The sequence below is a fragment of the Streptomyces sp. NPDC021212 genome (assembly GCF_044332925.1).
Taxonomy (GTDB): domain Bacteria; phylum Actinomycetota; class Actinomycetes; order Streptomycetales; family Streptomycetaceae; genus Streptomyces.
The window spans coordinates 747,170-803,287 of sequence record NZ_JBIRPZ010000001.1 but is presented as its reverse complement, the minus strand read 5'-3'; the positions used below and the strand labels follow the sequence as shown (position 1 = coordinate 803,287).

General features: G+C 71.8%; 55 protein-coding genes (2 of these 55 only partly in view). 40 read left to right on the top strand and 15 right to left on the bottom strand.

Going from position 1 to position 56,118, the window contains the following annotated elements:
• The 10 genes from ACH4SI_RS03180 to ACH4SI_RS03135 form a co-directional block, all read left to right on the top strand.
• On the top strand, positions 1-1,389 hold the 3' portion of the coding sequence (locus tag ACH4SI_RS03180; RefSeq protein ID WP_398291897.1) for a pyruvate carboxylase. Its footprint begins 1,989 nt before the window's first position; the window shows 1,389 of its 3,378 coding nt (coding positions 1,990-3,378); its start codon lies beyond the left edge, outside the window; it ends in the stop codon at positions 1,387-1,389.
• A 154-nt stretch (positions 1,390-1,543) separates the two neighbouring features.
• Complete coding sequence (locus ACH4SI_RS03175; RefSeq protein WP_398291895.1) at positions 1,544-2,575, top strand: LacI family DNA-binding transcriptional regulator; 1,032 nt, start codon at positions 1,544-1,546, stop codon at positions 2,573-2,575.
• A complete protein-coding gene (locus tag ACH4SI_RS03170) occupies positions 2,572-3,570 on the top strand; it encodes a 2-hydroxyacid dehydrogenase (RefSeq protein WP_398291892.1) in 999 nt (332 codons plus the stop codon). The genes ACH4SI_RS03175 and ACH4SI_RS03170 overlap by 4 nt, the downstream gene beginning before the upstream one ends.
• Complete coding sequence (manD, locus tag ACH4SI_RS03165) at positions 3,567-4,799, top strand: D-mannonate dehydratase ManD (RefSeq protein ID WP_398291890.1); 1,233 nt, start codon at positions 3,567-3,569, stop codon at positions 4,797-4,799. Before ACH4SI_RS03170 ends, manD begins: the two co-directional genes overlap by 4 nt.
• An 11-nt stretch (positions 4,800-4,810) precedes the next feature.
• Positions 4,811-6,343 (top strand): mannitol dehydrogenase family protein, encoded by a 1,533-nt coding sequence (locus tag ACH4SI_RS03160; RefSeq protein ID WP_398291888.1) that lies wholly within the window; start codon positions 4,811-4,813, stop codon positions 6,341-6,343.
• A gap of 132 nt (positions 6,344-6,475) precedes the next feature.
• A complete protein-coding gene (locus ACH4SI_RS03155) occupies positions 6,476-7,846 on the top strand; it encodes an MFS transporter (protein ID WP_398291886.1) in 1,371 nt (456 codons plus the stop codon).
• 212 nt (positions 7,847-8,058) lie between these two features.
• Positions 8,059-9,099, top strand: coding sequence for an NAD(P)-dependent alcohol dehydrogenase (locus ACH4SI_RS03150; RefSeq protein WP_398291884.1), 1,041 nt, complete (start codon positions 8,059-8,061; stop codon positions 9,097-9,099).
• A gap of 279 nt (positions 9,100-9,378) precedes the next feature.
• A complete protein-coding gene (locus tag ACH4SI_RS03145) occupies positions 9,379-10,167 on the top strand; it encodes a hypothetical protein (RefSeq protein ID WP_398291882.1) in 789 nt (262 codons plus the stop codon).
• Between the two features lie 161 nt (positions 10,168-10,328).
• Positions 10,329-10,727 carry an SseB family protein gene (locus ACH4SI_RS03140; RefSeq protein WP_398291880.1) on the top strand — a complete coding sequence of 133 codons (399 nt, stop codon included), beginning with the start codon at positions 10,329-10,331 and terminating at the stop codon, positions 10,725-10,727.
• Positions 10,728-10,819: 92 nt separating this feature from the next.
• On the top strand, positions 10,820-11,221 hold the full coding sequence (locus ACH4SI_RS03135) for a DUF3662 domain-containing protein (RefSeq protein WP_398291878.1): 402 nt from the start codon (positions 10,820-10,822) through the stop codon (positions 11,219-11,221).
• 50 nt (positions 11,222-11,271) lie between these two features.
• Here the strand turns inward: ACH4SI_RS03135 and ACH4SI_RS03130 are convergent, their stop codons facing one another.
• A complete protein-coding gene (locus tag ACH4SI_RS03130) occupies positions 11,272-11,718 on the bottom strand; it encodes an SRPBCC family protein (protein ID WP_398291876.1) in 447 nt (148 codons plus the stop codon).
• Between the two features lie 183 nt (positions 11,719-11,901).
• Here ACH4SI_RS03130 and ACH4SI_RS03125 point away from each other — a divergent pair, with 183 nt between their 5' ends.
• Positions 11,902-12,753 carry a DUF4142 domain-containing protein gene (locus tag ACH4SI_RS03125; RefSeq protein WP_398291874.1) on the top strand — a complete coding sequence of 284 codons (852 nt, stop codon included), beginning with the start codon at positions 11,902-11,904 and terminating at the stop codon, positions 12,751-12,753.
• A 71-nt stretch (positions 12,754-12,824) separates the two neighbouring features.
• On the opposite strand, the gene ACH4SI_RS03120 is transcribed toward ACH4SI_RS03125, so the two are convergent.
• Both ACH4SI_RS03120 and ACH4SI_RS03115 read right to left on the bottom strand, forming a co-directional pair.
• Positions 12,825-13,043 (bottom strand): ferredoxin, encoded by a 219-nt coding sequence (locus ACH4SI_RS03120; RefSeq protein ID WP_398291872.1) that lies wholly within the window; start codon positions 13,041-13,043, stop codon positions 12,825-12,827.
• A gap of 5 nt (positions 13,044-13,048) precedes the next feature.
• On the bottom strand, positions 13,049-14,239 hold the full coding sequence (locus ACH4SI_RS03115) for a cytochrome P450 (RefSeq protein WP_398291870.1): 1,191 nt from the start codon (positions 14,237-14,239) through the stop codon (positions 13,049-13,051).
• Between the two features lie 157 nt (positions 14,240-14,396).
• Between ACH4SI_RS03115 and ACH4SI_RS03110 the strand changes: the two genes are divergently transcribed.
• The 15 genes from ACH4SI_RS03110 (at position 14,397) to ACH4SI_RS03040 (ending at position 25,068) form a co-directional block, all read left to right on the top strand.
• Positions 14,397-15,023 (top strand): TetR/AcrR family transcriptional regulator, encoded by a 627-nt coding sequence (locus tag ACH4SI_RS03110; RefSeq protein WP_398291868.1) that lies wholly within the window; start codon positions 14,397-14,399, stop codon positions 15,021-15,023.
• 4 nt (positions 15,024-15,027) lie between these two features.
• Entirely contained in the window at positions 15,028-15,336 is a 309-nt protein-coding gene (locus tag ACH4SI_RS03105; RefSeq protein WP_398291866.1) for a gas vesicle protein, read from the top strand.
• A gap of 196 nt (positions 15,337-15,532) precedes the next feature.
• On the top strand, positions 15,533-15,904 hold the full coding sequence (gvpJ, locus tag ACH4SI_RS03100) for a gas vesicle protein GvpJ (RefSeq protein WP_398291864.1): 372 nt from the start codon (positions 15,533-15,535) through the stop codon (positions 15,902-15,904).
• Positions 15,905-15,906: 2 nt separating this feature from the next.
• The gene (locus tag ACH4SI_RS03095; RefSeq protein WP_398292353.1) at positions 15,907-16,623 is read left to right on the top strand and encodes a GvpL/GvpF family gas vesicle protein; all 717 of its coding nucleotides are present in this window, start codon (positions 15,907-15,909) and stop codon (positions 16,621-16,623) included.
• A 14-nt stretch (positions 16,624-16,637) separates the two neighbouring features.
• Positions 16,638-16,889, top strand: coding sequence for a gas vesicle protein GvpG (locus tag ACH4SI_RS03090; protein ID WP_398291861.1), 252 nt, complete (start codon positions 16,638-16,640; stop codon positions 16,887-16,889).
• A 2-nt stretch (positions 16,890-16,891) separates the two neighbouring features.
• Entirely contained in the window at positions 16,892-17,296 is a 405-nt protein-coding gene (locus ACH4SI_RS03085) for a gas vesicle protein (protein WP_398291859.1), read from the top strand.
• On the top strand, positions 17,293-18,126 hold the full coding sequence (locus tag ACH4SI_RS03080) for a GvpL/GvpF family gas vesicle protein (RefSeq protein ID WP_398291857.1): 834 nt from the start codon (positions 17,293-17,295) through the stop codon (positions 18,124-18,126). The genes ACH4SI_RS03085 and ACH4SI_RS03080 overlap by 4 nt, the downstream gene beginning before the upstream one ends.
• Positions 18,123-18,332 (top strand): gas vesicle protein, encoded by a 210-nt coding sequence (locus ACH4SI_RS03075; protein WP_398291855.1) that lies wholly within the window; start codon positions 18,123-18,125, stop codon positions 18,330-18,332. The genes ACH4SI_RS03080 and ACH4SI_RS03075 overlap by 4 nt, the downstream gene beginning before the upstream one ends.
• Positions 18,329-18,673: a gas vesicle protein K gene (locus tag ACH4SI_RS03070; protein WP_398292351.1), complete on the top strand. Its 345-nt coding sequence runs from the start codon at positions 18,329-18,331 to the stop codon at positions 18,671-18,673. Before ACH4SI_RS03075 ends, ACH4SI_RS03070 begins: the two co-directional genes overlap by 4 nt.
• Before the next feature lie 224 nt (positions 18,674-18,897).
• The gene (locus ACH4SI_RS03065) at positions 18,898-19,761 is read left to right on the top strand and encodes an oxaloacetate decarboxylase (protein ID WP_398291853.1); all 864 of its coding nucleotides are present in this window, start codon (positions 18,898-18,900) and stop codon (positions 19,759-19,761) included.
• Positions 19,758-20,144, top strand: coding sequence for a hypothetical protein (locus ACH4SI_RS03060; protein WP_398291850.1), 387 nt, complete (start codon positions 19,758-19,760; stop codon positions 20,142-20,144). The genes ACH4SI_RS03065 and ACH4SI_RS03060 overlap by 4 nt, the downstream gene beginning before the upstream one ends.
• A gap of 1 nt (position 20,145) precedes the next feature.
• On the top strand, positions 20,146-21,177 hold the full coding sequence (locus ACH4SI_RS03055; RefSeq protein ID WP_398291847.1) for a bile acid:sodium symporter family protein: 1,032 nt from the start codon (positions 20,146-20,148) through the stop codon (positions 21,175-21,177).
• Positions 21,178-21,260: 83 nt separating this feature from the next.
• On the top strand, positions 21,261-23,021 hold the full coding sequence (locus ACH4SI_RS03050) for an NAD-dependent malic enzyme (RefSeq protein WP_398291845.1): 1,761 nt from the start codon (positions 21,261-21,263) through the stop codon (positions 23,019-23,021).
• 38 nt (positions 23,022-23,059) lie between these two features.
• Positions 23,060-24,109: an AEC family transporter gene (locus ACH4SI_RS03045; RefSeq protein WP_398291843.1), complete on the top strand. Its 1,050-nt coding sequence runs from the start codon at positions 23,060-23,062 to the stop codon at positions 24,107-24,109.
• A gap of 122 nt (positions 24,110-24,231) precedes the next feature.
• Entirely contained in the window at positions 24,232-25,068 is an 837-nt protein-coding gene (locus tag ACH4SI_RS03040; protein ID WP_398291841.1) for an undecaprenyl-diphosphate phosphatase, read from the top strand.
• Between the two features lie 67 nt (positions 25,069-25,135).
• On the opposite strand, the gene ACH4SI_RS03035 is transcribed toward ACH4SI_RS03040, so the two are convergent.
• Positions 25,136-26,680, bottom strand: a complete 1,545-nt coding sequence (locus ACH4SI_RS03035; protein ID WP_398291838.1) for an AbgT family transporter — start codon at positions 26,678-26,680, stop codon at positions 25,136-25,138.
• 7 nt (positions 26,681-26,687) lie between these two features.
• Positions 26,688-27,977, bottom strand: a complete 1,290-nt coding sequence (locus ACH4SI_RS03030) for an amidohydrolase family protein (RefSeq protein WP_398291836.1) — start codon at positions 27,975-27,977, stop codon at positions 26,688-26,690.
• 125 nt (positions 27,978-28,102) lie between these two features.
• Here ACH4SI_RS03030 and ACH4SI_RS03025 point away from each other — a divergent pair, with 125 nt between their 5' ends.
• The 5 genes from ACH4SI_RS03025 (at position 28,103) to ACH4SI_RS03005 (ending at position 31,813) form a co-directional block, all read left to right on the top strand.
• Positions 28,103-29,176, top strand: a complete 1,074-nt coding sequence (locus ACH4SI_RS03025; protein WP_398291834.1) for an Lrp/AsnC family transcriptional regulator — start codon at positions 28,103-28,105, stop codon at positions 29,174-29,176.
• 493 nt (positions 29,177-29,669) lie between these two features.
• Positions 29,670-30,092, top strand: a complete 423-nt coding sequence (locus ACH4SI_RS03020) for a hypothetical protein (RefSeq protein ID WP_398291832.1) — start codon at positions 29,670-29,672, stop codon at positions 30,090-30,092.
• Positions 30,092-30,862, top strand: coding sequence for a transcriptional regulator (locus ACH4SI_RS03015; protein ID WP_398291830.1), 771 nt, complete (start codon positions 30,092-30,094; stop codon positions 30,860-30,862). Before ACH4SI_RS03020 ends, ACH4SI_RS03015 begins: the two co-directional genes overlap by 1 nt.
• Positions 30,863-30,992: 130 nt before the next feature.
• Positions 30,993-31,388, top strand: coding sequence for a roadblock/LC7 domain-containing protein (locus ACH4SI_RS03010; RefSeq protein ID WP_398292348.1), 396 nt, complete (start codon positions 30,993-30,995; stop codon positions 31,386-31,388).
• Between the two features lie 50 nt (positions 31,389-31,438).
• A complete protein-coding gene (locus tag ACH4SI_RS03005; RefSeq protein ID WP_009720275.1) occupies positions 31,439-31,813 on the top strand; it encodes a hypothetical protein in 375 nt (124 codons plus the stop codon).
• Positions 31,814-32,122: 309 nt separating this feature from the next.
• Here the strand turns inward: ACH4SI_RS03005 and ACH4SI_RS03000 are convergent, their stop codons facing one another.
• Positions 32,123-33,232: a DUF5954 family protein gene (locus ACH4SI_RS03000; protein WP_398291827.1), complete on the bottom strand. Its 1,110-nt coding sequence runs from the start codon at positions 33,230-33,232 to the stop codon at positions 32,123-32,125.
• 244 nt (positions 33,233-33,476) lie between these two features.
• On the opposite strand from ACH4SI_RS03000, the gene ACH4SI_RS02995 reads away from it, so the two are divergent.
• From ACH4SI_RS02995 to ACH4SI_RS02985, 3 genes are read left to right on the top strand one after another with little or no spacing between them, the layout of a single operon-like run.
• Positions 33,477-34,697: a cytochrome P450 gene (locus ACH4SI_RS02995; protein WP_398291825.1), complete on the top strand. Its 1,221-nt coding sequence runs from the start codon at positions 33,477-33,479 to the stop codon at positions 34,695-34,697.
• A 5-nt stretch (positions 34,698-34,702) separates the two neighbouring features.
• Positions 34,703-34,915: a ferredoxin gene (locus tag ACH4SI_RS02990; RefSeq protein WP_398292346.1), complete on the top strand. Its 213-nt coding sequence runs from the start codon at positions 34,703-34,705 to the stop codon at positions 34,913-34,915.
• Between the two features lie 32 nt (positions 34,916-34,947).
• Positions 34,948-36,066, top strand: a complete 1,119-nt coding sequence (locus tag ACH4SI_RS02985; RefSeq protein WP_398291823.1) for a PP2C family protein-serine/threonine phosphatase — start codon at positions 34,948-34,950, stop codon at positions 36,064-36,066.
• 23 nt (positions 36,067-36,089) lie between these two features.
• Here the strand turns inward: ACH4SI_RS02985 and ACH4SI_RS02980 are convergent, their stop codons facing one another.
• A complete protein-coding gene (locus ACH4SI_RS02980) occupies positions 36,090-36,524 on the bottom strand; it encodes an ATP-binding protein (protein ID WP_398291821.1) in 435 nt (144 codons plus the stop codon).
• 153 nt (positions 36,525-36,677) lie between these two features.
• On the opposite strand from ACH4SI_RS02980, the gene ACH4SI_RS02975 reads away from it, so the two are divergent.
• Complete coding sequence (locus ACH4SI_RS02975; protein ID WP_398291819.1) at positions 36,678-37,445, top strand: IclR family transcriptional regulator; 768 nt, start codon at positions 36,678-36,680, stop codon at positions 37,443-37,445.
• Positions 37,446-37,488: 43 nt separating this feature from the next.
• Positions 37,489-38,988: a glycerol kinase GlpK gene (glpK, locus tag ACH4SI_RS02970; protein WP_398291816.1), complete on the top strand. Its 1,500-nt coding sequence runs from the start codon at positions 37,489-37,491 to the stop codon at positions 38,986-38,988.
• Positions 38,989-39,003: 15 nt separating this feature from the next.
• Here glpK and ACH4SI_RS02965 read toward each other — a convergent pair whose 3' ends face one another.
• The 3 genes from ACH4SI_RS02965 to ACH4SI_RS02955 are packed head-to-tail and all read right to left on the bottom strand — an operon-like array spanning position 39,004 to position 41,828.
• A complete protein-coding gene (locus tag ACH4SI_RS02965; RefSeq protein WP_398291814.1) occupies positions 39,004-39,837 on the bottom strand; it encodes a class I SAM-dependent methyltransferase in 834 nt (277 codons plus the stop codon).
• 33 nt (positions 39,838-39,870) lie between these two features.
• On the bottom strand, positions 39,871-40,980 hold the full coding sequence (menC, locus tag ACH4SI_RS02960; protein ID WP_398291812.1) for an o-succinylbenzoate synthase: 1,110 nt from the start codon (positions 40,978-40,980) through the stop codon (positions 39,871-39,873).
• Positions 40,977-41,828 (bottom strand): chorismate synthase, encoded by an 852-nt coding sequence (locus tag ACH4SI_RS02955; protein ID WP_398291810.1) that lies wholly within the window; start codon positions 41,826-41,828, stop codon positions 40,977-40,979. The genes menC and ACH4SI_RS02955 overlap by 4 nt, the downstream gene beginning before the upstream one ends.
• A 95-nt stretch (positions 41,829-41,923) precedes the next feature.
• On the opposite strand from ACH4SI_RS02955, the gene ACH4SI_RS02950 reads away from it, so the two are divergent.
• Entirely contained in the window at positions 41,924-43,507 is a 1,584-nt protein-coding gene (locus tag ACH4SI_RS02950) for a PucR family transcriptional regulator (RefSeq protein ID WP_398291808.1), read from the top strand.
• 5 nt (positions 43,508-43,512) lie between these two features.
• Here ACH4SI_RS02950 and dapE read toward each other — a convergent pair whose 3' ends face one another.
• Together dapE and ACH4SI_RS02940 are read right to left on the bottom strand one after the other, a co-directional pair.
• Positions 43,513-44,586, bottom strand: a complete 1,074-nt coding sequence (gene dapE, locus ACH4SI_RS02945; RefSeq protein WP_398291806.1) for a succinyl-diaminopimelate desuccinylase — start codon at positions 44,584-44,586, stop codon at positions 43,513-43,515.
• Positions 44,583-46,019: an amino acid permease gene (locus ACH4SI_RS02940; RefSeq protein ID WP_398291804.1), complete on the bottom strand. Its 1,437-nt coding sequence runs from the start codon at positions 46,017-46,019 to the stop codon at positions 44,583-44,585. The genes dapE and ACH4SI_RS02940 overlap by 4 nt, the downstream gene beginning before the upstream one ends.
• A 613-nt stretch (positions 46,020-46,632) precedes the next feature.
• Here ACH4SI_RS02940 and ACH4SI_RS02935 point away from each other — a divergent pair.
• The 3 genes from ACH4SI_RS02935 to ACH4SI_RS02925 all read left to right on the top strand — a co-directional run bounded on the left by ACH4SI_RS02935 (position 46,633) and on the right by ACH4SI_RS02925 (position 53,005).
• Positions 46,633-50,574 carry a Pls/PosA family non-ribosomal peptide synthetase gene (locus ACH4SI_RS02935; protein WP_398291802.1) on the top strand — a complete coding sequence of 1,314 codons (3,942 nt, stop codon included), beginning with the start codon at positions 46,633-46,635 and terminating at the stop codon, positions 50,572-50,574.
• The gene (locus ACH4SI_RS02930; RefSeq protein ID WP_398291800.1) at positions 50,571-51,974 is read left to right on the top strand and encodes a M1 family metallopeptidase; all 1,404 of its coding nucleotides are present in this window, start codon (positions 50,571-50,573) and stop codon (positions 51,972-51,974) included. Before ACH4SI_RS02935 ends, ACH4SI_RS02930 begins: the two co-directional genes overlap by 4 nt.
• 113 nt (positions 51,975-52,087) lie before the next feature.
• Positions 52,088-53,005: an endonuclease/exonuclease/phosphatase family protein gene (locus tag ACH4SI_RS02925; RefSeq protein WP_398291798.1), complete on the top strand. Its 918-nt coding sequence runs from the start codon at positions 52,088-52,090 to the stop codon at positions 53,003-53,005.
• Between the two features lie 47 nt (positions 53,006-53,052).
• On the opposite strand, the gene ACH4SI_RS02920 is transcribed toward ACH4SI_RS02925, so the two are convergent.
• The 3 genes in view from ACH4SI_RS02920 to ACH4SI_RS02910 are tightly spaced (at most 32 nt apart) and all read right to left on the bottom strand, a layout consistent with a single transcriptional unit that may run on beyond the window.
• Positions 53,053-54,339: an alpha-L-fucosidase gene (locus tag ACH4SI_RS02920; protein ID WP_398291796.1), complete on the bottom strand. Its 1,287-nt coding sequence runs from the start codon at positions 54,337-54,339 to the stop codon at positions 53,053-53,055.
• Positions 54,340-54,371: 32 nt separating this feature from the next.
• Positions 54,372-55,226, bottom strand: coding sequence for a carbohydrate ABC transporter permease (locus tag ACH4SI_RS02915; protein ID WP_398291794.1), 855 nt, complete (start codon positions 55,224-55,226; stop codon positions 54,372-54,374).
• Positions 55,219-56,118: the 3' portion of a carbohydrate ABC transporter permease gene (locus ACH4SI_RS02910; protein ID WP_398291792.1), read on the bottom strand. The gene runs 99 nt beyond the window's last position; the window shows 900 of its 999 coding nt (coding positions 100-999); its start codon lies beyond the right edge, outside the window — the gene reads right to left on this strand; the stop codon is at positions 55,219-55,221. The genes ACH4SI_RS02915 and ACH4SI_RS02910 overlap by 8 nt, the downstream gene beginning before the upstream one ends.

Below are 56,118 nucleotides of genomic sequence, written 5' to 3'. Positions count from 1 at the left end.
GTGGCGCTGTGCTACACCAGCGATCTGTCCGATCCGTCGGAGAAGCTCTACACCCTGGACTACTATCTGCGGCTCGCCGAGCAGATCGTGGACGCGGGGGCGCATGTGCTGGCCATCAAGGACATGGCGGGGCTGCTGCGCGCCCCGGCCGCCGCGAAGCTGGTGTCCGCCCTGCGCCGGGAGTTCGACCTGCCGGTTCACCTCCACACCCATGACACCGCGGGCGGACAGCTCGCCACCTATCTGGCCGCGATCCAGGCCGGTGCGGACGCGGTGGACGGGGCGGTGGCGTCCATGGCGGGCACCACCTCACAGCCCTCGCTGTCGGCGATCGTGGCCGCCACCGACCACTCCGAGCGGCCCACCGGCCTGGACCTGGAGGCGATCGGCGGTCTTGAGCCGTACTGGGAGAGCGTGCGCAAGGTCTACGCGCCCTTCGAGGCGGGCCTCGCCTCCCCGACCGGGCGGGTGTACCACCACGAGATCCCCGGCGGCCAGCTGTCCAACCTGCGCACCCAGGCCATCGCGCTCGGCCTCGGCGACCGCTTCGAGGACATCGAGGCGATGTACGCCGCCGCCGACCGCATCCTCGGCCACCTGGTCAAGGTCACCCCGTCCTCGAAGGTCGTCGGCGATCTCGCGCTGCACCTGGTGGGCGCCGGGGTGTCGCCGGAGGACTTCAAGGCCGAGCCCAACAAGTTCGACATCCCGGACTCGGTCATCGGCTTCCTGCGCGGCGAGCTGGGCAGCCCGCCCGGCGGCTGGCCGGAGCCCTTCCGCACCAAGGCGCTGGAGGGCCGCGCCGAGGCCAAGCCGACAGTCGAGGAGCTGTCCGCAGAGGACCGGCAGCACCTCGCCGACGACCGCCGCCGGACCCTGAACCGGCTGCTCTTCCCCGGTCCGACGAAGGAGTTCGAGACCCACCGGGAGACGTTCGGCGACACCAGCGTGCTGGACAGCAAGGACTTCTTCTACGGGATCCGCCCGGGGAAGGAGTACGCGGTGGACCTCGAACCCGGAGTCCGGCTGCTCATCGAGCTGGAGGCCATCGGCGAGGCCGACGAGCGTGGCATGCGTACGGTGATGTCCACCCTGAACGGCCAACTGCGCCCGATCCAGGTCCGGGACACCTCCGCGGCCTCCGACATCCCGGCCACCGAGAAGGCGGACAAGAGCAACCCGGGCCATGTGGCCGCGCCGTTCGCCGGGGTGGTGACGCTGACCGTCACCGAGGGCGACCAGGTCGAGGCGGGTGCCACCGTGGCCACCATCGAGGCGATGAAGATGGAGGCCACCATCGCCGCGCCGAAGGCCGGCCGGGTCTCGCGGGTGGCCATCAACGCCATCCAACAGGTGGAGGGCGGTGACCTGCTGGTCGACCTCGGCTGAGGCGGGCTTCGGACCCCGGCCCGGTGGAGGATTCAGACCACCGGGCCGGGGTCTTGCCAATATTTTGGCAACCGTTGACAAGGTTGCCAGGCGGTGAACACCATGCCCTATGTCGTTCACCCGCGCCCCCCTCTCGTACCGGTAGCGGGCCGCCATGGCCCCCACCCTCACCGACGTCGCCAAAAGCGCCAATGTGGCGCTGTCCACGGCCTCCCGGGCGTTCAGCAACCCGGACCGGCTCGGACCGCAGACCTTGCGCAAGATCCTGACCGTTGCACAAGAGCTGGGTTACGAACCACCGGTGGCACGTGCCACCGAGACCTCCGCCGGCGGCCGGACCGCCACCGTCGCCGTCGTCGTCCCCGACATCGCCAATCCCGTCTTCGGGTCGTTCGTGAAGGCCGCGCAGGGTGAGGGGTGGCGCCGCCGGCAGACCGTCGTGCTCGCCGACACCGATCTCGACCCGGGCCGCGAGCGCGAGGTGATCGCGCACCTGAAGGGACAGGCGGACGGCCTGATCGTGTGCTCGCCCCGGCTGGACGCGGACGAGGTCCTGGACCTGTGCGGACGGACACCCGTCGTGCTGGTCAACCGGGAGACGGCGGGCGCCGACTGCGTGATCGCCGACGCGGCCCACGGGCTGCGCCAGGCCGTGGACTACCTGGCCGCGCTCGGCCACCGCCGGATCGCCTACGTCCAGGGCATGCAGCGTTCCTGGTCCAACTCCCACCGGGTCGCCCTGGTCCGCGCCGAGACCGAACGGACCGGGCTGGAGCTGGAGTTGCTGGGCTGGCAGGCCGAGACGGCGGCGGGCGGAACGGCCGCCGCGGCGAGCGTCATGGCGTCCGGAGCGTCCGCCGTGATCGCGCACAACGATCTGATGGCCCTGGGAGTGATCTCCGGCGCCCGGGCGCTGGGGCTGAGCGTTCCCGAGCGGCTGAGCGTCATCGGCGTCGACGACATCCCGTTCGCCGAAGTGGCGCAGCCGTCCCTGACCAGCATCGTGGTGCCGATGGCCCGGGCCGGCGCGCTCGCCGACGAGCTGCTGGGGCAGATCCTCGGCGGCGAGCGGCAGACGCCCCGCACCCTGCGGCTGCCCACCCAGCTCATCGTGCGCGGGTCCACCGGCCCTGCGCACTCCGTCCCGGACGTCGCCGCGGTGGCAGCCGGGAAGGACGCCCCATGACCGCCGGGCCACTGACCGTGGTGGTCGCCGACGCCAACCTCCATCCACTGCGCGCCGAGTTCGAGGCCGCCCTTCCGGCGGGCACGGTCACCCACTGGCCCGATCCCCGGGACAGCGAGGCCGTCGAGGCCGCGGTGTCCCCCGCGGACGTGCTGGTGGCGGGGCAGTGCACCGCCCGTACGGCCGCCCTCGCCACCCGGCTCCGCCTGGTCCACACCGCCGGTGCGGGGACGGACAAAATCGACTTGGCCGCGCTGCCGCCCGGGACTCAGGTGGCCAACACCTTCCACCACGAGGACGCGATCGCCGAGTACGTCGTATCGGCCGCGATCCTGCTGCGCCGTGGCTTTCTGCGCCAGCACCAGGCGCTGCGCCGCGCTGTATGGGACTCCCCCGCGCACGATCCGCGCTCCCCCTGGATGGACTCGCTGTCCGCAACCACCGTCGGCTTCGTCGGCTTCGGCCACATCGGCGCCCGCTGCTGGCAGGGCTTCCGGGCGTTCGGCGCGAGCGGAGTGGCGGTCACCCGGCGGGGCGAGGTGGACGCGGCGGCCGAGGGGCTGGCCTGGGCCGGGACCATCGACGACCTCGGCGCGCTGCTGGACACCTCCGATGTGGTCGTGGTGTCGGCGCCGCTCACCCCGGAGACCACCGGGCTCATCGGCGAGGCCGAGCTGTCCCGGATGCGCTCCTCGGCGGTCCTGGTCAACGTGGGACGCGGTCCCGTCGTGGACGAGGACGCGCTGTACCGGGCGTTGCGTACGCACACCATCGGGGCCGCGGCGCTCGACGTCTGGTACCGGTACCCGACGAGCGGACACACCGGCGCCCCCGGCAAGCACCCCTTCGAGACGCTGGACAACGTACTGATGACTCCGCACTCCTCCGGGCTCACGCGGCAGACCTTCATCCGCCGCGCCGCCGACATCACCGCCAACATCGGCCGGCTGGCCACGGGCGAGCCGCTGCACAACGTGGTGGCGGTGGTCCGGTGAGCACCACGTCCCGAAGCGACACCATCGCCACCGCCGAGGTGCTGGTCACCAGCCCCGGCCGCAATTTCGTCACCCTCAAAATCACCACCGCCGAGGGCCTCGTGGGCTGGGGCGACGCCACGCTCAACGGCCGTGAGCTGGCCGTCGCCTCGTATCTGCGGGACCATGTGGCGCCGCTGCTCATCGGCCGCGACCCGGCGCGGATCGAGGACACCTGGCAGTACCTCTACCGCGGGGTCTACTGGCGGCGCGGCCCGGTGACGATGACGTCCATCGGCGCGGTGGACATGGCGCTGTGGGACATCAAGGGCAAGACCACCGGCCAGCCCGTCTACCAGCTGCTGGGCGGCGCCGTCCGCGACCGGATCCTCACGTACACCCACGCCACCGGCTGGGACGTCCCGCAGCTGCTGGACTCGATCGACGCCCGGCGCGAGGAGGGGTTCCGCGCGGTGCGGGCGCAGAGCGGTGTGCCCGGTCTTGACACGGTGTACGGGGTGAGCCGCGGCGGCCCGGGGTACGAACCGGCCGGCCGCGGCGCCGCCCCGGCGGAGGAGGTGTGGGACACCGACGCCTACCTCCGGCACGCGCCGAAGGTCCTGGGCGCGGTACGGGACCATGTCGGGCCCGAGCTGAAGGTGCTGCACGATGTGCACCACCGCCTCACCCCTGGCCAGGCCGCCCGGCTCGGCCGCGCGCTGGAGGAAGCGGACCTGTTCTGGCTCGAGGACGTCACCCCCGCGGAGAACCAGCAGGTGCTGCGGCACGTACGGCAGCACACCACCGTGCCGCTGGCGATCGGCGAGGTGTTCAACACGGTCTGGGAATGCCAGTCGCTGATCACCGAGCAGCTGATCGACTTCGTACGGACCTGTGTGAGCCACGCGGGCGGGATCAGCCATCTGCGGCGGATCGCGGCGCTCGCCGAGATCTGGCAGATACGGCTCGGCCCGCACGGTCCCTCGGACGTGTCCCCGGTGGCGCTGGCCGCGTCGCTGCACGTGGGGCTGGCCACACCGAACTTCGCCATCCAGGAGTACATGGGCTACGAGCCGGTCGTGCACGAGGTGTTCGGCCACGCGTGGTCCTACGCCCACGGACATCTGCACCCCGGCGACGAGCCCGGCCTCGGTGTCGAGGTGGACGAAGCGCTCGCCGCCCGCTTCCCGTACGAACCCGCCTACCTGCCCATCGCGCGACGGCGCGACGGCTCGATGACGGATTGGTGAGGACCGCCCCCATGACAGGGACCCCCACGCCGCCCTCCACCCTGGCCACTCCGGCGCGGCTGCCGCGCCTGGACCGCACCACCGCCACGTCCGTGCTCACACCGCGGCGGCCGCCCGCCGAGACCGGCATCGTGCATCTGGGGCTCGGCAACTTCCACCGCGCCCACCAGGCCGTGCACACCGCGGCCGCGCTGGACCACGCCGACGGCCCCTGGGGCATTCTCGGGGTCGCCGGCCGCTCGGCCACGGTGGCCCGGGCGCTGCGCGAGCAGCAACTGCGTTACGCGGTGGTGGAGATCTCCCCCTCCGGCACCCGGGTCACCGTGCCCGCGGTGCACACCGGGGCGCTGGTGGCCGCGGAGCAGCCGGAGGAGGTCCAGGGCGCGCTGGCCGCGCCCGGCACTGCCATCGTGACCCTCACCGTCACCGAACACGGCTACACCTTCTCCCCGCGCACCCATGGACTCGACCTCGACTCCCCCGCGGTACGGGCCGATCTGCGCGGTGGCGCCCCGCCCCGGACCACCATCGGACGGATCGTGCGCGGGCTGCAGCGGCGCGTCCGCACCCACGCCCGGCCGCTGACGGTGCTCAGCTGCGACAACCTGGTGGGCAACGGATCCCAGACCCGGCGGCTGGTGCACGAGTTCGCCGAGGCGCTTCCGGCGGCGGAGCGCGAGGAGCTGCTGCCGTGGCTGACGCGTTCGGTGACGTTCCCCGGCTCCATGGTCGACCGGATCGTCCCCGCCACCACCGATGTGTACCGTGACGCGGTCGCAGGTCACCTCGGGGTGCGCGACGCCGTCCCCGTACCGGCCGAGCCGTTCTCCATGTGGGTCATGGAGGATCGTTTCGCCGCCGGCCGTCCGCGCTGGGAGCACGGCGGGGCGCTGTTCACGGACGACGTGGAACCGTACGAGCTGCTGAAGCTGCGGCTGCTCAACGGTACCCATTCGCTCATCGCCTATCTCGGCGCGCTGGACGGGCGGGAGACCATCCCGGACGCCATCGCCCGGCCGTTCGTCGCCGAGGCCGCGCGGCAGGTGCTCCACGACGACTATCTGCCGAGCCTCACCGTGCCCGCCGACATCCAACTGGAGGATTACATACGGCAATTGTTCGACCGCTGGGCCAATACCGCACTGGGCCACCGCACCCGGCAGGTCGGCTCGGACGGCTCGGTCAAGCTCCGCCAGCGGGTGCCGGAACCGGCCCTGCTCCATCTGCGGGCCGGGCGGATGCCCCACCATCTGGCGCTGACCGTGGCCGCGTACCTGTGCTGCGTGGCACCGCCGTCCGGCTTCTCACCCGGGCCCCAGGCCGCCGCGATGGCCGATCCGGCGCGCGAGCCGCTCGCCGGCCTCGCCCGTCGCGCGCCCGGCGGGCCCCGTAGCGCGTTCGTCGAGGCCGTGCTGGAGAGCGGGCTGCTCGGCGACGGCCTGACGGACCATCCGGCCTTCACCGACCGGATCGCCGAACTCATCGACATCATCGTCCGGCACGGTCCCGCCGCGGCGGCGGCCGATGCCCGCGGCTCCCACTGAGGGCCCGTTCAGGGCCCCGCCGAAGCCCCCGTCCCCCGCTTCCCTCCCCCTTCGTCCCCCGCCCCGCCACTCCCCCTGCTTCGCCCTGCCCGATTCCGCTCCGGAAGCGATCCGTTCAAGGAGGCATGGATCATGGAGAGCAACACCGCCACTCCCCCACCACCCGCCACCACCCCGACCGGTGAACCGCCCGCCGACCCACAGGCGGTACGCCGCGCGGCTTGGGCCGGCCTGGTCGGCACCGCGCTCGAACAGTACGACTTCGTCATCTACGGCACCGCCTCGGCGCTGATCTTCAGCGATCTCTTCTTTCCCAATGTCTCGGCGTCCGTGGGCCTCCTCGCCAGCTTCAGCACCTATGCCGTCGGCTTCGCCGCCCGGCCGCTGGGCGGGCTCTTCTTCTCCCGTTTCGGGGACCGCCTCGGCCGCAAGTGGGTGCTGATCGCCACCCTGTTCCTCATGGGCGGCTCCACCCTCGCCATCGGCCTGCTCCCGACGTACGGGTCGGTGGGCATCCTCGCCCCGATCCTGCTGCTGATCTGCCGCATGGCGCAGGGCCTCGGCGCGGGCGCCGAGCAGGCAGGAGGCGCCACCTTGCTCACGGAAACGGCCGCGCCGGGGCGGCGCGGCAGGCTGTCGTCCCTGGTCATGACGGGGGCGGCACTCGGCACCGCGCTGGGCGCGGTGGCCTGGATGCTCGCCCAGCAACTGCCCGAGGACGCGCTGATGTCCTGGGGCTGGCGGGTGGTCTTCGCCAGCAGCCTCCTGGTGACCGCGGCCGCCATGGTCATGCGCCGCAAGCTCAACGAGAGCCCGGTCTTCAAGGAGCTGAAGGAACAGCACGAGCGGCCCGCCTCACCGGTCAAGGAGGTCTTCAAGCACGGTCGCAAGCCCCTGCTGCTGGTGATCCTCATGAACTTCGGGGTCAGCACGCAGTCGTACACCTACCAGGTGTTCATGGCCTCCTACCTGGTGTCCAGCGTGGGTGTCGAGAAGAGCTTCGTGCCCGAGGTGCTGCTGCTGGGCTCCCTCTGCGGCGGTGTGGCGGCCATCGCGTTCGGCGCCCTGTCGGACCGCATCGGACGGCGCCCCGTGTGTTCGCTGATTCTCACCGGCATGGTGCTGCTGCCCGCCCCGACGTTCATCGCGCTGAACTCGGGCTCGAAGGTGGCCATCGCGGTGGCGATCGCGGTCGGCTTCATCCTGGCCTGCCAGGGCCTGGTCGGCGTGCACATGAGCTACTTCCCGGAGCTGTTCGGAAACCGCTACCGCTACGCCGGGGTCACCCTGGGCCGCGAGTTCTCCTCGTTGATAGGAGGCGGTGTCGCGCCGCTCATCTGCAGCGCGCTGCTCACCGCGTTCACCGGCTCCTGGATACCGGTCGCTGTCTACATGACCGTGGTCGCGGCGGTGAGTCTCCTCACGACCCGGCTGACCCCGGAAACCCTGGACCGCGATCTGAACACCGCGGCCGACGCCACCGTCCCGCGCCAACCCGTGTGACCGGGACTTTCCCCATGGCGAGCGGGTCGTCGGCGTCCTCCGGCGGCCCGCTCGGGGCGTATCTCCCCGCTTCTCCTCCGCTGGCCACCAGCCTCTCAGATTGATTCAACTTTTGGCCACTCTGGCCCCACTTTGGCAGCCTTGCCACGGTGTTCGGCCATGGATGCGAAGGAGGCCGAACACGGATCCACCGCAAGGAGTGAAAACGCCCCATGAGTACCGTTGCCGCGTACGCCGCATCAGCCCCCAAGGCCCCGCTGGAGCGCACCTCGATCGAGCGCCGCCCGGCCGGCGAGTTCGACGTGGTGATCGACATCAAGTACTCGGGCATCTGCCACTCGGACATCCACCAGGTCCGGGAGGGCTGGAGCGAGGTGCCGTTCCCGCTGGTGCCGGGTCATGAGATCGCCGGTGTCGTCACCGAGGTCGGATCCGGTGTCACCGCGTACGCCGTCGGCGACCGGGTGGGCGTCGGCTGCTTCGTGGACTCCTGCCGTCGTTGCGAGAACTGCCGCAAGGGCCTGGAGCAGTACTGCGCCGAGGGCCACACCGCCACGTACGCCGCCACCGACAAGTACGGCGAGACCACCTACGGCGGCTACTCCACCGCCATCGTCGTCGACGAGAACTACGTCGTACGGATCCCCGACGCGCTTCCGCTGGACGTCGCCGCGCCGCTGCTCTGCGCGGGCATCACCACGTACTCCCCGCTGCGCCACTGGAAGGCCGGGCCGGGCAGCAAGGTCGCCGTCCTCGGCATGGGTGGCCTCGGCCACGTGGCCGTCAAGCTGGCGCACGCGATGGGCGCGGAGGTCACCGTGCTGAGCCAGTCGCTGCGCAAGCAGGACGACGGGCTGCGGCTCGGCGCCGACCACTACTACGCGACCAGCGACCCGCGGACCTTCGAGGAGCTGGACGGCACCTTCGACATCATCCTGTCCACGGTGTCCGCGCCGCTGGACTTCGGCGCGTACCTGAAGCTGCTGAAGACGGACGGCGCTCTGGTGAACGTGGGCCTCCCGGAGGAGCCCATCTCGCTCAACCTCTTCTCGGTGGTCATGGGCCGCCGGACCCTCGCCGGTTCGTTCATCGGCGGCATCGCCGAGACGCAGGAGATGCTCGACTTCTGCGCCGAGCACGGGGTGGGCGCCGAGATCGAGACCATCCGGGCCGAGGAGATCAACACGGCGTTCGAGCGGGTGCTCTCCAGCGATGTCCGCTACCGCTTCGTCATCGACGCCGCCACGATCTGACGGCCACTCAATTCCGCCATCGCAGAGCGGATTTCGATTTTCGGCGGCCGCTCCCCTCCCGGGAGCGGCCGCCGATGTCGTTACCAAGACATGGGATGAATAACCGTGTCGCGAGCCTTGACGACCCCAATGGTCCAGTCCATCGTATGTACGCGCCACGCCGGTGCATCCCGCGCGGGATGCACCTTCCCCCAGCTCCTCCGACCTCCTCCACAGGGACCCCTCATGACAGAAGACTCCGCTCCACGCGGTTTCAGTCGTCGGACGTTACTCGGCTCCATGACCGCCACGGCCGTCGGCGTACCCCTCCTCGGGCAGCTGACGTCGGGCGCCTCCCCGGCCTCCGCGGCCGCCCTGGCGCCGCAACTGGTCTGGAACCCCAGCCCGTCCGGCGTCGGGCTCAAGGCATTCGAGGGCATCGAGGCCGACCGCGGCAACCAGCACCCCGACCGGAACTATGTCGTGGTCGAAGGCGGTGACCACTACCGCTTCAACATCTGGAAGGACGACCGGGACACCACCGGCGACGGCGACCGCCAGCGCACCGAGTCCAGGGGGATGGTGCAGGGCGGTACGAAACTGAAGATGCGGGACGGGGAGACCTGGACCCTCTCGTACGAGATGTACATGCCGTCCTCGCTGCACGGCACCAGCAAATTCACGCACATCTTCCAGACCAAGACCCCGGTCGACAACGGCGGCCCGTACATCACCCTGGACCTGGGCCGCAGCGGCAGCAAGGAGACGCTGCGGGCGCGGGCGTACGCGAACTCCGGCTCGCCGGACATCGCCTCGACCGATCTCTCGCCCCTGCGCAACAAGTGGATCACCATCGAGTGGACGCTGACCATCGGGTCCAGTGGAAAGGCCGCGTTCACTGCCCGCAACGGCACCGGTTCCGGCGCCCCGGTCGCGGTACAGGGCAGCATGTCGAACGTGAAGATGCCGGACCAGGGCGACTACCAGCGGCCCAAGTGGGGGATCTACCGGTCGGTCGAGAGCGCGTCCTCCGACATCCTCGACACCTATCTGCTCTTCCGGAACTACAAGGCATACCGGGGCACCTGAGCGGTTACCCGAGGGGTGTCCAAGCGGTATTCCGAGCAGAAAACGAAAACTCTCCGCCACGGGATGTGTGAGTGCCGTACAACCGGGTATTCGAGCCAGCCGTGGCCAGGACGCCCGGTCCCGGGCACGGCCACTCGCACATACCGATCTTGGACGGAATCATGACTGCTCTTCCCGACGACAACGCCGTTACCGCCACCCAGCACGCCCTCAGCGAGCTGGCCGCGGACCGTGCGGACGAGTCCGCGCTGAACACCCTCGCCGGCAGTGAGGTACTGCTTCCCGCCGCCGAGAGTGCCGAGAACACCGACCCGCAGGCGGTGACCCTGCCGGTGTTCCAGCAGGAGGACGGCGCCCAGCTGGTGCCCGTCTTCACCACTCCGGAGCGCATGCACCAGGCCCTGCCGCAGATCGAGCGTTACCACCAGGTGCCGCTGGGCGCGCTGGCCCAGGGCTGGCCCTCCGAGGAGCTTTCGCTGACCATCGACGCCGGTGCCCCGGAAGCGGTCACGCTGACGGCCACCGGGGTCAAGACCCTGCTCAGCCGCGCCGCCGGCTGAGCGCTTTCCCTCATGCTCACCCAGGGCGCGGATGTATGTGCCGACCGTAGTCGTGCACATACATCCGCTGCTTTTCGGGCACCCGCGTGCGCATGGACACGCTGACCCGGATCGAACGAGCGATAGAGCGCTTCGAGGACGCACTGCTCGCCAAGATGTTCCCCACCGAGCCGGTGGAACTGCTCGGCGCCCTGCGAGAGGAATGCGACAGCCAGGTGGTGATGTGCAGTCCGAGCCGCGTGGTCGTGCCCAACGCCTATGACGTCGAGCTGTCCGACGAGGTGTACGAGGAGCTGTCCCGGCACGGCAAGCAGGCGGGCCAGACCCTGGCGGACAGCCTGATGCGGCACGCGGAGGAGCGCGGGTACGAGTGGGCGGGCCCGCTCACCGTCCACGTCACCAAGTCGAGCGACGTGCCCAACGGGCGGTACCGGGTGGTCGCCACCCCGCTCACCCACATCCGCGCGGACGCCTTCGCCGACGGCGCCCGCTAGCCGACGGCCAGGGGTCTTCTGACGGATCTCCGGGACCCCGCGGAAATCCGTCAGAGGGACCCTGGTTCCTCCAGCAGCCCGCGCAGCACCCGGCCGAAGACCACACGCCCGGCCCATGCGGTCGGTGCGTCCAGCGCCCTCGGCAGCCGCGCCACCCGCGCCTCCTCCCGCCAGATCACCAGCGACCGCTCGCCACGGGCCCACACCTCGATCTCGGCCCAGCCCAGCACCACGGAGCCGCGCTTCTCCAGCCGGCAGCGCCCCGGCCGACCGCCGCCCGGCGGTTCCCAGCGCACCACTTCCATGGGGTCGTCGAACCCGGCGCGCCCCGCCCCGGTGTGGGCCACCACTACCGTGCCCACCCGCGTCGGTCCCTCCGTCCGCACAGCGACGCTGCTCAACGGCACGTACGCGCCGTGCCGCTGCCACTGGGTCAGCCGCCGCCAGGTCTCGTCGACGGGGTGGGGCGAGGGACGCTCGATCCGGAAGTGGGCCACGACGCCGATCGTAGCGAACGCACAGGTCAGGGCGCGTCCACCCAAGAGCGGGTAAAAAACGGCAAGATGTTTGAGCGACGGAAGTGAATGGTCCGTATTCACGGGTGTCGGTCGGCGCCTGACATCAGCGCGACGCGACAACTGCTCCGTACAACGACAAGCGGTCCCCCGCCAGGAGGCTCCATGCGATCACGGTACTTTGTGACAGGCACCTCACTGCTCATCGGCTCGGTAGTGGTCACCCTCGCCGTGATCGTCTCCCCCGTGATGACCGGGTTGACGCAGGAATCCGCCACGAATCTCTCGAAGATGTCGAACAACCAGTTCGGGCCGCTCAGCGGGGCCGACAAGGACTTCGTGGTCAAGGTGCGGCTGGCCGGGCTGTGGGAGTACCCGGCCGGGAAGATCGGAATCCAGAAGGGCACGACCGAGCAGGTCAAGACCGCCGGCAAGCACCTGCTCGACGGCCATCAGCTGCTGGACGCCATGGACCGGGACATCGCGCCCAAACTCGGCATCGTCCTGCCCAACAAGCCCACGCCACAACAGCAGGGCTTCCTGGACACGATGAACGCGAAGACCGGCAAGGACTTCGACACGTATTACGCGAACATCCTGCGCGTCACCCACGGCCAGATCTTCAGCGCCATCGCCAAGATCCGGCAGAGCACCAAGAACTCGCTGGTGCGCAGGCTCGCGGTCCAGGCCAACAACACCGTGCTCGACCACATCACCCAGATGGAGAAGACGGGGATGGTCAACTTCGACTCCGCCGTCTCGCAGATCACCACCACCCCGACCCAGGGCCCGGAGTTCACCACGCCGCCCAAGCCCGCCCCGGGCGAGCCCACGTTCATCGTCGGCACGTCCAAGCCCATGCCGCCGCCCAACAGCGTCAGCACGGCGGACAACGGGGGCGAACAGAGTCTCGACCCGAACGTGGTGAACGGTGCCGGGCTGGGGGCGGGGGCGGCGAGCGGGGCCGGCGGGGTCACCACTCCGCCCGCCGTGTCCTCGCCGCCCGCCGCTCCGTAACGCGGATCAGGGCCGCGGATCAGAGCCGCGGTTCAGGGCCGCCGTTCAGGAACGCGGTTCAGGGACGCGGTTCAGGGACGCGGCCCGACCACCGTCGCACCCCCGTCGACGATGGTGATGGCCATGGCCGGACAGGAGTCCGCCACGTCCAGCACCCGTTCCTCCTCCGGCACCTCCTCGCTCAGCGGACGCGCCCGCTCGTCGTCAAGGGCGAACAGATCGGGCGCGATCCCGGCGCACATGCCGGACGCCATGCACCGGCCGCCGTCGACCTCGGCCTTCCATGTCATCCCGCTCACCACCCCACCGGCATGACACGCGGCCCACGAACCAGCATCTGGTCCTTCCACACCACGTCCCCGGCCAGGTGCAGGTTCGGGAAGCGGCCGAGGAGCGCGCCGAGGGCCTCCTGCAGCTCCAGCCGGGCCAGCGGCGCGCCCAGACAGTGGTGAACCCCGTGGCCGAAGCCCAGGTGCTGGGTGGCGGGACGGGCGACGTTCAGCCTGCCCGGTTCGTCGAAGCGCAGGGCGTCGCGGTTGGCCGAGCCGACGGCCACCAGGACGGGTTCCCCGGCCCGGACCAGGGTGCCGCCCACCTCGATGTCCTCGGTGGCGTAGCGGGCCTGGGAGGCGCCCATGCCCAGCGGGATGAACCGCATCAGCTCCTCGACGGCCCCCTTGATCAGCTCGGGCTCCTCGCGCAGCCGGCTCAGCTCACCGGGGTGGTCGAGCAGCGCCATCACGAAGTTGGGGATCTGGGTGGCCGTGGTCTCGTGCCCGGCGACGAGGATGCCGACGCACAGGTCGACCAGTTCCAGCTCGGAGAGCCGGTCACCCTCGTCCCGCGCCTCGATCAGGGACGTCATGATGTCGTCGCGCGGGGCCTCCCGGTGCTCCTGCACCAACCGGGCCATGTACGCGCGCAGTTCCTCGCGGTTGCGCTCCCACTCCGCCGCCGTCAGGGAGCTGGTGGACAGCGCGGCGTCGCTCCACACCCGGAACTTCGGCCGGTCCTCCTCCGGCACTCCCAGCAGCCGGCAGATGACGGCGACCGGGATGGGTAGCGCGTAGCGGTCCACGAGGTCGGCGGGCGGCCCGGCCGCCTCCAGCTCGTCCAGTAACCGGTGGGTCAACTCCCTGACGTACAGCCGGAGTTTCTCCACCTGATGGACGGTGAACGCCTTGGCCACGAGGGTGCGCAGCCGGGTGTGGTCGGGCGGGTCCATGCTCAGGATGCCGCCGTCCATGCTGCCCGCGCCCTGCCGTGGCGTATCCCGCTTCAGGGCCTCCGCACGGCTGAAGCGCCGGTCGCCGAGGACCAGCCGGGCATCGGCGTACCGCGTAACGAGCCAGGCGGGTTCGCCGTACCGCAGGCGCACCCGGAGCAGTCCGGGTCGTTGGCGCGCTTCCTCATAGGCCCCGGACAGCTCCAGGCCCTCGTGGTGGTTGAAGGGATAGGCGATGGGTGTCGTCTCCGCTGTGGTCACCGTGATCTCCCTGACGTAAGCACCTGCTTACAAAGCTAGGCCGGTTCCCTTGATACGGTCAACGGCGCCTCTCAGCCGACGATCTGACGCTCCGACGGGAAGTGGCAGACGACGAGCGAGGGGGCCGGCAGCCGACAGCCGACGACAGGAGTGGACGATGAGTGGAACCACACCGGAGACACATCGGCGGGACGCGCAGGCCACACGGCGGATGCTGCTGGAGGCGGCGTCGGCGCTGTTCGCCGAGCGGGGGTACGAACGGGCCACCGTACGCGACATCGCGGAGCGCGCCGGGGTGAACCAGGCGCTGCTGTTCCGCTACTTCGGTTCGAAGAAGGCCCTGTTCGGGGAGGTGGTGGCGCACGGTGGCCAGGAACAGCTGCAGACCACTCCGCCGGGAGAGCTGTTCGAGACCGCGCTGCGCGGCATCCTCGGAGAGGGTGACCGGGCCCGGGAGGACCGCGCCCTGCCCACGTTGCTGCGCTCCGTCGGCAGCGGCGACGAGATCGGTACCGCGGCGCGCGAGATAGGGGACGACTACGCCCGGGTGCTGGCCTCCCTGAGCGCCGCCGAGGACCGCGGGCTCCGCGCGGACCTGGCGCTTTCGTGGCTACTGGGCATCGGCCTGATGCGGGTGGTCGTGGGCAAGGAGTCGCTCGCCGAGGCCGATCCGGACGAGGTGTGCGCGCTCGTCACCGGCGCGCTCGCCACCTTGCTGGAGGATCTGCCGGTCACGCGCTTTGGCGATCCGCACACCACACCCTCCGCCGACTTGGCACGGTAGGACCATGACGAGCATTGATCCGGACACCCCCGAGACGAACGACCGGCCGCGCCGGGTTCCCGCGGCCCAGGCCATGCGTGGCGCGGCCCAGCAGCTCGGCGAGTTGCTGGGCACCGCGCCGGAGTCCGTCTCCGCGCTGCAGCCGACCCAGGACGGATGGCTGGCCGATGTGGAGGTCGTGGAACTGGAGCGGGTGCCGGACACCATGACCATCATGGCCTCGTACCGCGTGACCCTCGACACACAGGGCATGCTCCTGGGCTACGAACGGCTGCGCCGTTACGCACGCGGCCAGCTCGACAGGGGCCGCTAGCCGCCCCTGTCGCCCTGTTTCCTGTCCTCTCGCGCCCCGCGCCGCTTCGGTCCCAGCGGCGCGGGGCGCTCGTCGTCGCGCGTCCTTGTACGCCACACATGTCCCACCCGTATCAAGAGTGAACACGAGTGCCGTCCCGCCCGTACAAGCAGACGGGCAGACCGAGCGAGCGAGAGGACGACCACACGTGACCGTCATGACGCAGACCGCCGGAGTACCTGCGACAACATCGACCGGTTCAGGGACCGGCAGCCTTTTCGACATCCTTGAACTCATTCTGGACCGCGGCCTCGTCATCGATGTCTTCATCCGGGTCTCCCTCGTGGGCATCGAGATCCTGAAGATCGACATTCGGATCGTGATCGCCAGCGTGGACACGTATCTGCGCTTCGCCGAGGCGTGCAACCGCCTCGACCTGGAATCCGGCCGCAAGGCCCCGGACAAGCTCAGCGACATCGTCGGCAACATCGTCGAGGGCGGCGCCCGGGGCAAGACCGAGGGCGCGCTGAGCGGCGCCCTCGATGCCATCGGCAATGTGTTCGGCGGCGACGATGACGAGGACAAGTGACCATGCATCTCTACCTCTACGCCATCACCCGCTCCGACCATCCGCTGCGGCTGGACGGGCTGCGCGCGGTGGGCGGGGTCTCCGACGTGCCGCGCGCGGTGACCAGTGGCCCGCTGGCGGGCGTGGTGAGCCCGGCGCCGGAGACCCTGCGCCCCAAGCGCCGCGACCTCGCCGCCCATCAGACGGTCCAGGAGCGGCTGATGGCGGACGGGGCGGTGCTGCCGATGCGGTTCGGGCTGCTCGCCCCCGACGAGGCCGCGGTCAGGTCGGCGCTGGACAGCAAGCGCGCGGAGTACGTCCGCGGCCTCGATGAGCTGCACGCCACCGCCGAGTTCAACCTGAAGGCGGCACGCTCCCAGGACGACCTGATGCGGGAGGTGCTGACCGAGTCCGACGACGCGCGGCGCCTGAACGAGCGCACCCGCGACGGCGGGGGTTCGTACGAGGACCGGGTGGCCCTCGGCGAACTGCTCGCCCGTCAGCTGGGGGCACGGCAGCAGAGACTCGCCGAGCAGGTCGTCGGCCGGCTGGCGGGAATGGCCCGCAACAAGGTGGTGTCGTCCCCGGCTGGAGAGGATTTCCTCAATGCCTCGTTCCTGGTGGAGCGGGGGCGGGCCGAGGAGTTCTCCCACGCCGCGCAAGCGTTGGCGCAGGGCTACGGGGACGGCTATGACTTCCGGCTGCGCGGCCCGCTGCCCCCGTACAGCTTCGTGGCCTGAGGGACGGGGGCGCCGTGGGACTGCTGACCGGGCTCCTCACCTTTCCGCTCGCGCCGGTGCGCACGACCGTCTGGGTCGCCGAGCAGGTGCTCGTGGCCGCCGAGCGCGAGTACTACGACCCGGCGCCGGTCCGGCGCGCCCTCACCGAACTGGAACAGGACCTGCTGGCCGGGCGGATCGACGAGGACACGTACGACCGCCGCGAAGACGAGTTGCTGGACCGGCTGGACGAGCTGGAACGGCACGAGCAGAGACGAGCCCCGTGACGATGACAGAACCGGTAGCGGGCAGGCTGGGATCGCCGCGCCTGCCCGCCTCGTACGACCAGCGGGACGCCCCGTCCCTCGCCGACATCCTGGAACGGGTGCTGGACAAGGGCGTGGTGATCGCGGGCGACATCCGGATCAACCTGCTCGACATCGAACTGCTCACCATCAAACTCCGGCTGCTCGTCGCCTCCGTCGACAAGGCGAAGGAGATGGGCATCGACTGGTGGGAGCACGACCCGTCGCTGTCCTCGCGCGCCCGGCCCCAGGCGGTGGACAGCGACGGGGGCGACGGGGCGGAACGGTCCCTCGGCGAGGAGAACGCACGGCTGCGCGCCGAGATCGCGGCGCTGCGGACACAGGTCGAGGACAGGCGCGACAGAAGCGACAGGAGCGTGGACGGGTGACCGATATCGCACAGCACATGGTGTACGCCTACGCGGTGCTGCGCCCCACCTCCGAGGCCGCGCGGGCGGTTGCCGCGCTGCGCGGGGTGGCCGATGAGCAGGTGGGGCTCGTGGAGACCGGGGACCTCGCAGCGGCCGTCGGTCCCGTTCCGGCCGGGGAGTTCGGGGAGGAGCCGCTCAAGGCGCGCCTGGAGGAGCTGCCCCGGCTCGAATCGCTGGCCCGGGGACACCACGGGGTGGTGGCGGCGCTGGCCCCGCTGGGCGCCGTGCTGCCACTGCGGCTGGCCACCGTGTACCGGGACGAGGACCGGGTGCGCCAGGTGCTCCAGGAGCGCCGGGACGAGTTCCTGCCGCTGCTGGACCGGCTCACCGGGCGCGTCGAATGGGGCGTCAAGGTCTATACGGACGCGGGTGGCGAGCCGGCGGGCGAGCCGGAGGACGACGCGGGGGACGCCGGGCTCAGCCCGGGCCGGGCCTATCTCGCCGCGCGCCGCAGACGGCGGCGCGGCGCCGAGGACGTCTGGCAGGCCGCGGTGCGGACGGCGGCGCGCATCGCGGACGAGGCCGGGGAGATCGCCGTGGAGCGGGTCGCCCACCGGCCGCAGCGCGGCGAGCTGGCCAAGGCGGGCGGCGAAGGGGGCGGGGGACACGGGGAAAACATTGCCAACGACGCGTACCTAGTGCCCGCCGACCGCGCCGAGGACTTCCGTGCCCGCGTCCTGGCCGCCGCCGAGGGAGAGCAGGGGGTGCGGGTCGAGCTGACCGGGCCCTGGGCGCCGTACTCCTTCGCCCTCCCGCCCACGCAGGCCGCCCAGCGGGAGACCGCGTGAGCACCGCACTGGACGAGGAGGACACCCGGGCGCTCGCGGGCCGCGAGGTCGCCCTGATCGACATCCTCGACCGACTGCTCCAGGGCGGGGTCGTGCTGGCCGGGGACCTCGTGCTGTCCATCGCGGACGTCGATCTCGTACGGATCGACCTGCGCGCGGTCATCGCCCCCGTCGACGCCGCGCACCCGGCTCCGCCACTTCTCTGACCGCCCGACCGGAAAGGGTCCCCCGCCGCATGTCAGCCACTCCCGACCGCCCCGTCCAGCGCCTGAGCACCGATCCGGACGCGGTCGAACGCGATCTGGCCAAGCTCGTGCTGACCGTGGTCGAGCTGCTGCGTCAGCTGATGGAGCGCCAGGCGCTGCACCGAGTCAACAAGGGGGATCTGACGGAGGAGCAGGAGGAGCGGATCGGGATGACGCTGATGATCCTCCAGCAGCGGATGGAGGAGATGTGCGACCGGCACGGTCTGCGCATGGAGGACCTCAACCTCGACCTCGGCCCGCTGGGGACCTTGCTGTCCCCGGCGGGCCAGGTGCACGGGTAGGCACCTGCTCACGGGTGGGACGGCGGCCGCCGGGCGTCACCTCATCCTCACCACCCGCCCCTCAAGGCGCATTCGACCAGCCTACGAGCCCGCACCGGCATCTTTTTCCCTGGAATCCACACGGTGTGGCACTTTACCGTTTCTTGGCCTTTGGTAAATGTGTCCATGCCTCCACGTGACCTGAGCCGGAATCGGTGGAAGGTTACCGGATCGAAGGGAACACCATGCGGTACGGCAATGCCTTGCGAGAAGATATCGGCTCGCCTCGCACCACACCACTCATCGGCATCTACGACATGTACTCGGCGTCGATCGCGGCTCGCCACTACAACGGCTTCTTCGTCTCCGGCTTCGGATTCGCCGCATCGTACTACGGGCTACCGGACATCGGATTCATCGCGTGGCCGGACATGGTGAACTTCGTGGAGCGGCTGCGGCTGGCGTTTCCCGGACACCATCTGCTCGTGGACATCGACGACGGCTATGTGGACCCCGAGGTCGCCTGCCATGTGGTGCAGCGGCTGGAGCGGGGCGGCGCGTCCGGGGTGATCCTGGAGGACCAGAAGCGGCCACGCCGGTGCGGGCACGCGGACGGCAAGCTGGTGCTGCCGCTCGAGGAGTACCTGGAGAAGCTCAACCTGGTGCTGAGCAGCAGGAAGGACATGCTCGTGGTGGCGCGCACGGACGCCACCGAGGAGGCGGACATCATGCGGCGGGCCGCCGCGCTGGCGGAGACCGACGCGGATGTGGTCCTCGTCGACGGGGTGCGCAGCGTGGAGTGGATCCGCCGGATCCGCAAGGTCGTCGGCGACAAGCCGCTGCTGTTCAATCAGATCGCGGGCGGGAAATCGCCCCGGCTCTCGCTTTCCGAGCTGACGGACCTCGGCGTCGACCTCGCGATCTACAGCACCCCGTGCCTTTTCGCCGCGCACGGCGCGATCGACGGTGCGCTGGTCGATCTGAAAATGGCGGACGGCCGGCTGCCGGACACCCGGGAGACCGGCTGCGTCGGCGTTCAGGGGTCCACAGAGCTGCTGGAGAAAAACATCAGCAGGCATCACGCCGATCACCATCCGGCCGCGGTATGACCCGCGGGTTCCGTTCCGTAGCGCCCACGCCTTTCCGGACCGGCACCGGCCGTCACCGAAAGACGGAAAAGGAGACCGGCTTTACCCGGGCGTCCGGCAAGGGAATCGTCGTCGCGGCCACCGCGAGCGTGCTCTGCGGCGGCCAGGCCGCATGGCTCGCCGCACCTGCCGCGTCCGCCGCACCCACCGCAGCCGCTCCGTGTCCGGGCGCACCCGACGAGGAGCCGGAGGGGCCCGCGCAGGTCACCGGGCCGCACATCGGCCTGGTGGTCATCGACAACTCCTTCGCGGACTCCTGGCTGGAGATCGACCGCGCCCTCGACACCCTGCTCCTCAGCGCGGGCACGGCAGGCAGCGATCACGAAAGCGAAAGCGGTGGTTGACGTGAAGTCACTGTCCTGGCCATGGTCGTGGTCATGGCCGGGCCGGTCGAGGAAGGCGGTCGACCCTTACGTCGCCGCTCTCCTCGGCACGGTCGCGCTCGCGGCGCTGCTGCCCGCCTCCGGACGGGCGGCCGGGGCGGTCGAGGGCGCCGCGGACATCGCCATCGGACTGCTCTTCTTCCTGTACGGCGCCCGGCTGTCCACCCGGGAGGCGGTCCACGGTCTGCGGCAGTGGAAGCTTCACCTCCTGGTGGGGGCGAGCACGTTCCTCCTGTTCCCGCTGCTGGGGCTGGCCGTGGGCGGCCTGGCCCCGTTCCTGCTCACCGACCGGCTCTACACCGGCGTGCTCTTCCTCTGCGTCGTCCCCTCGACCGTCCAGTCCTCCATCGCCCTCACCTCCACGGCCCGGGGGAACGTGCCGGCCGCGATCTGCGCCGGTACGTACTCCAGTCTGGCCGGGATGGCCGTCACACCGCTGCTGGCGGCCTGGCTGATCGGATCCACGGTCGGCTTCTCGGCCGACGGCCTGCTGAGCATCGCCACCCAGCTGCTGCTGCCCTTCGCCGCCGGGCAGTGCCTGCGCCGCTGGATCGGGGAGTCCACCGTCCGTCACCGGCGGGCGCTCGGCCTGCTGGACCGCGGTGCGATTCTGCTCGTCGTCTACACGGCGTTCAGCCGGGGGATGACGGAGGGTGTCTGGCAGCAGATCACCCCGGTGCGGCTGCTCGCCCTGCTGAGCCTGGCCGCGACGCTGCTGGCGGTGGCGCTCGCCACGACGTCGTACGCCGCGCGGCGCCTCGGGTTCGGCCGGGAGGACCGGGTCGCCATCGTCTTCTGCGGCTCCAACAAGAGCCTGGCGACCGGGCTGCCCATGGCCGCGGTGCTGTTCGGGGAGTCGGCGGGCCCGGTGATCCTGCCGCTGATGCTCTACCACCAGCTCCAGCTGATGGTGTGCGCGGTCATCGCGGCCCGATGGGCCCGCCGTTCCGCCGGGGCGGCGCCCCTGATCGGTGCATACACCACGGACCCCTAAAGGTCCGTGTTTCAACCTCTTGGTAACGTGATTTTTAGCGGTGTCACCCACCGCGAAGCACGACCAGTGAGGAAGCAGTACCCATGAAGAGCGATCTCACCGAAGCGGAGGCATCCGACCCCGCCTCTTCCGCAGGCGCGGCCACCCGGTGGAACCCGACCGGCCGGACCTGGGAAACCACCGCGCGGGGACGCGCCATCCTCAGCGACCCCCGACTCAACAGGGGCACCGCGTTCACCGAGTCCGAGCGCGACGCCCTCGGGCTGACCGGCCTGATCCCGGCCCAGGTCATGACCCTGGAGCAGCAGGCCACCCGCGCCTACGCCCAGTACCGGGCCAAGGCCACCGACCTCGACAAGAACGTGTATCTGCGGTCCCTCCAGGACCGCAACGAGGTCTTGTTCTACCACCTGCTCGGCAAGCACCTCAGCGAGATGCTGCCGATCGTCTACACCCCCACCGTCGGCACCGCGATCCAGCGCTACAGCCATGAGTACCGCCGCTCCCGCGGCGTGTACCTCTCGGTGGACGCCCCGCAGGACATCGAGCGCTCGCTGCGCGCCAGCGGCCTGGGCCCCGAGGACGTGGACCTGCTCGTCGCCACCGACGGCGAGGCCATCCTCGGCATCGGCGACTGGGGCGTGGGCGGCATGGACATCTGCGTCGGCAAGCTCGCCGTCTACACGGCCGCCGCCGGAATCGACCCCGCGCGTGCGCTCCCGGTCGTCCTGGACGCGGGCACCAACCGCCAGGAACTCCTGGACGACCCGCTCTACCTGGGCAACCGTCATCCGCGGGTGGACCGCGAGAAGTACGACGCCTTCATCGCCGAGTACATCGCCGCCGTCGGCCGCGTCTTCCCCGACGCGCTGCTGCACTGGGAGGACTTCGGGTCCGGCAACGCCCGGCGCATCATCGACACTTACGGCGACAAGGCGCTCACCTTCAACGACGACATCCAGGGCACCGGCGCCGTCAACCTGGCCGCCGTCCTGTCCGGCGCCCGGGTCACCGGTGCGCCGCTGCGCGACCACCGCATCGTCATCTTCGGCGCCGGCTCGGCGGGCCTCGGCATCGCCGACCAGCTGCGCGACGCGCTGATCGCCGACGGGCTCGACCCGCGGGAGGCCTCCGACCGGTTCTGGTGCATCGACCGGTACGGCCTGATCACCGATGACGCCGAGGGCCTGGACCACCACCGGCGGCGGTACGCCCGGCGGGCGGCCGACGTCGCCGACTGGCACCGGGACGAGCAGGTCGGCGGCATCGCGCTCGCCGAGGTGGTCCGCCGCGCCCGGCCGACCATCCTCATCGGCACCTCGGGTCAGGGCGGCGCCTTCACCGAGGAGATCGTGCGGGAGATGGCCGCCCACACCGAGCGGCCAGTCATCCTCCCGATGTCCAACCCGACCCCGCTGGCCGAGGCCAAGCCCGAGGACCTGGTCCGGTGGACCGGCGGACGGGCCCTGATCGCCACCGGGAGCCCCTTCCCGCCCGTGGACCATGACGGGGTCACCCACGTCATCGGGCAGGCCAACAACGCCCTGGTCTTCCCCGGTCTCGGCCTCGGCGCGATCGTGGCGCGCGCCACCCGGATCACCGACGGCATGCTGCTCGCCGCCGCCGAGCGGATCGCCGGGATGATCGACTCCGGCACCCCCGGCGCCCCGATCCTCCCGCTGGTCGACCAGCTGCGCGAGACCTCCGCCGCGGTCGCCGCGGCCGTCGCCCGCGCCGCCACGCACGACGGCGTGGCCCGTACGCCCCTCGCCGACGATTCGCTCGACCGCACGGTCCACGAGGCCATGTGGAGCCCGGTCTACCGCCCGATCCAGCCGGTCTGACGACTCGTAACACACCGGCTGCATCAGGGAGCAAGACCATGAGTTTTTCGCACATCTTCACCATCGTCGTGCCCGTCTTCCTCGTCATCGCCCTGGGCTACGGGGCCGGGCGCGGCACGTCGTTCGGCGGTCAGCGCGCGGACGCGCTCCGGGTGCTCACGATGGAGTTCGCCCTTCCGGCGTCCCTCTTCCTGGGCATCGCGAACACCCCGCGCCACATCCTGCTGAGCCAGGGCCCCCTGGTCGGGATGCTGGCCCTCGGGCTGCTCGGCCTGTTCGGGCTGATCCTGCTGGGCCTGCGCCTCATCGGGCGGCTTCCACTGGAGCGGGCGTCGATCCTGGCGCTCGCCTCCGTCCAGCCGCAGTACGCCTTCATGGGCGTCTCGATCCTGGGCAATCTGTTCGGCGAGGCCAAGGCCGCGATCCCGATCGCCATCGCGGGCATCCTCGTCAACGTCATCCTCGACCCCCTCGTGCTGATCCTGCTCAACCTCGGCCGCCCACACGCCGCGGAAGCCACCGCGCCGTCGTCCGCGCCTGCCCGCGTCCTCGTGTCCACGGGCGGCGGGCCGGCCGCGGCCGAGGAGGAGCGGGACGGTGGCGGGGCCCCGCCACCGGTGGCGGGGCCCGTACCCACCTGGCTGAAGGTCCTCCAGCCGCTGCGCAAGCCGTTCGCCTGGGCCCCGCTGCTCGGGCTGGTCGTGGCGCTGGTCGGGGTGCGTCCGCCCGAGATGATCGAGAACTCGCTGTCGCTGGTGGGCCAGGCCGCCTCGGGCGTGGCACTGCTGTCGGTGGGCGTCACCCTCGCCCGTGTCGGCAGGCCCCAGCTGAGCCCGGGGGCCATCGGGATCGCCCTGACCAGCGTGGTCGTGCTGCCGCTCAGCACGTACGCCATCGGCCTGGGGCTGACCGGTCACGAGGTCGCCGCGCAGGCGGCCCTGATCCTGGCCTTCCCCGTCTCCCCGGTGCCGATGATGCTCGCGTCACAGCACGTCAAGAGCGAGGAACACCGCATCGCCTCCTCGGTGATCATCAGCATCGTGCTGGCGTTCGCCTCGCTGCCGCTGATGATCAACCTCACCGGCTAGCGGGGGCCGGGCCCCGGTCCAGGGCGCGCCGGTACGCACTGGGGTCGCGTACCGGCGCGCCCTGGGCATTTCGGCCGCCGTGCTAGAAAGAGGGACATGTCTCCAGCGCAGGGATGGCTCCATTGAGCGCGATCAGCATCGGCCAGGCCACGGTCCTCGGCGTCGTCGAGGGGGTGACCGAGTTCCTGCCCGTCTCCTCCACCGGCCACCTCAAGATCACCGAGGGGCTGATGGACATCCCGGTGGACGACAAGGCCGTCGTCGCCTTCACCGCGGTCATCCAGGTCGGCGCCATCGCGGCGGTGCTGCTCTACTTCTTCAAGGACATCGTCCGCTTCGCCCGCGCCTGGGGCCGGGGCATCGCCAACCGGGAGCTGCGCGACCGGCACGACTACAAGTTCGCCTGGTGGGTCATCTACGCCACCCTCCCCGTGGTGGCCGTCGGCCTCGCCGCCAAACCGCTGATCGAGGGGGTGCTGGCGTCCCTGTGGGTGGTGGCCGGGTCGCTGATCGTGGGCAGCGGGCTGATGTGGGCGGCCGACCGGATGGGCCGCCACAAGCGCGGTGAGGACGACACATCGCTGAAGGACGCCATGCTGGTCGGCGGCTCGCAGATCCTCGCGCTGCTCTTCCCCGGCTTCTCCCGCTCCGGCGCGACGATGTCCACCGGCCTGATCCTGGATCTCGACCGGCTGGCCGCCACCCGGCTGTCGTTCTTCCTCGGCCTCCCCGCCCTCACGGGTGCGGGGCTGTACGAGCTGAAGGACGCGCTCGGCGGCGGGGTCGCCGCGGCACCGCTGGTCGTGGGCACGGTCGTGTCGTTCGTGGTGGCGTACGCCTCGATCGCCTGGCTGCTCAAGTTCGTCGCCAAGCACTCCTTCAACGCCTTCGTGGTCTACCGCATCGCCGTGGGCGTGCTGCTGTTCGGCCTGCTGGGCACGCACGTCCTCAACCCCTGAGCGGGGCCGGGCACCCGGGCATGCGCGAGGCCCCGGGCGGTCGCCCGGGGCCGTTCGCAAGGAGGAGTTACTTCAGGCCGATGGACGCGCCGGGGCCCAGCGGCAGGTCGAGTACGTAGAAGATCCCGAGGATCGCCAGCCACACCACCAGGAACGGCATGACGAAGATCGCGAGCCGGGAGATGAGGGTGCCGAGCCGGGCCTCCGGTTCGTACTGGCGGACCATCGCCAGGATGAGGAGGAGGTAGGGGTTCATCGGGGTGATGGCTCCGGTGGCCGAGTCGCCGATGCGGAAGGCGGCCTGGCTGAGCGCCGGGCTCATGCCCATCAGCATGAACGCCGGGATGAAGACGGGGCCCACCAGGGACCACAGCGCGGAGCCGGAGACCACGACGAGGTTGAGGCAGGAGGCCATCAGGACGAACGCGATGATGGCCCAGAAGCCCGTCACACCCGTGGCGTTGAGCAGCGCGGCGGCCTTCACCGCCAGCAGTATTCCGACGTTGGACCAGTTGAAGAGCGCGATGACCTGGGCAGCCACGAACATCATGACGATGTAGCCGGACATGTTCTTCACCGAGTCGGTCATCGCGGTGACCACGCCCTCGGCGCCGGTGAGCGTCTTCAACGCGCCGAACAGCACCGGGACGATACCGGTGAGGACCGGCGAGGGGACGAACGCCCCGCCCTCTCCGCGCAGCGGGGCACCGGACGGCAGCCACAGCGCGAGGACGACCGCCAGATAGGCGCCCACCACGAGCGCGGTGGCCAGCAGCCCCTTGCGCTGCACCGCGGTGAGGGTGAGGTCGTCGTCCGCCTGGGGCACGGCGCCGTCTTGGGGCTGGTACGGGGTCAGGCGCGGTTCGAGGACGCGGCTGATGAGGAATCCACCGAGCAGCGCGAGCACGATGCTGCTGGCGGCGGTGAAGAAGTAGTTGATGAGCAGGTGGATGTGGAGCCCGTCGGCGCCGGGCAGCACCGAGGCCGCCTGCTGGGTGATGCCGACGTAGAGGGCGTCGAGCGAGCCGATGGTGAATCCGGCGGCGTAGCCCGCGGTGACGCAGGCGAAGCCGCCGATGAGGCCCGCGACGGGATGGCGTCCGGCGCTTCGGAACACCACGGCCGCCAGCGGCGGGAGCACGATGGCGCCGACATCGCTCATCATGTGGGCCTGGCTGGCGACGAGAGCCACCGCGTACGGGAGCACGGCGCGCGGGACCCGGGCCAGGGTGGCCCGCATGACGGTCTCCAGCAGGCCGGTCTTCTCCGCGAGCCCGACCACCATGATCAGCACCAGCACGGCGCCGATCGGCGGGAAGGTCGCGAAGTTGGGGATCAGGTTCTCCAGCAGCCAGCGCAGGCCCTCGCCGGTGAACAGCCCGCCGATCGGCTTGATGGAGTCGGTGCCGGGGACGGTGACGGAGACGCCGCCGAGGGCGAGGCCGGTGGAGACGACGGCCAGGATTCCGAAGAGTCCGCTGAAGAGGACGATGGGGTTGGGGAGGGCGTTGCCGGCGCGCTCGATGAGCGAGAGCACGCGGTCGAGGGGGCTCGTGGGCGGGGGGCCGGGGGTGGCGCTGTCCGATCCGGGGAGACCGGTGAGTGAGCGCATGTGGGGGCTACCTTCCGGTTGGTGCCGCCGGGAGCAGCTGGTCCTTGCGGACAATGCCGTCCTGGACGACGCACAGGATGTTGGCGGGGTCGCCGAGGACGTCGATGTGGTTAAGCGGATCGCCGTCGCAGAGGATCAGGTCGGCGGTGCGGCCGGCGGTCAGGGTGCCGAGCCGGTCGTCCACGCCGAGGAGTTCGGCGGCGGTGCGGGTGCCGGCGACGATGGCGGTCATGGGGTCCATGCCCAGGTCCACCAGGTAGCTCAGCTCCATCAGGTTCTGGCCGTGCGGGCAGACGGCGGCGTCGGTGCCGAGCGCGATGCGGGCGCCCTGCTCGATGGCGCGGGCGATGTTCTCCTTGGTGATGCCGGACCAGCGGGCCTTCTTCTCGTAGTGGAACGGCGCCATGGTGTCCTTGTTGATGCCCGCGTACACGGTGGAGAGGGTCGGTACGACGAAGGTGCCGCGCTCCCCGGCCATCTCCAGGGCCTGGTCGTTCAGGCCGTAGCCGTGCTCGATGCTGGTGACGCCGCCGCGCAGGGCGTTGAGGATGCCCGCGGTGCCCTGGGCGTGGGCGGCGACGGGCTTGCCGCCGTGGCGCCGGCACTCGTCCACGACGGCCCGGATCTCCTCCTCCAGCAGCCCTTCGTCCTCGGGCTGGTCGTAGGGGCTGCCCATGCCGCCGGTGGCGCAGATCTTGACCAGGTCGGCGCCCGCGCGCAGCACCTTGCGGACGGCGAGGCGGGATTCGTCCACGGTGTCGGCCAGCTCGGACATCGAGCCGCCGCTGAGGTCGGTGCCGTCGGGCAGGCGTACGTCGGCGTGGCCGCCGGTGTGGCTGATGATCCGTACGGCGGTGTGCAGCCGGGGGCCGGTGATCCGTCCGCTCTCCACCGCGGTGCGATAGCCCGCGGAGAGTCCGCCCAGGTCGCGGGCGCTGGTGATGCCCGCCTCCAGGGTCTGCCGCATCCGCGTGGCGGTGTCGAAGGTGACCAGCACCGGGTCGAGTTCGCCCCGGCGGCCGGGCGGGGAGGCGTGGGCGTAGGCGAGGTGGGTGTGGCAGTCGAAGAAGCCGGGGAGGACGGTGCGGCCTCCGGCGTCGATCACACGGGGCCGGTCGGTGTCGCCGCCGGGCGCGGGGGGCGCGTCCGCCGCACGTCCGGCGTAGGTGAGGACACCTTCGGCGTCGCTGATCACCACGGCGTCGGTCACGGGGGTCGTCCCGGTGCCGTCGATGAGAGTGGCGTTCTCGATGCGCAGCGCGGTCCGGACGGTCTCGGGGGCCAGCTGATCCTTCATGGGATCGGATTCACTCCTCGCATGCGTCAAACAGGTAGGAGCAGTGTTGGGTCGGCCCGTTTTTCGCGTGCTACGGTGCAGCATTCCATCGAGAATCGGCCACGACGCGCAGAAATCAGCCGCCCATGGACACGCAGTTTTCCGCCGGGCACCCGCCGGGCGACGAGCTGGACGAGTTGGACCGGGGTGTGGTGCACGCCCTCCAGATCCATCCCAGGGCCCCCTGGACACTGGTCGGCGATGTCCTCGGCGTGAACCCGGTGACGGCCGCGCGGCGCTGGCACCGGCTGGAGGACACGGGCCTGGCCTGGGTGACCGCCTATCCGCGGCTGTCCGACACGCGCATCGTGGTGACCGCCGTGGTGGAGATCGACACCGAGCCCGGGGTCGGCGAGGAGGTGGCCGAGGCGCTGGCCGCCGATCCGGCGGTGGCGAACGTCAAGCTCACGGCGGGCAGCCGGGACCTGGTGGCTTCCGTGCAGACCGCGGACCTCGGTGAGCTGGCGCATCTCGGCACGGTGCTGTTCCGGGGGCTGCCGGGGGTGCGGGCGACCCGTACCCATGTGGCGACGGCCGTACCGACCGAGGGCAGCCGGTGGCGGCTGCGCAGCCTGGACGCGGTGCAGTGCGCCCGGCTGGAGGCGGCGGCCTGCCACGCGTCCGAACCGGTCCGGGGCGCCCCGGACCGGGACGCGCTGGACGCGCGGCTGCTGGAGCTGCTGAGCACCGACGGCCGGATGTCCATACGGGACTTGGCGGCGGGAGCCGACGCGGGTCCCAGCACGGTGCGGCGCCGGCTGGGGGCCCTGCTGGCCTCCTGGGTGAGCCTGCGCTGCGATCTGGCCCGGCCGTTGTCCGGCTGGCCGCTGTCCGCGGTGTACTTCGCAACCGTACCTGCGCAGTACCTGCGGGAGACCACCCGGCTGCTGGCCGGGATGCGGGAGGTGCGGTCGTGCTCGATCACGGCCGGTCCGCACAACGTGGTGATCGATGTCTGGCTGCGCGCGATGAGCGATGTGCACGGCTTCGAGGCGCATGTGGCGCGGCAGGTGCCCCATCTGAGCATCGACGACCGCTCGGTGGTGCTGCGCACGGTGAAGCACATGGGGCGGCTGCTGGACCGGGACGGACGCTGCGTGGGCGTCGTCCCGCTGCGCCAGCCGCAGGACGCGCACCGCGTGGCGCGCGAGGGGAACTGAGCGATACCCGAGCGAGAACGGAGCGTCGGGATTCGGTCAGCTCAGCGGCCGGGAAGCGCCCGGCGCCTATCCATCTGTCATATGCCTGCGTAGGACAATCGTACGAGGCGTCTCCCCCGCGGTAACCCAGAAGAGCGTGTTCCCGCTACGCCCGGCCCGGCGACGGCGAGAACCCGGCGCGGTCGCGGCACGGGTGCTACGGCGACCGCATGGACCGCGGGCCCTTGCGTACGGGTGACCACGGCGCGGCGCGAACAGCCTGGTCCGGGCCGGTGCGCCCGGCGATGACCGGCGCACCGGCCGCTCCCCCGCCGCGGTGCCGCCGAGGGGCGCCGGGCCGGGGAGGCCCGAAAGGGCCGCGGACCCTACTACACGGCGTGCGCGGTTTCGGCCCATCAACAGATTTCACCCCCATCCGCTGAACCGTGCGTAACCTCTCCGTCACTGGCGTAGCCCCCGGGTGCGCCACGGGCAACGCAGGAGGGGAGACCGCATGCCCGGAATCGACGAATGCCTGCTCGACGCCATGACGGTGAACGGCGCGCGCGGCGCCGCCGTGATCGAGTGGACCAGCGGGCTCGCGCTCGGCATGGTCGGCGAGACGCGCGACGGCGACCCCGAGGCCACCGCGGCGGAAACGGCCGAATTGGCGCGCATGGCCGCCGAGCAGTCCGCGTTCGCGGCACTCGAGCCGCGCGGCGCCGGTGAGGCCGGGGACCACGACGGCGGGGCGCCCGGGGAGGCTCCCGTGGAGGACCTCATCGTCACCACCCGCACCTGCTACCACCTGCTGCGCTTCGTCGACACCGCCTTCGACAGCGGCGTCTTCTTCTACCTGTGGCTCGACCGCCGCGAGGGGAACCTGGCGATGGCCCGGATGCGGCTGCGCGATCTGTCGCAGCGGCTGGCGCTCTGATGAGACCCGGCCAGGCGCCCCGCCTCACCGAGCTGGCCGCCGAGGGGGCCAGCGGCGCCCTGCTCTGCGACGCGGGCACCGTCTACCTCGCGGACGGTCAGGTCGTGCACGCGGAGAGCCCGAAGGCCCCGGGCCTGGACGTGCTGCTCACCACCGGCGGGCGGCTGACCGCCGACACCTGGCGGGAGGCGGTCGACCGCACGGGCCCCGCCGGGCGGGTCGGCCGGTTCCTCGTGGACAGCGGGCGGCTGACCGACGCGGAGCTGGAGATCTGCCACCTCGGCGCGCTGTTCGACGCCGCCTGGTTCGCGCTCGGGCCGGGCAGCGGACCGCGCGGCTTCCAGCGGGGAGCGGCACACTGGCTCGGCCCGGTGCGCCCGGTGGGCGCGGTCGCCGTCGAGCGGGAGGTCCTGCGGCGCGGCAAGCTGCTCGACAGCGTGTGGCCGTATCCGCGGGTGGACACCGAGCCGGTGGTGCTGCGGCGCCCGGACGGTCATCTGCCGCCGGTCACCCGCCGCCAGCGCGCGGTGCTGGCACTCGCCGACGGGGTGCGCACCCCCGCCGGGATCGCCCGGGCGCTGGGCCGCCCCGCCTTCCACACGCTGCTCGACGTACGGCGGCTGGCGGCCGCCGGTTACGTCGAGACGCCCCGAGCACCCCGCGCCCCCATGCCACCGATCCCGGAACCCGGCCTGGCCGCGGTCGACTTCGCCGAACCCGACGCCCCCCTGCTGCGTCGGCTCCGTGACGCCTTGGAGGCACGCCTGTGATTCCCCCGACCGCCCCCGCCGCCTCGGGTATCCCGTGGTGAGACGCGCCCTGCGGCAGCGCCCGGACCCGCGGCAGCGCACGGATCCGCGCCGGCGGACCGACCCGCGACAGCGTGCGGAAAGGAGAGAGCTGTTGGCAGCCGAAGCCGAAGTACTGGACGAGTTGCGCCGATTGCGGGCCCGCGTCGGCCATGTGACCGGCGCCCTGGTCGCCACCAGCGACGGTCTGGTCCTGGCGCACGACACGGCCGCCATCGAGCCCGAGGGCGTCGCCGCGCTGACCGCCGCGGCACTCGGCGTCACGCAGTCGCTGGCCGACGCCACCGGCCGGGGCGCCTTCCGCGAACTGCTGGTCCGCGGCGAGGAGGGCTACGTCGCCACGTACGCCGCGGGCCCCGCTGCCGTCCTGACCGTGCTGGCCGGCGACCGCACCAACGTGGGCCGCCTCCACATGGAGGCCCGCCGGTCGGGCGCCCGCGTCGCCGAGCTGGTGGGCGACGCGCTCGGCAAGGCCGAGCAATCCTGAGCCACCCCCACCATCCGAACACACCATCCATCGAGAGGAACTGCCAGATCATGGCGAACACCCAGACCGCGCTCAAAGAGGCGATGACGTCCATCGAGGGCACCCTCGGCGTCGCGCTGGTCGACTACTCCAGCGGCATGGCCCTGGGCACCCTGGGCGGCGGCAAGGAACTCGACCTGACGGTGGCCGCCGCGGGCAACACCGACGTGGTCCGCGCCAAGGTGCGCACCATGGAACAGCTCGGCCTCAAGGACTCCATCGAGGACATCCTGATCACCCTCGGCAGCCAGTACCACCTGATCCGGCTGCTGAAGGGCCGGAACAGCCAGGGTCTCTTCCTCTACCTGGCGCTGGACAAGAACCGGGCCAACCTGGCGATGGCGCGCCACCAACTGCGCCGGATAGAGGCCGACTTGGAGGTCTGAACTTAGGCCGGCAAACCTCACCATCTCTTCTGGGCCGGCCGCCCCGAGCGGACCGGAATTGATGGCGGTCAGCCTCGGGTACGCGCTCGTCCTGACGGCGCTGTTCACCGCGGTGATCGTGGGCGGATTACTGGTGGCGCGGGACGCGCTGCTCGAGGACTATCCGCCCGCGATCCGGGAGCACGGCCTTCGTCCTCGGTGGCACGGCCTTCCTCGTCCTCGCCGATCCGCTGGTCCTGGACCGGTGGCCGTTCTGCACGGTCCAGCCGCGTTTCATGGTTCGCCGCCGGGGACCGACAACTGCGGTGCTCAGCGCCCCTCCTGGCGGGCCTTGCGGCGGGCCTCCTCCTCGTTGAACAGCTCGGCCAGCTTCCGGGTGTGGGCGTCGAGTTCGAGGTCGTCGTCCTCGTCATCGGTGAGCAGGCCGCGTTCGCGGAGCTGCTGGTCGTGCAGCTTCACCGGCGGCTGCGGATCCCAGTCCGACGGCCGGGGCCCCTCGGGGCCGTCCGGCCCGATCCGGACCAGGCGCTCGACGCGCACGATCCTGAACAGTCGCCCCAGCACCCGCAGTTCATCGCCCCGCTCGGCGTCCAGCCGGTCCGCCGCGGCCATGTACGGGGCGCGCTCGGCGGGTTCGAGGCCGAGCTTCCACGGGATGAGGACACGCATCTCCAGCGCCAGGGTGTCGCGGGCGCCCTGGGGCGTGGTGGACGTCCCCGTACAGTCGGACCGCCACTCCCCGCCGGCCTTCTCGACCGTCATGAACGTCGGCGGCAGCAGCACGCCGCCCGGGTGGGTGTCCGCCACCCGCAGGCAGTCGTCGCGCACCTCCTGGGGGACGCTGCCCCGCTTGGGCAGCATCGACAGCAGTTCGAGCTTCAGGATGCCGTCGGACACTCCGGTGGCGGTCACCGGGTCGATCACGAATCCCGAGGTGGGGTCGGGCGCCTTGTGCGCCTCCCCCGGCGGCGCCGGATCCAGGTCGGTGATCCGCGGTGGCTCGGGCCCCTGCGGGCCGGAGCGGAGGAAGCGCTCGGCCCGGACCACCCGGAACCGGCTGCCCAGGACCGTCATCTCGTCGATGACCTCCCAGTCCATCCGTTCCGCGGCCGCCCCGCACTCCTCGGAGGCCGCCCGGTCACCCGCGGCCTGCGCCTCCCGCGCCATCTTGCGGAACTGGCAGCCCATCCCCTCCCGGGCGTCCTGCGGCGCCAGCCCCGAGAACGGCGACACCAGCTCCCAGCCGCCCTGTTCACGCTCCCGCACCACCCCGAACACCGGCCCGCCAGCCGAAAGGATCTCCGGATACACCTCCCGCGACCGCCATGCCTCCACATCCGCCACCGCCGCCACCGGCGCCTCCGGCGCGGCCACCCGGACCGTCCGATAAGCGGGGACGTTCTCGCCCTCTTCCGTCATGGGGCCAGCATGAGCACATACAAGCCGCTTGCGCGACAGATCGGCTGAAAGTCCATCCGTCCGTGGGAAGAAGCCTTGCGGCCGACCTCAACGACAGCACTGCGGCGGCCCAGGCGGTGGCGATGATCTGCTGGTGCGAGCCTGGACGCCCTCGGCCCGTGACGGGCCCGCGGGCCACGCCGAGAGAGCCCGCTTTGTACCGATTACGCTCGAATGAGAACGGCTGGTGGAAGGGAGCGCTTCCATGTCCGTCACCTCATCCGGGCCGTCCCCGGTCTCCTTGCCCAGACATCGCGACTGCCCGTTCGACCCGCCCGGCGCGTACGGGGCGCTCCGCGAGCGGCGGAAGGCCGCCCGGCTGGCCTTTCCGGACGGAAAGGCGGGCTGGCTGCTCACCGGCTACGAGGACGTCCGCGAGCTGCTCGCGGACGACCGGTTCAGCTCGGACCGCGTCCGGGCCTCGTCGCCGGTCCGGGCGTTTCCGGTGCGGGAGGACGATCCGCGCCGGGTGGGCTCGTTCATCGGCATGGACCCGCCCGAGCACACCCGCTACCGGCGACTGCTTTCCCGGTGGTTCACGGTACGGCGGATGCGGGAGCTGCTGCCCCGTGTCGAGGGGATCGTCACCGATCATCTGGACGCGATGGAGCGCACCGGCCCGCCCGCCGACCTGGTGCGGGCGTTCGCCCAGCCCATCCCGTCCCTGGTGATCTGCGAGCTGCTGGGGGTGCCGTACGCCGACCGGGCCGCCTTCCAGGGCTGGTCGGCCACCCTGTTCCGGATCGACGAGGACGAGGAGAAGATCCTCGCGGCCCGGGACGCGGTGTGGGACTACATGCGGGATCTGGTGGCGGCCAAGCGGCGGCGGCCGGACGGGGCGCTGCTGTCGCGGCTGGTCCACGACGCGGACCGGGCGGCGGAGTTCTCCGACGCGGAGCTGACCGGGGTGGGGCTGCTGCTGCTCATCGCCGGCCATGAGACGACGGCGAACATGCTGGCCCTGGGCACCTTCGCCCTGCTGCGCCACCCCGAGCAGGCGCGACTGGTGCGCGAGCGGCCCGAGGCCGCCGATGCCGCGGTCGAGGAGCTGCTGCGCTATCTGACCATCGTCCAGTTCGGCACGGTCCGGGTCGCCCGGGAGGACGTGGAGATCGCCGGGGTGCGGGTGCGGGCCGGGGAGACCGTGGTCGCCTCGATCGCCGCGGCCAACCGGGACCCCGCCCGGTTCCCGGACCCCGACGCCTTGGACGTCACCCGCGACGCCACCGAGCACATCGCCTTCGGCCACGGCGTCCACCAGTGCCTGGGCCAGCATCTGGCCCGGATGGAGATGCGGACCGGCTACCCGGCGCTGCTCCGGCGATTTCCCACCCTGCGGCTGGCGGTGCCGCCGGAGGAGGTGCCGTTGCGCGACGACATGCTCGTCTACGGCGTCCACCGGCTCCCCGTCACCTGGGAAGGGTGAGCGTGATGCGCGTCGAGGTGGACCGCGACCGGTGCCGGGGCGCCGGCCAGTGCGCCCTGCACGCACCGGAGCTGTTCGACCAGTCCGAGGACGACGGCATGGTCGTCGTCCTGGACGGCCGCCCCGCGCCGGCACTGCGCGGGAAGGCCCGGCTGGCCGCGCGGCTCTGCCCGAACAGCGTCATCCGCGTCGTGGACGACGGGCCGGACGAGGGCTAGCCGCCGTGCGCGCCGAGGCGCCCAGGAGCGTGGTGGAACAGGCCCGGGACACGCTGCCGGGTGTGCCCGCTCCTCCGGTCTGGCTGCGCTGGCTGCCGGTCCTCTATGTGGCGGCGATCCTGGCGATCGAGCCCGTGACACCCGTGCAGTGGCCGGTGAGCTTCCTGCTGATCGCCCTGCCGGTGGTGGCCGCGTTCACGCTCGGTCCGCTCGCGGTCGCCGGGGTCACGCTGTTCACCGTGGCCTTCGAGGGGGTGCTGGCCGGGACCCCGTGCTGCGCGGGCCGCAGCGTCGGCTATCTCTTCGACCGCCACTACGTCGCCTCGTACCTCTCCACCGCCCTGGTCGGCGCCCTCGGCACGGCGCTGGCCGCCCACCGCAAGCGCCAGGAGAAGCAGCTGGTGCGCGCGACCTCGGTGACCGAGGCCCTGATGCGCACCCTGCTGCGGCCGCTGCCGCACGAGGTCGGCCATGTGCTGACGGCCGGGCTCTACCGCCCCGCCGAGGCCGGGACCATGATCGGCGGTGATCTCTTCGACATCCGCGCCACCCGGACCGGTGAGCGGGCCATCATCGGCGACGTCCGGGGGAAGGGGCTCCAGGCGGTCCGCACCGTCGCCGATGTGCTCGGCGGCTTCCGCCAGGCCGTCTACGAACCCGGGGATCTGCGGCGGGTCAGTGCCCGGCTGGAGAGCCGGATGGCGCGGGAGGCCGCGGAGATCCCGGACGACGAGCTGTTCGTCACCGCCGCGCTGATCGAGTACGACCCGCTCGCGCACCGGCTGGCGGTGATCAACCACGGGCACATCGAGCCCGTCCTGATCTCCCGGGGCGAGGTGACGACGCTGAGCGGGCCGCCGTCCCTGCCGCTGGGACTGGGCTCGCTGGCCGACGAGAGCCCGGTGCCCGTGCACCACCGCTTCCTGCGCGGCGATGTGCTGCTGCTGTGCACCGACGGGCTGATCGAGGCCCGCGATGTGACGGGGGCCTTCTATCCCCTCCTCGACCGGCTGCGCGACCGGTTCGCCGGGGCGCCGGCCCCGGAGCCCCTCGACGTCGTCGAGTTCCTCAACACGGATCTGCCGGCCCACGCCCGCGCGCTCCACGACGACGTCGCCGTCCTCGCCCTCTCCCCGCACGAGCGCCAGTGAACCGCGTCCGGCCCTCGCACCGGTCAGCCGACGGGCATCTCCGCCCACCGGGTGACGACTCCCCCGTGGCCCGGGTGGGTGCCGTGGCGGGCCGACAGGGCGGTGACGATGCCGAGGCCGCGCCCGTGTTCATCGGGCTCGATCTCCTCCGCCGAGCCCGGGCCCCGCGGCGCCGGTCCGCCGTCGGTGACCGCGATGTGCAGGGTGCCGCATTCCTCGGTCTCGCTCCAGCGCAGCCGCAGTACGGCCGGGGGCAGGGCGTGCAGAACCGCGTTGGTGATCAGTTCCGAGACCACCAGCAGCGCGTCCTCCAGGGTGTCGGCGGCCAGCCCCCAGTCGGCCAGCAGCGCATGCGCCCGCCGCCGCACGGTGGCGACGGCCTCATGGAGATGCGGCACCGGAAAGTGATGATCGACGTATGTGCCGCCGGTCCATGGGATGGTCAGCTGGTCCGCCATATCTCCTCCTCCCGGATGGTCCGCCGTTCGTGTTCCTCATGTCCTGATACGGACGTTATGGACGACGACCGGCGGGGTCAACGAATCCTGGTCGGCATTACCGAACGTTCCCGTGCGGGGGTGAACACATGCCCGAAGAGCTACGATCACGTCATGGCCGGCCCGGTGCAGTCCATCGAGCGTGCGGCGGCGATCCTGCGGCTGCTCGCCCAGGGCTCCGGTCGACTCGGACTGGGCGAGGTGGCCGCCTCCCTGGGCCTGGCGAAGGGCACCGCGCACGGCATTCTGCGCACCCTGCAGAGCGTCGACTTCGTCGAACAGGACCGGGCCACCGGCAAGTACCAGCTCGGCGCGGCGCTGCTGCACCTGGGGACCAGCTACCTCGACATCAACGAGCTGCGGTCCCGCTCCCTCAACTGGGCCGACGCCCTCGCCGCCCGCAGCGGGGAGGCGGTCCGCATCGGAGTGCCGCTGGAGGGCAAGGTGCTCATCGTCCACCATGTCTTCCGGCCCGACGACACCTTCCAGACCCTGGACGTCGGCTCGCTGCTGCCGCTGCACGCCAGCGCCCTGGGCAAGGTCCTGCTGGCGTTCGGGGCGACGCCGGTGGAACCGCTGCTGGAGACGGAGCCGGAGACCTACACGCGGAACACGCTGGTCTCCCCGCAGGCGCTGAACGAGGCGCTGGGCGGAATCCGGGAGGCCGGATGGGCGTCCGCGGTCCAGGAAACCATCATGGGTGAGGCGGACATCGCGGCGCCGATACGCGGCCAGGGCGGCCTGGTCGTGGGCGCCGTCGGGGTCTCCGGCCCCGTGGAACGCGTCTGCGACAGCAAGGGCCGGCCCCAGCCGTCACTGGTCGGCCTGACCCGGGACGCCGCACGGGCCATCTCCCGCGACCTCGGCGCGGCCCGCTGGTGACCCCCCATGCCCTGCTCGTACCCGCCCGAAGGCAGGCAAGGCCATGGTTGAACGCTATGTGATGTCCATCGACCAGGGCACCATGTCCACCCGGTGCATCCTCTTCGACCACCAGGGGCGGCTGACATCGGTCGCCCAGCGGGAACACCGGCAGCACTACGCCAAGCCCGGCTGGGTGGAGCACGACCCCGCCGAGATCTGGTCCAATCTGCGGCGCGTGGTGCCCCGGGCGCTGCACGACGCGGAGGTGGGCCCCGAGCAGATCGCGGCCATCGGCATCGCCAATCAGCGCGAGACCACGGTGGTGTGGGACCGCCGTACGGGCCATCCCGTGGGCAAAGCGATCATCTGGCAGGACACCCGCACCGACGCGCTCGTCCAGGAGCTGCGGCGCAGCACCGGTGACGACTTCTTCCTCGACCGCTGCGGCCTCTCCCCCGCAACCTACTTCTCCGCGCCCCGCATCCGCTGGCTGTTCGACCACGTCGCGGGGCTGCGGGAGCGCGCGGAGCGCGGCGAGGTGCTGTTCGGCACGATGGAGAGCTGGCTGATCTGGAACCTGACCGGCGGTCCTTCCGGGGGGCTGCACATCACCGACGTCACCAACGCCAGCCGCACCATGCTCATGAACATCCGCACCCTCACCTGGGACGACGAGCTGCTGTCGTACTTCGGCGTGCCCCGGGCGATGCTGCCCGAGATCCGCCCCTCCGCCGAGGGCTACGGAGTGGCGCGGGAGGTGCTGCCGGGCGTGCGGATCGGCGCCGCCCTCGGCGACCAGCAGGCCGCGCTGTTCGGGCAGACGTGCTTCGCGCCCGGCGAGGCCAAGTGCACCTACGGCACGGGCAGCTTCCTGCTGCTCAACACCGGCACCAGCCTCGTCCGCTCCCGGCACGGGCTGCTCACCACCGTGGGCTACAAGGTCGGCGACGAGCCGCCCGTCTACGCCCTGGAGGGGCCGATCGCCGTCACCGGCTCGCTGGTGCAGTGGTTCCGCGACCGGCTGGGCCTGATCCACAGCGCGCCGGAGATCGAGACGCTGGCCCGCAGCGTCGAGGACAACGGCGGCTGCTACATCGTGCCCGCCTTCTCGGGCCTGTTCGCCCCGCACTGGCGCAGCGACGCGCGCGGCGTCATCGTCGGCCTCACCTCGTACATCACCAAGGGCCATCTCGCCCGCGCGGTGCTGGAGGCCACCGGCTGGCAGACCCGTGAGGTGGTCGACGCCATGAACGCCGACTCGCCCGAGCCGCTGAGGGAGCTGAAGGTCGACGGCGGCATGACCGCCAACAACCTGCTGATGCAGTTCCTGGCCGATGTGCTCGACGTGCCGGTGGTGCGGCCCATGGTCTCGGAAACGGTGTCGCTGGGTGCCGCGTACGCCGCGGGGCTCGCCGTCGGCTACTGGCCGGACCTGGAGGGACTGCGCCGCAACTGGCACCGGGCCGGGCAGTGGATGCCCACGATGGATCCGCGGCGGCGGCAGGCGGAGTACGAGAACTGGCAGCGGGCGGTGGAGCTGTCGTTCGGCTGGCTGAGGTAGCCGATTCCGGACGGCTCAGGGGCGGCGTGCCCAGGCGGAGATCATGGGGGCGGTGGCCAGGTCGAGGCGCCCTGTGGCCACGTTGGACAGGTGCCGGTCGATCTCCTCGTCGGTGGCCAGGCCCGCCGCCACCAGCCGGGCGCGGATCTGCCGCACGGTGGCGGCCTCCAGGACCGTGCAGGCCGGGGAGGCGATCGGGAAATACGCGTCGGCACCTACGTCCTCGAGGCCCGCGTCGCGCAGCAGCCGGGGCAGGGTGCGCCCGTAACCCAGGTCCGCGCCGCGCGACGCCATCAGCTCGCGGAAACCGGACCGCAGCCGGTTGGCGAGGCGCTGTTCGGGCCCTGACTCGTCCGGACAGAGCAGCGGCTGGAGCCCCGGATCGGCGTCCTCCAGGAGCAGCCATCCGCCGGGCCGCAGCGCCTGGATCATCCGGCGCAGGGCCTCCGCCCGGTCGGGGACGTGGACCAGCACGAGGCGGGCGTGTACCAGGTCGAAGGGGCCGGACGGCGGCGGGTCGACGGCCACGTCATGGCGCAGGACCTCGATCACCCGGCCCGGCCCGGTGGCCGTGGTGCGGGTCCAGGACACGTCGATGTCGGTGGCGATCACCTGTCCGGTGGGCCCGACCCGTTCCGCCAGGCCCTCGGGTACGGAGGGGCCGCCGGCGCCCACCTCCCAGCAGCGCATGCCCGGGCCGATGCCGAGCCGGTCGACGTGGCGGAAGGTGCTCGGGTCGAACAGCTCGGCCAGGGCACCGAACCGGATGCCCGCCTCGGTCTGCCGGTTGTCCAGCAGATAGCCCTGGTCCTCGTCGGCCCTGCCCGCCCCGCCCTGCGTGCTGTCCATGCTGCCCATGCTGTCGATCCTGGCAGCCCCGGTTCACCGGCGGTACAGCACCCGGGTGGCCGTGGTGAAGCGGGCGAGGGTGTCCGGCAGCGGGGAGATGCCGATGCCGGGCATGGTGGGCACTGGCAGATGGCCGTCCTCGAGGACGAACGGCTCGGTGATGTCCTCGGCGAAGTACCGCTTGGAGGCCGAGGTGTCGCCGGGCAGGGTGAATCCGGGCAGGGCGGCGAGGGCCAGGTTGGGGGCCCGGCCGATACCGGTCTCCAGCATGCCGCCGCACCACACCGGGACGCCGTGGGCGGTGGCGATGTCATGGATGCGGCGGGCCTCCGTATAGCCGCCGACCCGGGCCGGTTTGACGTTGATGACCCGGCAGGCGTCCATGGCGATCGCGGAGGCGGCGTCGCTCGCGGTGTGAAGGGACTCGTCCAGGCAGACCGGGGTGGTGAGCCGCCGCTGCAACTGGGCGTGGGCGTGGAGGTTGTTCTCCGCCAGCGGCTCCTCGATGAGCAGCAGGTCGAAGGCGTCCAGTTTCCGCAGGTGGGCGGCGTCGGCGAGGGTGTACGCGGTGTTGGCGTCGACCTGGAGGGGCAGCGCGTCGCCGAACCGCTCCCGTACGGCGCGCACCGGCTCCACGTCCCAGCCCGGCTCGATCTTGAGCTTGATGCGGACGTACCCCTCGTCCAGGTACCGCTCGACGTCGTCGATCAGCTCGGGGAGGGAGTTCTTGATGCCGACGGAAACACCCGCGGGCACCCGGTCGCGGACCGAGCCGAGGAAGGTGGCGATCGGCATTCCGTAGGCGCGCAGTTCGGCGTCCAGCAGGGCCGTCTCCACGGCGGCCTTGGCGAGTTCGTGGCCCTTGATGGCGGCCATCGCGGGGGCGAGGGCCGCCGTCGACGGCTCGGGGAGGGCGGCGACGCGGGGCAGCAGGAAGTCGCGGATGACGGTCTCGGCACCGGCGACGAATTCGGAGCAGTACAGCGGCTCCGGGTCGGCGGCGAACTCCGACCAGCCCTCGGCCTCGTCCGTGACGACACGCAGCAGGAAGGTGTCCTTGCTGGTCATCGTCCCGAAGGAGGTGCGGAAGGGGGTGACGAGCGGAAGGGCGACATGGAGCAGTTCGACGCGTTCGAGCCTCATGAGCGCGGTTCCTCACGGGGGTCCGGGGTGAGCAGGTACCAGCCGTCGCGGGACATCGACGTCGCGCGCAGCCCCTCGGCGTACGCGTCGGTGAACACCTCCCGTACGGCGTGCCGCCAGCGCAGGCCCAGGGCGGGGTCGGTGGCGCGCAGTTCGACACTGTCCTCGGGGATCCGGCACCACAGCCGCCGGTCCTCCCGTACGGCGAGCGGGCCGCCGTCCGGGGCCCGACGGACCTCCGTGGCATGCGCCCGGGCCGCCTCGTCGGCGGTCCCGTCGGTCGTACCGGTGGCGTTCAGGTCCCAGACGGCGGTGAGGCGGTCGCTCTCGTCGCCGTCGTTCACCCCGTCGTTCATCGGCCCGTACAGATCCACCAGGTACTCGGCACCGACGGCGCCCAGCTTGACCAGGTTGAACCGGGCGTTGCGGCGCACCAGCGGGTCGAAGGTCCAGCGCATGGTGCGGGCGCCACGCTCCAGCGCCCAGGCCCGCTGGGCCTGTTTGAGCGCGAAGCCGACTCCGCGGTCGGAGGCGGTGGCCGCCGCCACGAACGAGTACGCGTCGCGGTCGGCGGGCGGCCCGAAGACCGCCACGGCCGCCCCCGCGAGCCGCTCGCCCCGCGGTCCGGTGGCATACGCGGCGTGCACCGCGCCGCCCGCGTGCACGAGGCTGTGCAGCACCTCGCTGGGATAGGGCGGATTGGTGTGCGGCAGCTGCCATACGTCGGCGAGGAAGTCGGCCACCGCCCGGATACCGGCCACATCGTCCACGGTGCGGACGCCGACCCCGGCGGTGTGGGCGGCAACGGACGCGAGCGCACCGGCGTCCCTCGTCACTGCTGGTGTCATGGCATCGAGTCTCCCGGGCCGCGCCCTGGCACGCACAAATGCAACCTAGGGTCCTGTGGCAATCGGCCAATCACGATGACCAGGACACCGTACGCATGGACGCCCGCACCCTCGGGGACCTCCTCGCCGTTCTCGGCGAGTCCACCCTGCGCCCGCTCACTCCCCCGCCCGGCCTCACCGCGCCCGTCACCGAGGTGCTGCTGTACGACGCCCACGCGCCGCTGCCCGCCCGGGCACCCGGCGCCCTGCTGCTGGCCGTCGGGGTGCGAGCGGAGGACGCCGGGCCGCTGGTGCGGGAGGCGGCCGCCGCCGGTATGGCCGGGGTCGTGGTGCGCGGCGCGGGAGGGCCTGTCGCCGAGGCGGAGGAGTGCGGTACGGCCCTGCTCGCCGTGGACGAGGACGCCGCCTGGCACCACGTCCATCTGCTGCTCGCGCAAGGCCTCGGGGCGCGGCCGTCCCCGGCGGGCGACGGGGCCGCGCTCGGGGATCTGTTCTCGCTGGCGGGCGCGGTGGCGGCGGCGGTGGGCGGTGCCACCGTCATCGAGGATCCGCGGCAGAGCGTCCTCGCGTACTCCACCGTGCCCGGGCAGCCGGTCGACGAGGCGCGGCGGCAGGGCATCCTCGGCCGTCAGGTGCCGGACAGCCCCGAGAACACAGAGCAGTACCGGACGCTGTTCGCCGCCCGGGGCCCGGTCCGGCTCGCCGCCCTCGGCGAGGGCGAGCTGCCGCGGCTGGCGGTCGCCGTCCGGGCGGGCGGCGAAACCCTCGGCTCCCTGTGGGTCGTGGACGACGGGACACTCGCCCCCGACGCCCCCGCACAGCTCGCCCAGGGCGCCTCCACGGCCGCCCTCCTGCTGCTGCGGGCGCGGGCGGCGGCCGAACTGTCGCGGCACCTGACCGGCGATCTGCTGCGCCGGCTGCTCGACGGCACCACCGACCCCGCCACCGCCGCCCAGCGCCTGGGCCTCACCCCCGGCGCCCCGCTGCGGGTGGCAGCCTTCGCCCTGGATCCCGCGGCCTCCGCGCCGGACGGCGAACAGGCCGCGCTGCGGCTGCTGGACCTCGTACGGCTGAGTTGTGAGGCCCGCTACGGACGGCAGGCGTGCGTCCTGGTCGACGGGGTGGTGTACGCGCTGCTGCCGGTGACCGGCGAGCGCGGCGGGCCCGCCGGGGAGCGGCAGCGGCGGCTCGCGGAGGACATCGTGCGGCGCGCCGGGCAGGCGCTGCGGGTCCCGGTGCGGGCCGGGCTCGGCGAGGTGGTGCCGGACCCGGCGGAGATACCCGGCTCGCGGGCGGACGCCGACCTGGTGCTGCGGGTGCTGCGGCCGGAGGAGACGGTCGCGGCCGTGCACGAGGTGCGGGCCCGGGCCGTCCTGTTCCGGCTCACCGGGCTCCTCGGCGAGCGACGGGAGCTGGCGGCGGGGGCGTGGCGGGACGTACTCGCGTACGACGACGGCCACGGTACGGACTACGCCCGCACCCTGGTGTGCTGGCTGGACGCGGGCTGCGACATGGCCCGGGCGGCGAAGTTGCTGGCCGTGCACCCCAACACCTGCCGCTACCGGCTCCGTCAGGTGCGGTCCCAGCTCGGCATCGACCTGGACGACCCGGACGAGCGACTGGTGCTGTGGCTTCAGCTGCGTACGCTCGCGGGCCCGCGCGGGGCCGGCGCGCCGTAGCGCCGTCAGCCGCCGAGCCAGGCCGCGAGCCGCGTCTCGCACACGCGCAGCTGGGCGAGGGGCACGTACTCGCCCGGGGTGTGGGCCAGGGACGGGTCGCCCGGGCCGTAGTTGAGGGCCGGGGTGCCGAGCGCGGTGAACCGGGCGACATCGGTCCAGCCCAGTTTGGGGCGGGGCACCGCGCCCACCGCGGCGACGAACGAGGCGGCGGCGGGCCGGTCGAGGCCGGGGAGGGCGCCGGGGGTGGCCTCGGTGATCTCCACCTCGTACTCGGGGAAGAGGTCCCGTACGTAAGCCTCGGCGCGCTCCGGGGTGCGGCTGGGCGCGAAGCGCAGATTGACCGTGATCACGCAGCTGTCCGGGACCACGTTCTCGGCCACCCCCGCGCGCACGGCGACGGCGCTCAGCCCCTCGCGGTACTCCAGGCCGTCGATGACGACGCGTTCGGCGGTGTGGTCGTCCAGGCGCTTCAGGACGGCGGCGGCGCGATGGGCCGCGTTGACCCCTCGCCAGGCGCGGGCGGTGTGCGCGCGGGCGCCGCGGACGGTGATGTCGGCCATCAGCATGCCCTGGCAGCCCGCCTCGACCCCGGCATCGGAGGGTTCCATGAGGATCGCGAGGTCGGCGTGGAGCAGTTCGGGCCGGGCCGCGGCGATCCGGGCGAGGCCGTTGCGGTCGCCGGAGACCTCTTCGCAGGCGTAGAAGACGTAGCTCACGTCGTGGACCGGGGCGGTGAGCGTGGCCGCGAGCCGCAGGGCCACCGCGACGCCGCCCTTCATGTCGCAGGCGCCGAGCCCGTGGAGCCGCTCCGGGTCGAGGCGGGCGGGCAGGTTTCCGGCGGCCGGGACGGTGTCCAGATGGCCCGCGACGATCACGCGCCGGTCGCGGCCCAGCCCGGTGCGGGCCACCACCGAGTCGCCGATCCGCTCGACCGTCAGATGCGGCAGGGCGCGCAGCGCGGTCTCGACGGCGTCGGCGAGCGCGGCCTCCTCGCCGCTCTCGGAGGGGATGTCGACCAGGGCGCGGGTGAGCGCGATGACATCGGCGGCCGGATCGAGGGCGATCGTGGGTGTGCTCATGACGCGGTCTCCTGGACGGTCTTCTCGGGGGTGGCGGTGCGGCCCAGCGCGGAATGGCGGATGCCGTAGAGCCCGTACACCGCGAGCCCCGCCACCATCCACGCGCCGAACGCGATCCAGGTGTCGGCGCCGAGCCCGTACATCACGTAACAGCAGGCGGCCACGCCGAGCAGCGGTGTCAGTGGCGCGAACGGCGCCCGGAAGCCGCGGGGTGCGTCCGGGCTGCGCCGCCGCAGGATCAGCACCGCCAGGTTGACCAGGGCGAACGCGAAGAGGGTGCCGATGCTGGTGGCGTCGGCGAGGGCGCCGAGCGGAATGAGCGCGGCGAGGACCGTGACGAAGGCGGTGACGATGACGGTGCCCGCGCGCGGCACCCCGGTCCGCGGATGGACGGTGGAGAACAGCGGGGGCACGAGCCCGTCGCGGGACATCGCGAAGAGGATGCGGATCTGGCCGTAACTCACGGTCAGCACGACGCTCGTGGTGGCGATGACCGCGCCGATGGACAGCAGGACGGGCCACAGATTGCCGCCACCGACGGAACGCACCAGCACCTGGCTCAGCGTGGCCTCGGTGCCCGCGAACCGCTGCCAGGGCATCGCGCCGACCGCCGCCAGCGCGACCGCGCAGTACAGGGCGGTGACCAGGGCGAGCGAGAGGATGATGGCGCGCGGCAGATCGCGCTGCGGGTTCTTCGCCTCCTCCCCGGCCGTGGACGCGGCGTCGAAGCCGATGTAGGAGAAGAACAGCGAGGCGGCGCCCGCGGTCATCCCGGCGGTGCCGAGCGGGAAGAGCGGGCGGAAGTTCCCGGCGTGGAAGGCGGTGAAGGCGACCGCGCAGAACATCAGCAGCACGACGACCTTCACCGTCACCATCACGGCGTTGGCGACCGCGCTCTCCCGCGCGCCACGCAGCAGCACCACCATGGCGAGGACGACGATCACGGCGGCGGGCACGTTCAGCACCCCGCCCGCGCCCGGTGGGGCGGCGACTGCGTCGGGCAGCGTCCGGCCGACGGTGAGCTGGAGGAGTTCGTTGACGTACTGGCCCCAGCCGACCGCGACCGCGGCCACCGACACGCCGTACTCCAGGATCAGGCACCAGCCGCAGACCCAGGCCACCAGCTCGCCGAGGGTGGCGTAGGCGTAGCTGTACGAGGACCCGGCGCCCGGGATCATGCCCGCCAGCTCGGCGTACGAGAGCGCCGAGAACAGCGCGGTGACCCCGGCGACGACGAAGGACACCACCACAGCCGGACCGGCCTCGGGCACCGCCTCGCCCAGCACCACGAAGATCCCGGTGCCGAGGGTGGCGCCCACGCTGAGCAGCGTGAGCTGGCTCAGCCCCATGGTGCGCCGCAGCGGCCCACCGCTCGCGTCGGCGACCAGGCCCGCCACACTCCGACGCCTTGTCAGCTTGTTCTCACCCTGCACCGACCCGCTCCTTCCGCTGCCGCATGGCCCCTGATGATGCGGCAGCGGGGTGGGCGCGGGGGTGCGCGCATCGGCCAAGATGCCCCGGGCGGCTTTGAACGATCGGCCAAGCCCCGCTCGGCGGTACGCCGTGACCGGAGGTGGTCCGCACGGTCCGGGGCCGCTGTGAGTCCGGACACAGGATCACCGGCCGCTCCGGAGGGGTGCGGCGAGCTGCGGACGGCACCCGGGAAACCCCCTCCCACCAGGCATGATGCGCCGGGTACGGAGACGGGCGCGGGCGGCGGGCCGCCGGGCCGCGCGGCCGCCGCCCGGGGCTGTCGGCGCGCGTCAGGGCCGGGGCCGCTGTTAACGCTGGGTAAACTGCCTGCTCGGCGTGGCGCGGCGCCGGTTCGGTTGGGGGGCGGAACATGCCCGTCCGGCCGTGGGTGGCCGCGGATTCGGGTCGGCCGTTGAAAGGGCCGTGCCGAGTATGCGCCCTCGCGGCAGCCATCGGCCGCGAGCGGGTGTTCGGGACCCGGCTCAGTGTGGAGCCGGTATGGCAGAGGCCGATGGTCCGGTGGTCCGGACGGTGTCGCCGAACTCTCGGTCCACCGACTCCTGAAGAGACCGGATGACTGTCGTAGACGAGTCCCAGACCCTGATCGCCCCGCTGCCCGCGCCGGCTGCGGAGCCCGTGACACCGCGCGCCCTGTTCCCGGGGCGCGGCACCCACGCCGAGCGCACCCTCATCGACGTCCTCGGCGCGACGGCCCGCCGCCACCCGAACGCCCCCGCCGTCGACGACGGCGGGTCCGCGCTGAGCTACCGGGCGCTGCTCGCCGAGGTGGACCGGGTGCGGCGGCGGCTGACCGGGGTGGGCGTCGGCGTCGGCGACCGGGTCGGCATCCGCGTCCCGTCCGGGACCGCCGACCTGTACGTCGGGATCCTCGCCGTGCTGGCCGCCGGGGCGGCCTACGTTCCGGTGGACGCGGAGGACCCGGACGAGCGGGCCGAGCTGGTCTTCTCCGAGGCCGGGGTGAGCGTGGTGCTCGGCGCCGGGCTGGAGACGACGGTGCGGGCCGAGCCGCACGGCGCCCCCGGCCGCCCGGGGCCCGGCGACGACGCGTGGATCATCTTCACCTCCGGATCGACCGGCAAGCCCAAGGGCGTCGCCGTCACCCATCGCAGCGCGGCCGCGTTCGTGGACGCCGAGGCCGGGCTGTTCCTGGCCGACGAGCCCATGGGCCCGGGGGACAGGGTGCTGGCCGGTCTCTCGGTGGCCTTCGACGCGTCCTGCGAGGAGATGTGGCTCGCGTGGCGCAGCGGCGCCTGTCTGGTGCCCGCGCCCCGGTCGCTGGTGCGCACCGGCGTCGACCTCGGGCCGTGGCTGGTCGAGCAGGAGATCACCGTGGTCTCCACCGTCCCCACGCTGGCGGCGTTGTGGCCGGTGGAGGCGCTGGACGACGTGCGGCTGCTGATCTTCGGCGGCGAGGCGTGCCCGCCGGAGTTGGCCGAGCGGATGGCGGTCGAGGGCCGTGAGGTGTGGAACACCTACGGTCCGACCGAGGCCACCGTCGTGGCGTGCGCCGCGCAGCTGACCGGCGAGGGCCCGGTGCGGATCGGGCTGCCGCTGGACGGCTGGGAGCTGGCGGTCGTGGACTCCCGGGGCGAGGTCGTGGCCCTGGGCGAGGTCGGCGAGCTGGTGATCGGCGGGGTCGGTCTCGCCCGCTACCTCGATCCGGCGAAGGACGCCGAGAAGTACGCCCCGCTGCCGGCGCTGGGCTGGTCGCGGGCGTACCGCAGCGGCGACCTGGTGCGTGCCGAGGAGGAGGGGCTGCTGTTCGTCGGCCGGGCCGACGAACAGGTCAAGCTGGGCGGCCGCCGCATCGAGCTGGGCGAGGTGGACGCCGCGCTGCAGGCGCTGCCGGGTGTGGCGGGCGCGGCGGCCGCGGTACGGACGACGAAGGCGGGCCACCAGCTGCTGGTGGGGTACGTCGTGCCCGAGGAAAGCGACGGTTTCGACCAGGCGGACGCGCTCGACCGGCTGCGGGAGGTATTGCCGGCCGCGCTGGTGCCGCTGCTCGCGGTGGTCGGCACGCTGCCCACCCGTACCTCCGGCAAGGTGGACCGGGCCGCGCTGCCCTGGCCGCTGCCGGGGGTCGGCACGGCCGGACCGCCGGACGCGCTGACCGAGACCGAGAGCTGGCTGGCCGAGCTGTGGGGCGAGGTGCTGGGCACCCCGGCGGGCGGGCCGGACGCCGACTTCTTCGCGGCGGGTGGCGGCAGCCTCGCCGCAGCGCAGCTCGTGTCGCGGATCCGGGACCGCTACCCCAGCGGGTCGGTCAGCGACATCTACCAGAACCCGCGGCTGGGCGCGCTCGCCCGGACGCTGGACGCGATGCGCGGCGAGGCGACGGCCCCGCGCACCGTACGGCCCGTCCCCCGGCGCACCGGTGTCGCGCAGACGCTGCTGACGCTGCCGCTGCTGACGGTCTCGGGGCTGCGCTGGGGCGTGGCCGCGGCCGCCGTCCTCAATGTGCTGCACCTGCTCGGTTCCGCCCCCTGGGCGCCCACCGTGTCCTGGTGGTGGGTCCTGGCCGGCTGGGTGTTCTTCGTATCGCCGCCGGGCCGGATCGCGATCGCCGCGGGCGGTGCGCGGCTGCTGCTGCGGGGGCTGAAGCCGGGGACGTACCCGCGCGGCGGCGGCGTCCATCTGCGGCTGTGGACGGCCGAGCGGCTGGCCGAACTGAGCGGTGCCACCGGCCTGTCGGGCAGCTGGCTCACCCACTACGCCAGGGCGCTGGGCGTGCGGGTGGGCCCGGAAGTCGATCTGCACGCGCTGCCGCCGGTGACCGGGATGCTCAAACTCGGCAGGGGCAGCGCGGTCGAGCCCGAGGTCGATCTGTCCGGCCACTGGCTGGACGGCGACTACTTGCGGATCGGCCGCCTCCGGATCGGCGCGGGCGCCACGGTCGGCGCGCGCAGCACCCTCTTCCCCGGCGCCCGGATCGGCAAGCGCGCCGAGATCGCCCCGGGGTCCGGGGTGACCGGTGCGGTGCCCGCGGGGCGCCGCTGGGCGGGCGTACCGGCCGCCAAGTCCGGCAAGGCGGCGCAGCACCGGCCCGAGGACCGGCCGGCGCGCACCCGCCGCTGGGCCCTGGTGTACGGGTTCACCTCGCTGGGTCTTTCCCTGCTGCCCGCGCTGGCGCTGCTGCCCGCGCTCGCCGTCCTCGCGCTGTTCGTCCGGGGCACCCGTGGCGCGGGCCCTGCGCTGCTCCACGCGCTGGCCGCCGTGCCGCTCGCGACCGTGACCGGGATGGTCTGCTACGCGCTGCTCATCCTGGCCGGGGTGCGGACGCTCGGCATCGGCCTGCGCGCGGGCCATCACCCCGTCCACGGGCGGATCGCCTGGCAGGCGTGGGCCACCGAGCGGCTGATGGACATGGCGCGGGTGCATCTGTTCCCGCTGTACGCCAGCCTGTTCACCCCGGTGTGGCTGCGGGCGCTCGGGATGAAGGTCGGCCGCGGGGTCGAGGCGTCCACCGTGCTGGCGCTGCCGTCGATGACGACCGTCGGCGACGGCGCGTTCCTCGCCGACGACACCATGGTCGCGTCGTACGAACTGGGCGGCGGCCGGCTGCGGATCGCCGAGTCGCGGGTCGGCAAGATGGCGTTCCTCGGCAACTCCGGCATGGCCGCGGGCGGCAGCTCGGTTCCCAAGCGCGGCCTGGTGGGCGTGCTGTCCGCCGCGCCGAAGGGCGCCAAGGCGGGCAGCTCGTGGCTCGGGATGCCGCCGATGAGGCTGCCGCGGGCGGCCGAAGAGGGCGACCAGAGCCGTACGTACCGTCCGGCGCGGCGGCTGAAGTGGGCGCGCGGCGCCGTCGAACTCTGCCGGATCGTGCCCGTCATGGGCGGCGCGGCGCTCGCGGTGCTGGTGCTGGCCGCCTTCGCGGCGGTCGCCGGACGGTGGGGGTTCCCGGCCGCCCTGGCGGGCGGCGGGGTGCTGCTGTTCGCGGGCGGCCTGGTCGCGTGCGTCGTGGCGGTGCTTGCCAAGTGGCTGCTGGTGGGCCGGTTCAGGGCCACCGAACGCCCGCTGTGGAGCTCGTTCGTGTGGCGCACCGAGCTGGCTGACACCTTCGTGGAGGTGCTGGCCGTACCGTGGCTGGCCGGGGCCGTGTCGGGGACGCCGCTGATGAACTGGTGGCTGCGCGGGCTCGGCGCGCGCATCGGGCGCGGGGCCTGGTGCGAGACGTACTGGCTGCCGGAGGCCGATCTGGTACGGATCGGCGCCGGGGCGAGCGTGAACCGGGGGTGTGTGGTGCAGACCCATCTCTTCCACGACCGGATCATGCGCATGGACGAGGTGGTGCTGGAGGAGGGCGCCACCCTGGGGCCGCACGGCATCGTGCTGCCGGGCGCCACGGTCGGCTCGTGTGCCACGGTGGGTCCGGCGTCGCTGGTGATGCGCGGCGAGGCGCTGCCCGCGGGCACCCGGTGGCTCGGCAATCCGATCGCGGCGTGGCAGCCGGAGAAGACGCGGGACATGCGGAAGACGGAGGACACGGCGAAGTGAGCAGGGGCAGGGGCAAGGGCGGCCGGGCGCAGGCCGTGCCCGGCGGCGTGGTCGGGGCGGACCGGTCAGGGGACTCGTATCTGCCCGGGCACGGCAATGGCGGCTACCGGGTGACCCATTACGACCTGGAGCTGACCTGCCGTCCGAGCACGGGCCGGATCTCCGGCCGGGCCCGGATCTCGGCGGTCGCCGAGCCGGGCGCGGCGGGCGAGCCGCTGTCCGGATTCAGCCTCGACCTCGGCGCGTTCCGGGTCGACGGGGTACTGGTCGACGGCGCCCGAGCGGCCCGCTACACCCACCGCGCGGACAAGCTGCGCGTCCGCCCGGCGCGCCCGCTGCCCGCCGGGGCGCCGTTCACGGTCGAGGTGCGGTACGTCGGGGTGCCCCGGCCGGTGAAGACCCGGCACTGGGGCGACCTGGGCTGGGAGCAGCTGGAGGACGGTGCGCTGGTGGCGGGCCAGCCGATCGGCGCGCCGTCCTGGTTCCCGTGCAACGACCACCCCTCGGACAAGGCGTCGTACCGGATCGCGGTGACCGCGCCGTCGCCGTACGCGGTGCTCGCCGCCGGCACGCTGGACTCGTGCACGGTCAGTGCCTCCACCACGACCTGGGTGTACGAACATCCGGCGCCGATGTCCACCTATCTGGCCACCGTCCAGATCGGCCTGTACGACCAGGTCGAGCTGACCGACGCGGCGGTGAGCCCGGTGCCCCAGCGGGCGGCCGTACCGCCGCGACTGCGTGACCTCTTCGACCACGACTTCGCCCGCCAGCCCCGGATGATGGCGGCCTTCCAGGACCTCTTCGGCCCCTATCCGTTCGACGAGTACGCGGTGGTGGTGACGGACGACGAGCTGGAGGTGCCGGTCGAGGCGCAGACGCTCTCCGTCTTCGGCGCCAACCATGTCGACGGGCAGCGCGGCTGTGAGCGGCTGGTGGCCCATGAGCTGGCCCACCAGTGGTTCGGGAACAGTCTGAGCCTCGCCGACTGGCGCCACATCTGGCTGAACGAGGGCTTCGCGAAGTACGCCGAATGGCTGTGGTCGGAGGTCTCCGGCGGCGTCCCGGCCGCCGTCCACGCCGCCCGCTTCAGGGCCACGCTGGCCGAACAGCCGCAGGACCTGCTGGTCGCGGACCCGGGCATGCCGCGGATGTTCGACGACCGGGTCTACCAGCGAGGCGCCCTGACGCTGCACGCGCTGCGTACGGTCCTCGGGGACGACGCCTTCTTCGCGGTGCTGCGGGAGTGGACGGCCACCCACCGCCACGCCACCGTCACCACGGAGGAGTTCACCGCGCTGGCCGGGCGCCATGCGGCACAGCCCCTGGACGAGCTGTTCACCGCGTGGCTCTACACCTCCCGGCTGCCGGAACTGCCCGGCGGCCCCGGTCCGGTGTGACTTGCCCGTTTCGCATCCGGACCCCGTACGTTCCAACTCACGGCTCCCGCAGGCCACTTCATTCCTCCCGGACGGCCTGATACTGGTGTCATCGCCGGACACCAGGAGGAGCCATGCCCGCACCTTGGTTCAGCCGTCGCCACGGAATGCGCGCCGCGGCCGCCGCGGCCCTCGCGCTACCGCTTAGCCTCCAGTCGGAGGCCCGGGCGGCCGGGACAGCCGAGACCGCCGCCCCGACCGTGCCCGTGAGCGGCTCGCGGCTGCACACCATGACCTTCAACCTGCGCTACGCCAGCGACACCGCGCCCAACTCCTGGGCGCAGCGGCGCCCCGTCATGCGGGAGCTGCTGCGCCGCGCCGAGCCCCATCTGCTGGGCACCCAGGAGGGGCTGTACGGGCAGCTGCGCGACATCGCCGCCGATCTCGGCCCGCGCTACGACTGGCTCGGCACGGGGCGGGCGGGTGGCAGCCGCGACGAGTTCATGGCCGTCTTCTACGACACCAGACGGCTGGAGCCGCTGGAGTACGACCACTTCTGGCTGTCCGACACCCCGTATGTGATCGGTTCCAACACCTGGAGCGGCGCCGTGGTGCGCATGGTCACCTGGGTGCGCTTCCACGACCGGGCCACCGACCGGCAGTTCTACGCCCTCAACACCCATCTCGACCATCTGAGCCAGTACGCCCGGGAGCGCGCCGCCGGGCTGATCACCGAGCGGCTGCGCGGGCTGGACGCGTCCCTCCCCCGCATCGTCACGGGGGACTTCAACGTGGCAGCCCACCGCAACCCGGTCTACGACACCATGCTGGACGGCGGCTCGCTGGCCGACGCGTGGGACGCCGCCGAGGGGCGCAGCAAGCTGTACGCGACCTTCCACGGCTACAAGCCGCTGGTCCCCGACGGCGACCGCATCGACTGGATCCTGGTCTCCCCCGGGGTGCGCGTGCGCTACGCCGCCATCAACACCTACTCCAGCGGCGGGCAGTTCCCCAGCGACCATCTCCCGGTGCAGGCCGTGCTGGAGGTGTGACGAGGGCTGTGGCCGGTCAGCCTCTGACCGGCCACAGTCATGCTTCGTCAGGCGTCCTCCCGCAGGAAGAGTTCCACGACCGGCACCGCGACATCGGGCCGGACCACCGGCAGCGAGAGGGTCAGGGTTCCCGGGGGCTGGCCGCCGAGCGTGGTGTTCTGGGCCGTGGCCGACGGGTCGATCTCCTCGTAGTGGATCTCGGACGCGTCGTGCAGGAACTGCGCGTACTCGACCTTGCCGCCCAGGCCGGGGAGGTGCACATGGGTGAAGGGCCAGGCGAAGAGGTGGAGGTAGAGGCGGTTCCCGCGCCGGGTGTAGCGGGTGTCGACGGGTGCCTCGTACGCAGACGGGCCCGCGCCGCGGATCGAGCGCTCGTGGTGGGACATCCACTCCCCGATGCCCTCCAGCGTGGCGACGGCGGTCGGGTCCAGATCGCCGCGCCCGGTGGGCCCGACGTTCAGCAGCATGTTGCCGTTCTTGGAGACGCCGTCGATGAGCATCCTGAGCAGGAGTTCGACGCTCTTGACGTTGTGGTTGTCGCGGTCGTAGCCCCAGCTGCCGTTGAGGGTCTGGCACGCCTCCCACACCACCGGCTCGCCGTCGACCTCCATGGGCTTGTCGGGCTGGTACTGCTCCGGCGTGACGAGGTCACCGGGCAGTTCGAGCCGGTCGTTCACGATGATCTCGGGCTGGAGGCGCCGGGTGAGCGCGAGAAGTTCCTCCGACCCCCACTCCTCGGCACCCTTGGCGTTGAACACCTCGCTGTGCCGGCCCCGCTTGTACGAGAAGTCGTAGAACAGGTAGTCGATGCGGCCGTAGGACGTCAGCAGCTCCTCCACCTGACCGTGCAGGTAGGCGCGGTACTTGGCCATGTCGCGGCCCTCGTTGAGCCGCGCGATCTCCTCCGGCGGGTCGTCGCGGCGCGGGTGGAGGCCGTCGATGACGAAGTCGGGGTGGTGCCAGTCGATGAGCGAGTGGTAGAAGCCGACACGCAGCCCCTCGGCGCGCACGGCCTCCACGAACTCGGCGACGAGGTCCTTGCCGATCGGGGTGTTCATCGAGGTGTAGTCCGTCAGCTTCGAGTCCCACAGGCAGAAGCCGTCGTGGTGCTTGGTGGTGAGGACCACGTACTTCATCCCGGCCCGCTTGGCGGCCCGGGCCCAGGCGCGGGGGTCGTACAGGTCCGGTTCGAAGTGGCGGAAGTAGCGGTCGTAGTCCTCGTCCGTGATCCGCTCGCGATTCTTCACCCACTCGTGGCGGGCCGGCAGCGCGTAGAGGCCCCAGTGGACGAACATGCCGAAGCGGTCCTCGGTGAACCAGGCGGGGATGGACATTGTTGCGGATTCCTTTCGGATGGGGCTCAAGGTCAGCGGCCGCCGAGGCCGCTGGTGACGATGCCCCGGACGAGGTGCTTCTGGAGCAGGACGAGAAGGATCACGGTCGGCAGCATCGAGATCACCGACGCCGCCATGACGAGGCTCCACTGGGTCCCCTGCTGGCCGAAGAACGCCTGAAGGCCGAGCGGGATGGTCGCGCGGGCGTTCACGTCGTTGACGACGACCAGGGGCCACAGAAAGGAGTTCCAGTAGCTGATGAAGGTGAAGACGGCGAGCACGGCGAGGGTCGGGCGGGCCAGTGGCAGCATCACGGCGATGAAGGTCCGCACCGTGCCCGCGCCGTCGGCGCGGGCGGCGTCGTCGAGCTCCTGCGGCACGGTCAGGAAGAACTGCCGGAGGAGGAACGCGCCGAGGGCGGTGAACGCCCACGGGATGATGAGCGCCTGGAAGGTGTCCACCCACCCGAAGTTCTGCATCATCACGTACATCGGGATGATGAGAACGTCCTGCGGGATCATCAGCGTCGCCAGGAACAGGACGAAGACGACGTTCCTGCCGCGCCAGCGGAGGCGCGAGAAGGCGTAACCGCTGAACGCCGCGACCGCGACGTTGATGGCGGTGCCGACGGCGGCGACGAACACACCGTTCAGGATGAACCGCTGGAACGGCAGATAGCTGAAGACATCCGCGTAGTTCTGCCAGCGGAGCTCCGAGCCCCAGAGCGTCGGCGGCGTGGTGAAGGTTTCGGCCTCGGGCTTGAGGCTGGTGGCCACCATGTAGATGAGCGGCGCCATGAACGCCAGCGCGATCAGGCACAGAATCGTGTAGCCGATGGCCTGCCGTGTCCGCGAACCGGCCTTCATCGCCTGCGTGTCGCTACTCATAGTGCACCCAACGCTTCTGGCCGAGGAACTGGACCGCCGTAATTCCGAGAATGATCACGAAAAGCACCCAGGCACCCGCCGAGGCGAGCCCGAGCTGCTGGGTCTGGAAACCGGTGTTGTAGATGTACTGCACGAGTGTCTCGGTCGCCGTCCCCGGTCCTCCCTTTGTCAGCAGGAACGGCTGGGTGAACACCTGGAACGAGGTGATGAGCGTCATCATCGTCGCGAAGAATATCGACGGGGAAATGGCGGGGAATTTGATGCGCCAGAAAACCTGCCAGACGCTCGCGCCGTCGATCTGCGCCGCCTCGAGCAGGTTTTCCGGTACCGCGTCGAGGGCGGCGGAGAAGATCAGCATGTTGTAGCCGAAACCCGCCCAGACGCTCATCGCGACCACCGCGAACATGGCCCAGGTGGTGTCCGCGAGGAAATTGGGCGCGTTCACCCCGACCGTCGACCGCAACGTCGCGTCGATGAATCCGCCGGGCTGGTAGAGCATCCGCCACACGACGACGTTCGCCACGAGCGGCGTGATCGTCGGAATGAAGAACAGCACCCGGAAAACGTGCCGGTGCCGGATCCGCGGCGTCAGCCAGGCCGCGAGCCCCAGCGAGACCACGAGGTTCAGCGGCACGTAGAGGACCACGTATTCGACGGTGTTCCGCGTCACGGTCCAGAAGACCGGGTCGTCGAACAGCTGGCGGAAGTTGCCGAGGCCGACCCACGAGTGCTCCCCGAGCATCGGCCAGTTCATGAAGCTCACGACGAGGGAGGCGACGATCGGGACGACCGTGAAGAGCGCCAGCCCGAACGAGTGGGGAGTGGCGAACACCGCACCCCACCACGAGCGGCGCCCGATCTGCCGCTGCCCCGTCCGCTCCCCGGGTTGCCC

Bases quoted from the DNA above. Each gene is read 5' to 3' on its own strand.
- ACH4SI_RS03175 (WP_398291895.1), top strand. From the start codon at position 1,544: ATGGCCCCCACCCTCACCGACGTCGCCAAAAGCGCCAATGTGGCGCTG.
- ACH4SI_RS03170 (WP_398291892.1), top strand. From the start codon at position 2,572: ATGACCGCCGGGCCACTGACCGTGGTGGTCGCCGACGCCAACCTCCAT.
- ACH4SI_RS03160 (WP_398291888.1), top strand. From the start codon at position 4,811: ATGACAGGGACCCCCACGCCGCCCTCCACCCTGGCCACTCCGGCGCGG.
- ACH4SI_RS03155 (WP_398291886.1), top strand. From the start codon at position 6,476: ATGGAGAGCAACACCGCCACTCCCCCACCACCCGCCACCACCCCGACC.
- ACH4SI_RS03150 (WP_398291884.1), top strand. From the start codon at position 8,059: ATGAGTACCGTTGCCGCGTACGCCGCATCAGCCCCCAAGGCCCCGCTG.
- ACH4SI_RS03145 (WP_398291882.1), top strand. From the start codon at position 9,379: ATGACCGCCACGGCCGTCGGCGTACCCCTCCTCGGGCAGCTGACGTCG.
- ACH4SI_RS03140 (WP_398291880.1), top strand. From the start codon at position 10,329: ATGACTGCTCTTCCCGACGACAACGCCGTTACCGCCACCCAGCACGCC.
- ACH4SI_RS03135 (WP_398291878.1), top strand. From the start codon at position 10,820: ATGGACACGCTGACCCGGATCGAACGAGCGATAGAGCGCTTCGAGGAC.
- ACH4SI_RS03125 (WP_398291874.1), top strand. From the start codon at position 11,902: ATGCGATCACGGTACTTTGTGACAGGCACCTCACTGCTCATCGGCTCG.
- ACH4SI_RS03120 (WP_398291872.1), bottom strand. From the start codon at position 13,043: ATGACATGGAAGGCCGAGGTCGACGGCGGCCGGTGCATGGCGTCCGGC.
- ACH4SI_RS03110 (WP_398291868.1), top strand. From the start codon at position 14,397: ATGAGTGGAACCACACCGGAGACACATCGGCGGGACGCGCAGGCCACA.
- ACH4SI_RS03105 (WP_398291866.1), top strand. From the start codon at position 15,028: ATGACGAGCATTGATCCGGACACCCCCGAGACGAACGACCGGCCGCGC.
- gvpJ (WP_398291864.1), top strand. From the start codon at position 15,533: ATGACGCAGACCGCCGGAGTACCTGCGACAACATCGACCGGTTCAGGG.
- ACH4SI_RS03095 (WP_398292353.1), top strand. From the start codon at position 15,907: ATGCATCTCTACCTCTACGCCATCACCCGCTCCGACCATCCGCTGCGG.
- ACH4SI_RS03085 (WP_398291859.1), top strand. From the start codon at position 16,892: ATGACAGAACCGGTAGCGGGCAGGCTGGGATCGCCGCGCCTGCCCGCC.
- ACH4SI_RS03065 (WP_398291853.1), top strand. From the start codon at position 18,898: ATGCGGTACGGCAATGCCTTGCGAGAAGATATCGGCTCGCCTCGCACC.
- ACH4SI_RS03060 (WP_398291850.1), top strand. From the start codon at position 19,758: ATGACCCGCGGGTTCCGTTCCGTAGCGCCCACGCCTTTCCGGACCGGC.
- ACH4SI_RS03050 (WP_398291845.1), top strand. From the start codon at position 21,261: ATGAAGAGCGATCTCACCGAAGCGGAGGCATCCGACCCCGCCTCTTCC.
- ACH4SI_RS03045 (WP_398291843.1), top strand. From the start codon at position 23,060: ATGAGTTTTTCGCACATCTTCACCATCGTCGTGCCCGTCTTCCTCGTC.
- ACH4SI_RS03035 (WP_398291838.1), bottom strand. From the start codon at position 26,680: ATGCGCTCACTCACCGGTCTCCCCGGATCGGACAGCGCCACCCCCGGC.
- ACH4SI_RS03030 (WP_398291836.1), bottom strand. From the start codon at position 27,977: ATGAAGGATCAGCTGGCCCCCGAGACCGTCCGGACCGCGCTGCGCATC.
- ACH4SI_RS03025 (WP_398291834.1), top strand. From the start codon at position 28,103: ATGGACACGCAGTTTTCCGCCGGGCACCCGCCGGGCGACGAGCTGGAC.
- ACH4SI_RS03020 (WP_398291832.1), top strand. From the start codon at position 29,670: ATGCCCGGAATCGACGAATGCCTGCTCGACGCCATGACGGTGAACGGC.
- ACH4SI_RS03015 (WP_398291830.1), top strand. From the start codon at position 30,092: ATGAGACCCGGCCAGGCGCCCCGCCTCACCGAGCTGGCCGCCGAGGGG.
- ACH4SI_RS03005 (WP_009720275.1), top strand. From the start codon at position 31,439: ATGGCGAACACCCAGACCGCGCTCAAAGAGGCGATGACGTCCATCGAG.
- ACH4SI_RS03000 (WP_398291827.1), bottom strand. From the start codon at position 33,232: ATGACGGAAGAGGGCGAGAACGTCCCCGCTTATCGGACGGTCCGGGTG.
- ACH4SI_RS02995 (WP_398291825.1), top strand. From the start codon at position 33,477: ATGTCCGTCACCTCATCCGGGCCGTCCCCGGTCTCCTTGCCCAGACAT.
- ACH4SI_RS02990 (WP_398292346.1), top strand. From the start codon at position 34,703: ATGCGCGTCGAGGTGGACCGCGACCGGTGCCGGGGCGCCGGCCAGTGC.
- ACH4SI_RS02980 (WP_398291821.1), bottom strand. From the start codon at position 36,524: ATGGCGGACCAGCTGACCATCCCATGGACCGGCGGCACATACGTCGAT.
- ACH4SI_RS02975 (WP_398291819.1), top strand. From the start codon at position 36,678: ATGGCCGGCCCGGTGCAGTCCATCGAGCGTGCGGCGGCGATCCTGCGG.
- glpK (WP_398291816.1), top strand. From the start codon at position 37,489: ATGGTTGAACGCTATGTGATGTCCATCGACCAGGGCACCATGTCCACC.
- ACH4SI_RS02965 (WP_398291814.1), bottom strand. From the start codon at position 39,837: ATGGACAGCACGCAGGGCGGGGCGGGCAGGGCCGACGAGGACCAGGGC.
- menC (WP_398291812.1), bottom strand. From the start codon at position 40,980: ATGAGGCTCGAACGCGTCGAACTGCTCCATGTCGCCCTTCCGCTCGTC.
- ACH4SI_RS02955 (WP_398291810.1), bottom strand. From the start codon at position 41,828: ATGACACCAGCAGTGACGAGGGACGCCGGTGCGCTCGCGTCCGTTGCC.
- ACH4SI_RS02950 (WP_398291808.1), top strand. From the start codon at position 41,924: ATGGACGCCCGCACCCTCGGGGACCTCCTCGCCGTTCTCGGCGAGTCC.
- dapE (WP_398291806.1), bottom strand. From the start codon at position 44,586: ATGAGCACACCCACGATCGCCCTCGATCCGGCCGCCGATGTCATCGCG.
- ACH4SI_RS02935 (WP_398291802.1), top strand. From the start codon at position 46,633: ATGACTGTCGTAGACGAGTCCCAGACCCTGATCGCCCCGCTGCCCGCG.
- ACH4SI_RS02925 (WP_398291798.1), top strand. From the start codon at position 52,088: ATGCCCGCACCTTGGTTCAGCCGTCGCCACGGAATGCGCGCCGCGGCC.
- ACH4SI_RS02920 (WP_398291796.1), bottom strand. From the start codon at position 54,339: ATGTCCATCCCCGCCTGGTTCACCGAGGACCGCTTCGGCATGTTCGTC.
- ACH4SI_RS02915 (WP_398291794.1), bottom strand. From the start codon at position 55,226: ATGAGTAGCGACACGCAGGCGATGAAGGCCGGTTCGCGGACACGGCAG.